The following is a 55536-nucleotide window of genomic DNA, read 5'->3' as shown; positions in this document are numbered from 1 at the left end:
ATGGCCCGGCCGCCAGGCGAAAACAATCAGGCACATCAGGCGATCCCTTTTGTGTTTTTCTTCACTCTACCCATACAACGGCAGGCGTTCCATCGTATCGAAGTTGGGCGGCACGCCTTCCATCCGTTAACATGCCGGGCTATTAGGCGCGTGTGGACTCTTATTTAAAGCGCTGTAACGCAGGCTTAATCGCACACCGGCATGGTCCGGTGCGCCATGACTATTGATTTAACGAGGAGTCGCAATGCTGCCTTACCCGCAGATCAACCCGGTGGCCTTGGCCATCGGTCCGCTGCAAATCCATTGGTACGGGTTGATGTACCTGATCGGCATCGGCGGTGCCTGGCTGCTGGCTTCCCGGCGCCTGAACCGTTTCGACCCGACCTGGACCAAGGAGAAGCTCTCCGACATGGTGTTCTGGATGTCGATGGGCGTGATCGTCGGCGGGCGTCTGGGGTATGTATTGTTCTACGACCTGTCGGCCTATATCGCCAACCCGACACTGATCTTCGAGGTGTGGAAGGGCGGCATGGCATTCCACGGCGGGTTTGTCGGCGTGATGATCGCCGCCTGGTGGTTCGGCCGCCGCAACGGCAAGTCGTTCTTCCAACTGATGGACTTCGTCGCGCCGTTCGTGCCGATTGGCCTGGGTGCCGGGCGCATTGGTAACTTTATCAACGCCGAGTTGTGGGGCAAGCCGACCGACGTGCCGTGGGCGATGGTGTTCCCGCCGTTCAGCGACCCGGCGCAATTGCCGCGCCATCCGTCGCAGCTCTACCAGTTCGCCCTGGAAGGTGTGGCACTGTTCCTGATTCTGTACATCTTCTCGCGCAAGCCGCGCCCAACCATGGCGGTGTCGGGGATGTTCGCGCTGTTCTACGGGATCTTCCGTTTCATCGTCGAGTTTGTCCGTGTGCCGGATGCACAGCTGGGCTACCTGGCGTGGGGCTGGTTGACCATGGGTCAGATCCTCAGCATGCCGATGATTCTGGCGGGCCTGGGCCTGTTGTGGTGGGCTTACAACCGCCCGCAAGGCATCAAGAACACCGCGCTTTAAATTCGAATGCCGAGGCTTTTGCATAGCCTCGGCTTCAACGATACGGGTACTCACATGAAGCAATATCTCGAACTACTGAACGACGTCGTGACCAATGGATTGACCAAGGGCGATCGCACCGGCACCGGCACCAAGGCCGTGTTTGCCCGTCAGTATCGGCATAACTTGGCCGACGGCTTCCCGCTGCTGACCACCAAGAAGCTTCACTTCAAAAGCATCGCCAACGAACTGATCTGGATGTTGAGCGGCAACACCAACATCAAGTGGCTCAACGAAAATGGCGTAAAAATCTGGGACGAATGGGCCACCGAAGACGGTGACCTGGGGCCGGTGTACGGCGAGCAGTGGACCGCCTGGCCGACCAAAGATGGCGGCAAGATCAACCAGATCGACTACATGGTCGACACGTTGAAGAACAACCCCAACAGCCGTCGCATCCTGTTCCACGGTTGGAACGTCGAATACCTGCCGGACGAAACCAAGAGCCCGCAGGAAAACGCACGCAACGGCAAGCAAGCGCTGCCGCCGTGCCACCTGCTTTACCAGGCGTTCGTGCATGACGGCCATCTGTCGATGCAGTTGTATATCCGCAGCTCCGACGTATTCCTCGGCCTGCCGTACAACACCGCCGCGTTGGCGTTGCTGACCCACATGCTGGCCCAGCAATGCGACCTGATCCCGCACGAGATCATCGTCACCACCGGCGACACCCACGCCTACAGCAACCACATGGAACAGATCCAGACCCAGCTGGCGCGCACGCCGAAGAAGCTGCCGGAATTGGTGATCAAACGCAAACCTGCGTCGATCTACGACTACAAGTTTGAAGACTTCGAAATCGTCGGTTATGACGCTGACCCAAGCATCAAGGCTGACGTGGCTATTTAAAGATGGCCCCTGTCTAAATGTGAGAGCTGGCTTATGTGGGCGCTGGCTTGCCGCGAACGTCCAGATCCACCGCTATCGCAGGCAAGCCAGCTCCCACAATAGTATTCGGTTACCAAGCTGAATCAGTGCCCGTGGCTCCTGCCCACATGCGAAGGCTCAGCCTCGCTGGCCGCGACACTCCCGCTGACTTCCAACCGCTGCAAAATCCCGCACTGATCCAGGCCCGGCCCACCGCCGCAGCGTTGGCGAAGGTCCAGCAATTGCTCCTGTAACGCCAACAACCCATCGATCCGCGCTTTCACGTGGTGGATATGTTCGTCGATCAACGCATTCACGCTTTCGCACTGGTCCTGAGGGCTGTCGCGTAGCCCGAGCAGGCTGCGGATTTCCTCAAGCGTCATGTCGAGGCTGCGGCAGTTGCGGATAAAGATCAGCCGCTCGGTGTGCGCCTGGGTGTACACGCGGTAGTTGGCATCGGTGCGCGCCGGGGGCGGCAGCAGGCCTTCTTTCTCGTAATAACGGATGGTTTCCACCTGACAGTCGGTCAGTTTGGCCAATTCGCCGATCTTCATCGCAGCAATCTCCAAATGGGTGCTTGACCCTATAGTGGCTACAGGGTCTTTACTTGGCAACAGGCACCTTTACGGACGCGACAGAATGAGCGATTCCATCCACACCCCCAAACCGCATGATCACCCGCACGACCATGATCATGACCATAGTCACGACCACGGCGCCAAACTGACGCCCGTCAAACAGCATGACCATGCCAGCCATGGCGACGCTTGCTGTTCCAGCAAGGTTGCGCCTGCCGTGGTCACGCTGAGCGAAGCCCCGACCGCCGGCTCGCGGCTGAGCACCTTTCGCATCGAAGCCATGGACTGCCCCACCGAGCAGACGCTGATCCAGAACAAACTGGGCAAACTGGCCGGTGTGCAGCAGCTGGAATTCAACCTGATCAACCGCATCCTTGGCGTCACCCATGACCTGCCGAGCACCGCGCCGATCATCGAAGCGATCAAATCCATCGGCATGCAGGCCGACCCCATCGAAGAAGGCACCCCAGCCGCCGCGCCGCCCGCCAAGAAACACTGGTGGCCGCTGGCGCTGTCCGGTGTCGGCGCGTTGGGCGCTGAAGTGCTGCATTTCACCGGCGTAGCCCCGACGTGGGTGATTGCGCTGGTGGCGTTGGTATCGATCCTCAGCGGCGGCCTCACCACCTATAAAAAGGGCTGGATCGCGCTCAAAAACTTCAACCTGAACATCAACGCGCTGATGAGCATCGCGGTGACCGGCGCCGTGCTGATCGGTCAATGGCCGGAAGCGGCGATGGTGATGTTCCTGTTCACCGTGGCTGAATTGATCGAAGCCAAGTCCCTGGACCGTGCGCGCAATGCCATCAGTGGCTTGATGCAGATGACCCCGGAACAGGCCACGGTGCAGCAGGCTGACGGTACTTGGGTCGAAAAAGAAGTTAAAAGCATCGAGCTTGGCGCCATCGTGCGGGTTAAGCCCGGCGAGCGCATTGGCCTGGACGGTGAAGTCACCGCTGGCCAATCCACCATCGACCAAGCGCCGATCACCGGTGAAAGCCTGCCGATTGAAAAGGGCGTGGGCGACAAAGTCTTCGCCGGCACTATCAACCAGGCCGGTTCCCTGGAGTACAAAGTCACCGCAGCGGCGAACAATTCCACCCTGGCGCGCATCATTCACGCCGTGGAACAGGCTCAAGGCGCGCGGGCGCCGACCCAGCGGTTTGTCGACAGCTTCTCGAAGATCTACACCCCAGCCGTCTTCCTGTTTGCTTTGGGCGTGGCGCTCATTCCGCCGCTGTTCATGGCGGGTGCCTGGTTTGACTGGATCTATCGCGCCCTCGTACTGCTGGTGGTTGCTTGCCCATGTGCGCTGGTGATCTCCACGCCGGTCACCATCGTCAGCGGCCTGGCCGCAGCGGCGCGCAAAGGCATCCTGATCAAAGGTGGCGTGTACCTCGAAGGCGGCTACAAACTCGATTACCTGGCCCTCGACAAGACCGGCACCATCACCCACGGCAAACCGGTGCAGACCGACTACCTGGCACTGTTCCCGACTGTCGAAGACAGCGCACCGTCCTTGGCCGCCAGTTTGGCCGGGCGTTCCGACCACCCGGTGTCGCTGGCCATCGCCAACGCGGCTGTGGATAAAAACCTGCCGAGCCACGTTGTGGATAACTTCGAGGCCTTGGCCGGTCGCGGTGTGCGCGGTGATATCAACGGCGAAACCTACCACTTGGGCAACCACCGCTTGGTGGAAGACCTTGGCCTGTGCTCACCTGAGCTGGAAGAAAAGCTCTTCGCCCTGGAAAAACAAGGCAAGTCCGTGGTGTTGCTGCTCGATAAATCCGGCCCGCTGGCGCTGTTCGCCGTCGCCGACACGGTCAAGGACAGTAGCCGCGAAGCCATCCAGCAACTGCACGAGCTGGGCATCAAAACCCTGATGCTCACCGGCGACAACGCCCACACCGCCAAAGCGATTGCCGCCCAGGTCGGCATCGACCAGGCCCAGGGCGACCTGTTGCCCACCGACAAACTGCAAGCCATCGAAACCCTCTACGGCCAAGGCCACCGCGTGGGCATGGTCGGCGACGGTATCAACGACGCTCCGGCGCTGGCCCGCGCCGAGATCGGTTTTGCCATGGCCGCCGCCGGTACCGACACGGCAATCGAGACCGCCGACGTGGCCTTGATGGACGATGATTTGCGCAAGATCCCGGCTTTCATTCGGCTCTCCAGGCAAACGTCGAGTATCCTCAAGCAGAACATCGCCCTGGCGCTGGTGATCAAGGCGATTTTCCTCGCGGTCACCTTCCTCGGCATGGCGACCATGTGGATGGCGGTGTTTGCCGACATGGGCGTGAGCCTGCTGGTGGTGTTCAATGGCCTGCGCCTGTTGCGCAAATAATTGATGTGAGGGTGGTGTGCTGAGTGCCGAGTTAAAGGCGTTTTTTATGGTCGCCCGCCTGGGCAGCATTACTCAGGCGGCGAAAAAACTCGGCCTGAGCCAGCCCACGGTCACCACCCAGATTCGCAACCTGGAAAGCCAGTACGGCGTTGAGCTGTTCTACCGTGGCGGCCGCCGCCTCACCGTCAGCGACGACGGTGCGCGCCTGCTGCCGATGGTCAAGACGCTGTTGCAGCAGGAAGCGGATATCGAGTTTTTCCTGCGCAACAACGGTCAGGTCCAGGGCGCCTTACGGATTGCCGCAACGGCGCCGTACTACATTCTCGACCTGGTCAAAGCCTTCCGCGAGCGCCTGCCCCAAGTGGACGTGTCGGTGGAAATCGGCAACTCCCAGCAGGTGCTCGAAGCGCTGGATGATTACCGCGTCGATGTCGCCGCGTCCTCACAACTGCTGGAAGACCCACGCCTGATCCGCCGAGTACTCGGCACCGATCCCTTGGTGTTGGCGGTGCATCGCAATCACCCTTTGGCCACGCTTGATCATGTGCCACTCAGTGCGTTGGCCGGGCATACCTTGCTGATGCGTGAGGCGGGTTCCACCACACGGCGCCTGACCGAAGAAATGTTGCAAGGCGCGGGTGTGAGCTATGGGCCGCTGCTAGAAATCGGTAGCCGCGAGTCGATCCGCGAGGCGGTGCTGCGCAACATCGGCATCAGCATCATCGCCCGCCAGGAAGTGCCCCATGACCCGCAGCTGCGGGTGCTGACTATCGAAAATGCGCCGCAGATTCCGGAGTATTTGTACTGCCTCAAAGAGCGCAAAGGCGCGCGCCTGCCGGCTGCCTTTCTGGGGTTGGCGCAGGAAATGTCGCCACTCTGAGGTCTTGTTGATCGTTCCCACGCTCCGCGTGGGAATGCCGCCCTGGACGCTCCGCGTCCGCTCTTGGACGTCGTGACGCGGAGCGTCACAAGATGCATACCCACGCAGAGCATGGGAACGATCGGCTATACCCAAATCCACCAATACCACTATCACTCCCTTTTGCCTTCCTGCCACACCAGGGACTCATTGCCCACCTAGCATGGCCTTCATCAGTTTGATGAGGTGCCTCCATGAACACAGCCCTGACCAACCCCGGCGCGCCCATGACGGTGCGCGGTATCCAGAAACGCTTCGGTGCCTTTACCGCGCTGGATAATGTGTCCCTGGACGTCGCCGCCGGCGAGCTGGTGTGCCTGCTGGGCCCGTCCGGCTGCGGCAAAACCACCTTGCTGCGCTGCATCGCCGGCCTGGAACGCCAGGACAGCGGTGAACTTCGCCTCGGCAACCGCGATGTTTCCCTACTGCCGCCCCAAGCGCGGGACTACGGCATTTTGTTCCAGTCCTACGCGCTGTTTCCCAACCTGACTGTCGAAGCGAACATCGGCTACGGCCTCACCGGCAGTGGCCGCGATGAAGTGCGCAAGCGCGTCGGCCAGATGCTTGAACTGGTCGGCCTGCTGGGCAGCGAAAAGAAATTTCCCGGCCAACTCTCTGGCGGCCAACAACAGCGCGTCGCTCTGGCCCGCGCCCTGGCACCGGCGCCTTCGCTGTTACTGCTCGACGAACCCATGTCTGCCCTCGACGCCCGCGTGCGTGAGCACCTGTGCACCGAGCTGCGCCAGCTGCAACGGCGCCTGGGCATCACCACGCTGATGGTCACGCACAACCAGGACGAGGCCATGTTGATGGCCGACCGCATTGCCGTGATGAACAACGGCAAGGTCGAGCAATACGCCACGCCCCAGGAAATCTACGACCGCCCGGCCACGCCGTTTGTGGCGGAGTTTGTCGGCCAGGGCAACTGGCTGCCGTTCAGCCGCAACAGCGCGAGCCATGCCCAGGTCGGCGGGATGAATATGCGCCTGGCCGACGATGCCGGCGTGGCCAAATCCGGGCGCCTGTTCTGCCGCCCTGAAGCCATCAGCGTCAACCCGCCGGTGCATGAAGAAAACCTGTTCCCAGCCAAAATCCGCGAGATCACCTTTCTCGGCAACCGCTGCCGCATGAGCTTTGAACTGGAGCAATTGCCCGGCCACCCGCTGCTGGCCGAACTGGCCCCCGAAGCCATGCCACGCCTGGGCGCCCAGGACATCTGGGTCGCCTTGCCGCCACGCAGCCTCCAGGTGTTTGCCTGAGATGGCGGCTGAAATGACTGTGCCGGTGCCGCACCAGGCTTCCCGTGCCGAAACAGGTGATCGCATTTTTGTGCTCGGCGGCAAACTGCTGTGGCTGTTGCTGCTGGGTGTCGCCGTATTGTTGCCGTTGCTGGCGATCTTTTGGCGTGGCTTCAGCAGCGATGCCGGGCAGGGCGGTGGCTGGGTGGCGGCACGGGAGCTGGTGACCAGCGCCAACTTCCACTGGTTGCTGGGCAACAGCCTGAAAGTCTCCCTCAGCGTGGCGGCCATTGTCGTACCGCTGGCTTACCTGTTTGCCTACGCCCTGCAACGCACGCTGATTCCCGGCAAGACGATCTGGCGCGGCCTGTCACTGCTGCCACTGATGGCGCCGTCGATGCTGCCGGGCATTGCGCTGGTGTACCTGTTTGGCAACCAAGGCCTGTTGCGCGGGTTGCTCTCGGACAACATCTACGGCTTCTGGGGCATCGTGCTCGGTGAAGTGATCTACACCTTCCCACACGCATTGATGATTTTGCTGTCGGCACTGTCGCTGGCGGATGCGCGGCTTTTTGATGCGGCATCGAGCATGGGCGCCAGCCCCGCGCGTGCGTTTCGCAGCATCACCTGGCCGGCCACGCGCCAGGCAGTGTTCGCCGCGTTTTGCCTGGTGTTTACCCTGACCATCACCGACTTCGGCGTGCCCGTGGTGGTCGGCGGCGATTATCAGGTGCTGGCGCTGGAGGCCTACAAGGCGGTGGTCGGCCAGCAACAGTTTGGTCGCGGCGCATTGATCGGCATGGTCTTGCTGTTGCCGGCGCTGTTCAGCTTTGGCGTCGATGCCTGGTTGCGCCGTCGGCATGGCGACGCCATGAGCGGCCGCGCCCAGGTGTTCCAGCCGGCGCCATCGCGGCTGCGTGATGGCTGCTACTTGGCCATCGTGCTGCTGATTTGCGCGGTGTTGCTGCTGGTATTCGGCATGGCGGTGTATTCCTCGCTGGTGAAGTTCTGGCCGTACAACCTGTCGTTGTCGCTCAACCACTATCAGTTCGAAGACACGGCCGGCGGCGGTTGGCTGGCCTATCGCAACAGCCTGACCATGGCCCTGTGCACAGCGCTGATCGGTAGCGTGCTGATTTTTACCGGCGCCTACCTGATGGAAAAGACCAAGAGCCAGAAAGGCCTCAACCTGGCATTGCGCATGCTCAGCTTTGTGCCGATGGCCGTGCCGGGCCTGGTGCTGGGCCTGGGCTACGTGTTCTTTTTCAACCTCAACGGCAACCCGCTGCACGTGTTCTACGGGACCATGACCTTACTGGTGGTGTGCACCATTGCGCACTATTTGACCACCGCGCAGATGACCGCCACCACGGCGCTGCGCCAGCTTGATAGTGAGTTTGAAGCCGCTGCGCTGTCCCTAAAAGCGCCGCTGTACCGCCACTATCTGCGCGTCACGGTGCCGATCTGTCTGCCGGCGCTGCTGGACATCGTGCGCTACCTGTTTGTGTCGGGGATGACCACCGTTTCCGCCGCGATCTTCCTCTACAGCCCCGACACCATCCTCGCCGCCGTCGCCGTGTTGAACATGGACGACGCCGGCAACGTGGGCGGCGCCGCAGCCATGTCGACCCTGATCCTGTTCACCTCAGCCGGCGTCTCGCTGCTGCTGGCGTGGGCTTCACGTGGCGCGCTGCGCCGCTCCCAAGCCTGGCGCCAGACTGCGCCGGGCCAATAACATCCTTGAAGGAGGTGCTCCATGTTCAAGCCCCTGGCGCTGGTCGCTGCCGTACTCACCGCATTCAGCCTGAATGCCTTCGCCAAGACCGAGCTGACCGTGTACACGGCCCTCGAAGCCGAGCAGTTGAGGACCTATAAACAGGCCTTCGAAAAGGCCAACCCCGACATCGAGATCAAGTGGGTGCGCGACTCCACCGGCATCATCACCGCTAAGCTTTTAGCCGAGAAAGACCGCCCGCACGCCGACGTGGTGTGGGGTTTGGCCGCCTCGAGCCTGGCGATCCTCGACCAGCAAGGGATGCTCGATAACTACGCGCCCAAGGATCTGGACAAAATCGGTAAGAACTACCGCGACCCCGCTAACCCGCCAGCCTGGGTCGGCATGGACGTGTGGGCCGCGACCATCTGCTTCAACACTGTCGAAGCCGAGAAACAAGGCTTGAGCAAGCCGGTGAGCTGGCAAGACCTGACCAAGCCTGAGTACAAGGGCAAGATCGTGATGCCCAACCCGGCATCCTCCGGCACCGGTTTCCTGGACGTGAGCGCCTGGTTGCAGACCTTTGGCGAGAAGCAGGGCTGGCAGTACATGGACGACCTGCACCAGAACATCGGCCAGTACGTTCACTCCGGTTCCAAGCCGTGCAAGCTGGCGGCGTCCGGTGAGTTCCCGATTGGCGTTTCCTTCGAGTACCCAGCGGTACAACTGAAACGCCAGGGCGCGCCACTGGACATCATCCTGCCCAAAGAAGGCTTGGGCTGGGACATCGAAGCCACCGCCGTGATCAAGGGAACGCCCCGTGCTGATGCGGCGAAAAAACTCGCTGACTTCTCTGCAAGCGCGGCGGCGATGGACCTGTACAAAGAAAACTTCGCTGTGCTCGCCCAGCCGGGTATTGCCAAGCCGCAGACTGAGCTGCCGGCCGATTACGAGCAGCGGCTGATCAAGAATGACTTTGTCTGGGCCTCGAAAAACCGCGACAGCATCCTGGCCGAGTGGCGCAAGCGCTATGACGGGAAGTCGGAGAAACAATGACTGATCGTTCCCACGCTCTGCGTGGGAATGCCGCCCTGGACGCTCTGCGTCCGCTCTTGAAGTCTTGACGCAGAGCGTCACCGGATGCATTCCCACGCAGAGCGTGGGAATGAGAGGAATGCATGAGTAGTGATCTCTTAGTTATCGGCGCCGGTATCCTCGGCCTGTCCCACGCCTATGCAGCCGCCAAACGCGGCCTCAAGGTCAAGGTGTTCGAGCGCAGCGCCACGCCGCTGGGCGCCTCGGTGCGCAACTTCGGCCAGGCACTGGTCACTGGCCAGCCGCCGGGGCCGATGCTTGAACTGGCCCAGCAAAGCCGTGATATCTGGGGGCACTGGGCGCAGGTGGCCGGTCTGCCGCTCAAGCGCAATGGCTCGTACCTGTTTGCCCGCACCGAAGCCGAAGAACACTTGCTGGAAGCCTTCTGCGCCGGTCGTGGCCGAGAGCACGGCTACAACGTCGAGCTGCTGCAAGGCGCGGCGATGAAAGATTTGTATGGCGGCCAGTTTCGCCATCACCGCGCGGCGCTGCATGGCAAGGATGATCAGCAGCTATATTCGCGCGAAGCGATCCCGGCGCTGATCAACTACCTTCGCAGTGAACTGGAGGTGGAGTTTTATTTCTCCACGCTGGTACGCGACGTCGAGCCGGGCCAACTGCACAGCACGGCGGGCAGCTTTCGCGGCGAGCAGATCATTGTCTGCTCCGGGCATGATTACCAAACCCTGTTGGCCGAGGCGATCGGCGCACTCAACCCGAGCATCTGCCGCCTGCAAATGCTGCGCGCCCGGCCAGCGGTTAACCTGAACCTGCAACATGCTTTGCTCACAGGCCTTAGTTGCGTGCATTACGGCGCGTTCGCTGATTTGCCGCAAGCCGCGCCAGTGCAGGCGCAAATCCTGCGCGATGCGCCGCATTTGCAGGAACATGGGATCCATCTGCTGATCAGCCCCACGCCCCACGGTGACCTGATCATCGGCGATTCACACGACTACGGCAGCGATGCCTCGCCGTTCAACGCCGAGCAGATCGATGACTGGCTGATCGAACTGGCCGAGCAGACGTTGGGGTGCAAGATCCAAGTGGTGGAGCGCTGGCAGGGCGTCTACGGTTCACGCGGGCCGGCGCCGTTTTCATTCCTGCGGGCGGCACCGGGCGTGAGTGCGGCATTGATGCACAGTGGCGTAGGCATGAGCGTGGGACCGGCGATGGCCGAGCGAAATATCACAGCATTGTGGGGATAAGCGCTATGAACCCTGAGCAGGCGATTGCCGAAGTCTTCGGCTTGTACGAGCAGCACGGCACGGCGGATTACATCGGCGAGCCGGTGTCGCAGATCGAACATATGTCCCAGGCCGCGCAGCTTGCTATCGCTGAAGGCTTTGATGATGAAGTGGTGCTGGCGGCGTTTTTCCACGACATCGGCCACCTCTGCGGCCAGGGCGGCGAGAACATGGGCGGTTATGGCGTGGTCAGCCATGAGCGCCTCGGCGCGGACTATTTACGCCGCGCAGGCTTCAGCGAGCGCATGGCCAAACTGGTGGAGTATCACGTGCAAGCCAAGCGCTACCTGACCTTCAGCCAGCCGGACTATTACGCCCGCTTGAGCGAAGCCAGCCGCCGCACCCTGGGTTATCAGGGCGGCGTGATGACGGCCGAAGAGGCCCGCGCCTTCGAGCAAGACCCGCTCTGCCAAGTCAGCCTGCGCATGCGTCACTGGGATGAGCAGGCCAAGCACATGCATGTGCCGGTGCTGGACCTGGAGCCGTTGAACGCCCTGGCCCTAGCTGTCAATCTTCATTGAGCTCCTGCGCCAACGCTTGAATCTGCTCCTGGCGCTCAGCTTGGCTCAGCTTTGGCTGCGGGTTGAGGGATGACCACTGCGGATAGGCGCGGGCCTTGTTCAACGCATCCGGCAACTTGCCTTCACGCCAGGTTTTGTCCTGGGGCGTGTCGACCTTGATGCTGTGCATCGCCGCATGGCCGCGCAGGTTGAGCGCTTTGAGCAACTGGCGTTGGCGCAGGGCGAGCAGGCGTAGCACGCTGTCGTCGACGGTCAGCTCGCGGTGGCCCTTGATCTTGCCCAGCAGACGGCTGCCGTAGCTGCGCGCGGTTTGCAGCGCGCCACCGGCAATCGCGCCGGCAATCGCGGCAGCGCCGAGGGTCAGGCCGCCGACCAGCAGGTCCACACCCGCGCCGGCGGCCGCGCCTGCAGCAATTCCGCCACCGACACGCACGCCCAGTTGCTTGAGGGTTTGCGGGTTGAACAGGTCATCGCCCCAGCGGCCGTCCAGCAACGGCAAGTCGCTGGCGGCGGCATCCTGTGGGCGGAAACCGAACAGTTTGAGCAGGGCATCCACGCATTTTTGCTCGCGCTGGCGCACAGCTTTGCGTAAATCGCTGATGGCTTGTTGCTCGTCTTCGGTGACCACGCTGCGCCGGCACGCGGCGCAGTCGATCAACAGCTCGGCGATCAACCGTGCAGCGCTTTGTTGGCGGGCGACGCGCTGGGCTTGCTGGTCAATAATCAAGCGTTCCAGCTGCGGCCGTGCGTTTTCCAACAGCAGCGCCAGGCTTTCGTACAGGCGGCGCTCGCCATCCTCCGGCGGCGCCACGCTGTCGAAACGCACCAGTGCGTGCAGGCCGAGGCGGGCCAGGGCTTCGCGCCAGTCCGGCTCGCGGTGGTCGCTGCTCGAGACAAAATTGAGCACCGGCAGCAACGGTTTGCCGCAACTGGCCAGCACCTGCAGCTCGTCGCGGTATTTGGCCAGCACCGGCTCGCGGGCGTCGATCACATACAGGCCGGCGTCGGAGGCCAGCAGTTGGCGCAATACTTTGGCTTCCTGCTCGAAACGCTGGCGCGCTTCGCTGCCCTCCAGAAACCGCGCCAGGCGGGCCGGGCCGTCGAGGCGTTCGCCGGGGCGGTCCAGGCGTTCCAGGTAATCAAGCAGGGCGATGGCGTCTTCCAGGCCGGGCGTGTCGTACAGCTCCAGCAAGGCTTCGCCGTCGACCGACAACCGCGCGCCTTCCACATGCCGCGTGGTGCTGGGGCGATGGGAGACTTCACCGAAACCCACGTCCCGGGTCAGCGTGCGCAGCAGCGAAGTCTTGCCGACATTGGTGTGGCCGACCACGGCGAGTTTCAGCGGTTTAGTCATGACCGGTCTCCAGCCACGTGAGCGGCGCGCAATCGGCGAAGGGCAATTCCAGCTGTTGCAGCGCAGCGTGCCAGTCGCCCAGGCGTTCGGCGTCCAGCGCTTGGCCGGCTGGGGCTTGCAGCAGCCATACGCGGGTGGCCGTAGCGCTGCGCGCGAGCTCGGCGACCAATGCCAGGCTGCCACGGTCGGGCGAACGGCGCGGGTCACAGGCGATGGCCAGGCGCGCAGGCGGGAAGCGCGTGAGTTGTTCCAGCAGTTTGTTGCGCGATTCGCGGCTGTCGAGGATGCCGGCGTTTTTTACGCTGGCCGGCAGTTTGGGTGGCCAGGCGTGCTGGTCGTCCAGTTCGATGGCCACCAGCAGGGCACCGTCGCTCTCCAATTCGCTGACGCCGCCGCTGATGGCGTGCAGTTGCTCGGGGGCGGCATCGCTGACGCCAAGCCGTTCGCTGCTCGGCATCAGGCGTTCGCGCAACTGGCTGTAGCCGGGCAGGTTGAGGTCCAGGCGCAGGGCCGCGCACCCGCGTTTCCAGCGCCACAAGCACAGCAGGGCGAGGATCAACCGGGGCAGCAGGCCGTAGACCAGCAGCACGCCTACCAGCCAGGCGGCCCAGGCTTGGCGGGCGCTTTCGATATTCAGCGCCGAGTCGCCGCTGGCGCGGATCATCTCGACCGTCGGCACGTTAAAGCCCAGCAACGCAGGCAGGCTGCCCAGGGCTTGGGTCACGGCGACAAAGGTGTCGGCGCCGAGGAGGGTGGTTTCCCACACAAAGCCGTAGCGCCGCGTGGCCAATAGCGTGAGCAGGATCAGCATGGCGCTGAGCAGCGCCAGTAACCACAGGCTATTGACCAGCACACCCACGGCCCAGCGATTGAGCTTCTGGCGCTGCAATAACAGCAGCAACGCTGGCGCCAATTGCGCGGCCTTGGCATCGCGGGCGAGTTTTTCGCTGAGCCACAACCACAGGCGGCCGAGGCTGGCGCTGTGTTCGCCGGCAAACAGCAGGCCCAGGGCCCAGCTGATTAACAGGATCAGATTCAAGCCGAGCAGGCTGCCCAAGGCCCAGAACACGTTAACCGGCGTCAAACCGTTGCCCAGCGCGGCAAACGCCAGGCCGGCGCCACTGATCACCGCGACCACGGCCAACAGCACCAGCGCCAAGCGGGCGCCTTGCAACCAGCGGGTGAGGGCGGCGGTCAAACCGTCGCGTTCGGCCAAGTGCAGGGCGCGCTGTTGAATGCGCGTCGGCAAGTCGCCACCGGCCGTACGGGCGAGGCGGTTGGCTTCCAGGTCTTCGAGGGGGCCTGCGTGTTCTTCACGCAGGCGCACGGTTTCTGTCAGCCAGAGTGTGTGCAGCGGGGTCAGTGCAGTCACGCGCTATCCTATTGAGCCAGTGAGGTTGGAGCATACTGACGTGGAGCATAACCGCTGACTCGCAGCTCTGGTATTCTCGTCGTCATGAAAAAAACTCTCCCTTTAAGCCTGATCGCAGCCCTCGGTGAAAACCGTGTGATCGGCGTCGACAACAGCATGCCCTGGCATTTGCCGGGGGACTTCAAATATTTCAAGGCCACCACGCTCGGCAAGCCGATCATCATGGGGCGCAAGACCTGGGATTCCCTGGGCCGACCGTTGCCGGGGCGCCTGAATATCGTGGTTAGCCGTCAGACCGACTTGGCGCTTGAAGGTGCGGAAGTTTTTCCGTCACTCGATACGGCGGTCGAGCGGGCGCAAGCCTGGGCACTGGAACAGGGCGTGGATGAGCTGATGCTGATCGGCGGGGCGCAGTTGTATGCGCAGGGGCTGGAGCAGGCGGATCGCCTGTATTTGACGCGGGTCGCGTTGAGCCCGGAAGGCGATGCGTGGTTTCCCGAGTTTGATGTGAGCCAGTGGAAGCTGGTGTCGAATATCGAGAATGCGGCTGAGGGTGATAAGCCGGCGTATAACTTCGAAGTCTGGGAGAGGAGCAGCTGCTAGCTTTAAGCCACAAGCTAGAAGCTGCTAGCTTTAAGCCACAAGCTGCAAGTTAAAGCGAAGTGCTCTTTCTTGCAGCTTGAAGCTTATAGCGTGCAACTCAGCTAGCTAGCTGCACATGCTCATCGGCATTCAACAGCGTTTTATCCGTCTGCCCCATGATCTGGCTGGTAATCGCGCCCGCCGTCATCGAACCGTTCACGTTCAGCGCCGTACGGCCCATGTCGATCAGCGGCTCAACCGAAATCAGCAGCGCCACCAGTGACACCGGCAAGCCCATCGCCGGCAGCACGATCAGCGCGGCAAAGGTTGCACCGCCGCCAACACCGGCCACACCGGCCGAGCTCAAGGTCACAATCGCCACCAAGGTCGCGATCCACAGCGGGTCGAGCGGGTTGATGCCCACGGTCGGGGCAACCATCACCGCCAGCATGGCCGGGTAGAGACCGGCGCAACCGTTCTGGCCGATGGTGGCGCCGAACGAGGCAGCGAAACCGGCGATGGACTGCGGGATACCCAGGCGACGCGTCTGCGCTTCAATGCTCAGCGGGATGGCGGCTGCGCTGGAGCGGCTGGTGAAGGCAAACGTCAGCACTGGCCACACTTTACGGAAGAAGCGCAGCGGGTTGACCCCAGCCAACGACAGCAGCAGGCCATGCACCACAAACATCAGGCCCAACGCCAGGTACGACACCACCACAAAACTGCCGAGCTTAATGATGTCTTGCAGGTTGGAGCCGGCGACTACTTTAGTCATCAGCGCCAGCACGCCGTAGGGCGTCAGCTTCATCACCAGGCGCACCAGGCGCATCACCCAGGCTTGCAGGGTGTCGATGGCGTTGAGCACTTTCTGGCCTTTTTCCACGTCATCCTTGAGCAGTTGCAGCGCGGCAACCCCTAGGAACGCGGCGAAAATCACCACACTGATGATCGACGTCGGCTTGGCCCGGGCCAGGTCGGCGAAGGGGTTGGCCGGTACGAACGACAGCAGCAACTGCGGGATATTCAGGTCGGCGACCTTGCCTGCGTAATCACTCTGGATCACTTGCAGGCGCGCCATTTCCTGGGTGCCGGCCACCAAGCCTTCGGCGGTGAGGCCAAACAGGTTGGTCAGGCCGATACCGATCAGCGCCGCAATTGCCGTGGTGAACAGCAGCGTGCCGATGGTCAGGAAGCTGATCTTGCCCAGGGACGAGGCGTTATGCAGGCGCGCTACGGCACTGAGGATAGAGGCGAATACCAGCGGGATCACGATCATTTGCAGCAGTTGCACATAGCCGTTGCCGACCAGATCGAACCAACTGATCGAGGCCTTGAGCACCGGGTTACCGTCGCCATAAATAGTGTGCAACGCCGCGCCAAACAGCACACCAAGCACCAGTGCAAACAGGACCTTTTTAGCGAGGCTCCAGTTGGTGCGACGCGTTTGTGCCAGGCCCAGCAACAGGGCCACGAACACCAGTAAGTTGAGAATCAGGAGCAGATTCATTGAAGCTCCGTTGAGAAGGCAGCCAATCGCGTGAGCCTGCGATTGCGAACCGGAAAGCCTAACAGCTTGAAATATATTGATTTAATACCGATATGGAATGGTGACTGTCGTTTTTGGAATAAGCATTTGACGCTCAGGCACATGCCCTTGGCGCAATCACGACGCAAGCAGTCGCGCTCGGGCGATAACTGTCACACAAATTTGTTAGCGTCGATGTCTTTCACTCAGGGAGAAACGCTTATGAAGTTCGCGCCAACATTACTTGCCGCTGCCTTCTGCTTCGGCCTCGCCAGCCAGGCATTTGCCGCCACCGAGTTGAAGCACTGGCCGGCGCCTGCGGCCGAGCAATTGAACAAGATGATCGCCGCCAACGCCAACAAAGGCAACTTCGCGGTGTTCGACATGGACAACACCAGTTACCGCTATGACCTCGAAGAGTCCCTGCTGCCGTTCCTTGAGAACAAGGGCCTGATCACCCGCGAGACCATGGACCCTTCGCTCAAACTTATGCCCTTCAAAGACACCGCCGAGCACAAAGAAAGCCTGTTCAGCTATTACTACCGCCTCTGTGAAGTCGACGACATGGTCTGCTACCCGTGGGTCGCGCAGATTTTTTCCGGGTTTACCCTCAAGGAACTCAAGGGCTACGTCGACGAGCTGATGGCGTCGGGCAAGCCGGTGCCGGTCACGTATTTTGAAGGCGATGTGGTGAAAAAATCCGAGGTCCAGCCGCCGAAAGTCTTCACCGGCCAGGCCGAGCTGTACAACAAGCTGATGGAAAACGGCATTGAGGTGTATGTGATGACCGCCGCCTCTGAGGAGCTGGTGCGCATGGTTGCCGCCGATCCGAAGTACGGCTACAACGTCAAACCCGAAAACGTTATTGGCGTGAGTACCCTGCTCAAAGACCGCAAGACCGGCGAGCTCACCACCGCGCGCAAACAGATCGCCGCCGGCAAATATGACGAAAAAGCCAACCTCGGCCTGGAGCTGACCCCGTACCTGTGGACCCCGGCGACCTGGATGGCCGGCAAGCACGCGGCGATCCTGACCTACATCGACGAGTGGAAAAAACCGGTGATCGTCGGCGGTGATACACCGACCAGCGACGGCTACATGCTGTTCCACGATGTGGACGTGGCCAAGGGCGGCATCCACCTGTGGATCAACCGCAAGGACAAGTACATGACCCAGCTCAACGGCATGATGGCCAAGCATGCGGCCGCACAGGCCAAGGAAGGGTTGCCGGTGACGGCGGACAAGAACTGGGTGATCGTCAAGCCGGACGAGATTCAGTAAGAGCGAGGTGCCTGCTTCGCGAGCAAGCCCGCTCCCACATTCGACCGCATGCTTATGTTGGAACACGGTCAAGTGTGGGAGCGGGCTTGCTCGCGAAGGCGGTGTGTCAGGCAGTACAGATGTTGACTGGCTAACCGCTATCGCAGGCAAGGAGCGAGGTGCCTGCTTCGCGAGCAAGCCCGCTCCCACATTCGACCGCATGCTTATGTTGGAACACGGTCAAGTGTGGGAGCGGGCTTGCTCGCGAAGGCGGTGTGTCAGGCAGTACAGATGTTGACTGGCTAACCGCTATCGCAGGCAAGCCAGTTTCCACATGTAATCTTCAGTGATTTGGCGAGTTAGCCAGGCAAAAAAATGCCCCGCACCTGGCGGGGCATTTTTATGCGCGAGGCTTACAGGCCGTCGAGCATCGCTTTGTTACGCACGGCACCCTTGTCGGCGCTGGTGGCCAGCAATGCGTAAGCCTTCAACGCGGTGGTGACTTTGCGCGGACGCTTTTCCACCGGCTTCCAGCCTTTCTTGTCCTGCTCGACGCGGCGCGCGGCCAGCTCTTCGTCGCTGATCAACAGGTTGATCGAGCGGTTCGGAATGTCGATCAGCACTTTGTCGCCGTCCTGCACCAGACCAATCGCGCCGCCGGCAGCGGCTTCCGGTGAAGCGTGGCCGATGGACAGGCCCGAAGTGCCGCCGGAAAAACGGCCGTCGGTCAGCAAGGCGCAGGCTTTGCCCAGGCCTTTGGATTTCAGGTACGACGTCGGGTAGAGCATCTCTTGCATGCCCGGGCCGCCTTTCGGGCCTTCGTAACGGATGATGACGATGTCGCCTTCTTTCACTTCGTCAGCGAGGATGCCGCGTACCGAGCTGTCCTGGCTTTCGTAGATCTTGGCGCGGCCTTCGAACACGTGGATGGATTCATCCACACCGGCGGTTTTCACCACGCAACCATCCAGGGCGATGTTGCCGTACAGCACGGCCAGGCCGCCTTCTTGCGAGTAGGCATGCTCGACACTGCGGATGCAGCCGTTTTCACGGTCGTCATCGAGGGTGTCCCAACGGGTCGACTGGCTGAACGCCGTCTGAGTTGGGATGCCCCCCGGGCCTGCCTTGAAGAAGGTATGCACGGCTTCGTCGTCAGTCTGGGTGATGTCCCACTTGGCGATGCCTTCGGCCAGGGATTTGCTGTGCACGGTCGGCAGGTCGGTGTGCAACAGGCCGCCACGGGCCAGGGAGCCTAGGATCGAGAAGATCCCGCCGGCGCGGTGCACGTCTTCCATATGGTACTTCTGGATGTTCGGCGCGACCTTGCACAGCTGCGGCACGTGGCGGGACAGACGGTCGATGTCGCGCAGGTCGAAGTCGATCTCGGCTTCTTGCGCGGCGGCCAGCAAGTGCAGGATGGTGTTGGTGGAACCGCCCATGGCGATGTCCAGGGTCATGGCGTTTTCGAACGCCTTGAAGTTAGCGATGTTGCGCGGCAACACCGACTCATCGTTCTCGGTGTAGTAACGCTTGCACAGCTCGACGATGGTGCGGCCGGCCTGCAGGAACAGCTGTTCGCGGTCGCTGTGGGTGGCCAACGTGGAACCGTTGCCCGGCAACGCCAGACCTAAGGCTTCCACCAGGCAGTTCATCGAGTTGGCGGTGAACATGCCGGAGCACGAACCGCAGGTCGGGCAGGCGCTGCGCTCGTATTCCGCGACCTTCTCGTCGGACGCACTGGAATCGGCGGCGATGACCATGGCGTCAACCAGGTCGAGGCCGTGGGAGGCGAGCTTGGTCTTGCCGGCTTCCATCGGGCCGCCGGAGACGAAGATCACCGGGATGTTCAGGCGCAGGGCGGCCATCAGCATGCCAGGGGTGATCTTGTCGCAGTTGGAGATGCACACGATGGCGTCGGCGCAGTGGGCGTTGACCATGTATTCCACGGAGTCGGCGATGATCTCGCGGCTCGGCAGCGAATACAGCATGCCGTCATGGCCCATGGCAATGCCGTCATCCACGGCGATGGTGTTGAATTCTTTCGCTACACCGCCGGCGCGTTCGATCTCGCGGGCGACCAGTTGGCCCAGGTCCTTGAGGTGGACGTGGCCCGGTACGAATTGGGTGAACGAGTTGGCAATCGCGATGATCGGCTTTTTGAAGTCGTCATCTTTCATCCCCGTGGCACGCCACAGTGCGCGCGCGCCGGCCATGTTGCGGCCGTGGGTGGATGTTTTCGAGCGGTAATCGGGCATTGGAGCTCTCCGGGCGGCTAATCAGGTACTAATCAGGTGCTAAAGGGGAAGTGAGCTTCTATTGACGTCTGGAACACTCAGAAAATGGCCGTGTGTCCAAACGTTGCCACTCGCGTCGCGGGATCGCCGCGTGCTTGGGCCTCGAGCTCATAAACCCGCCGGGGGATGACTGGCGATGAATAGGGTCGATTCTACACCGCTGGCGGCGGGAGGGAATGGGCAGGTGCTAGCGTCGGATGCGGGGTTGAGCCTTAGCGGCGCCCGATCCGCCGGTTAGTGAGCAGCCCCCAAAGGCTGAACCCGATGAAGCTGAGGGCGATGGTCATCAGCAAATGGCTGCCAGTCTGCGCAAGGGCGGCGCTGCTGACGGCGGCGGTGAGGAACATGATGCTATTGCCCGCCGATGCCGCCGTTCCCGCGCTGCTCGAAAACAACAGCATCGCGGCCGAAATGGCGGCAGGCCTTACCAGCGTGACCGCCAGGGCGCTGATCAGCATGGGAATCAGCAGGGTGATGGTCGTTATGGCCTCGTAGTGAATGATCAGCGCCAGCAGCACGCCTGAAACACTGAGCAAGCCGAGGCCGATGTTGATTTGCCGGGACAGTGAGATGCGTTTTTGCAGGTACGAAGCCGCCACGCCACCGAGCAGGTAGGCAATGCCGTACACCATCAGCACCAGTGCATATTGGTATTCGGACAGCTTCAACGCATCCATGAAAATCAGCGGCGTTACGCTGATCAAGGCGAAATAGCAGGCGAACACCAGCGCGGCGATCCACCAGTAACGCAGGAAGTCGCGGTTGCTGGCGACGGCTTTGAGCGTGCCGATGATCGACACCGACGCGCGGTGCGGGCTGGCGGACTTGGATGGCAGGATGCAGAACGCATGAATCAACATGCCCAGTGCCATGAGCGCAAAGCCATAGAAGCTGCCCTGCCAGTCGAAGGTGGTTTGCAGCCATGAGCCGATCAACGGCGAGAGTGCGACAAACGAGCCACTCAGGGTCATGTAGTAGAGGCGCACGCGGGCGCGGTCTTGTTCTTCGAACAGGTCTTCCACCAGTGCGTGGCCCAACACGAAAAAGCCGCAGCCCATGGCCTGCACCGTACGAAACAGCAGGAAGGCCAGGTAGTCAGACGCCAGCGCGCAGCCAATCGCACCGAGGATCGACAGCGTGATGCAGCTGAGCAGGACTTCCTTGCGCCCCCATTTATCCGACAGCGGGCCCGCGACCAGTTGGGAGATAGAAAACACCAGCGTAAATAAGCTGATCGAGAGCGCGATGTCTGCGGTGGGCGTGTCGAACCGGGCAGCCAGAGCAGGGAACGAGGGCAGCAGAATATTGATCGGGAAGAAGCTGATCAGTGAAATGCAGGTGATGAGGATGAAGCGCGAGTGCTGTTGGCGTTTTACGTCGGCACTGGGCTGGGCGTAGGACTCAGACATTGTTTTTGTTTTCCGGAGTAATTCCAGAAACCGATACTAGTCTGCGAAATGTGGAATTCAATCAAAACCGTTGCGAGAAGCTGCCTCCACTTGCATGGCTTGCGGCAATATTTCTGACACAGCACAAAAAAATGTGGGAGCTGGCTTGCCTGCGATAGCGGTGCAACAGGTTAAAAGTCTGTACCTGATACACCGCTATCGCGGGCAAGCCCGCTCCCACAGTTTGATCTGCGCTTATGGCTTAGCTATTAGGCAGCAACCGGCACGTAATGCTCTTGATGTAACGCGTTTCGGCAATCGCCGGGTGCACCGGGTGATCCGGGCCCTGGCCGCCGCGTTCGAGCATCTGGATATTGCGGTCCAGGTGGCGGGCGCTGGTCAGCAGGATGTTTTGCAGGTCGTCTTCCGGCAGGTGCATCGAGCACGATGCGCTGACCAGAATGCCGTCCTTGCTGAGCAGGCGCATGGCTTGCTCGTTCAGGCGGCGGTAGGCGCCTTCGCCGTTTTTCATGTCTTTTTTGCGTTTGATGAAGGCCGGTGGGTCGGCGACGATCACGTCGAAGCGTTCTTCGCTGGCTTTCAGTTCTTTCAAGGCTTCGAAGACGTCGCCTTCGATGCAGGTCATTTTCTCGGCAACGCCGTTCAGCGCGGCGTTGCGCTCTACGCCGTCGAGGGCGAAGGCGGAGGCGTCGACGCAGAACACTTCACTGGCGCCGAAGGCCGCGGCTTGCACGCCCCAGCCGCCGATGTAGCTGTAGAGGTCGAGCACGCGTTTGCCTTTGGCATACGGGGCCAGGCGCGCGCGGTTCATGCGGTGGTCGTAGAACCAGCCGGTCTTCTGGCCCTGGATCACCGGGGCTTCGAATTTCACGCCGTTTTCTTCCAGCGCGACCCACTCCGGCACCAGGCCGAACACGGTTTCAACGTAGCGGTTGAGGCCTTCGGCATCGCGCGCGGCGGAGTCGTTCTTGAACAGGATGCCGCTCGGCTTGAGCACTTGGGTCAGGGCGGCGATCACGTCTTCTTTGTGCGCTTCCATGGTCGCCGAAGCGATCTGGACCACCAGGATGTCGCCGAAACGGTCGACTACCAGGCCCGGCAACAGGTCGGAATCGCCGTAGACCAGGCGGTAGAACGGCTTGTCGAACAGGCGATCACGCAGGGACAGGGCGACGTTGATGCGGTGCACCAGCAGCGACTTGTCCAAAGGCAACTTGATGTCGCGCGACAGCAGGCGCGCGCAGATCAGGTTGTTCGGGCTCATGGCCACGATGCCCAGGGTCTTGCCGCCGGCCGCTTCCAGGATAGCCTGGTCGCCCGCCTGGAAGCCGTGAAGTGGGGTGGCGGCCACGTCGATTTCGTTGCTGTAGACCCACAGGTGGCCGTTGCGCAAACGACGATCGGCGTTGGCTTTGAGACGCAGGCTTGGCAGGGACATGACGTCGCTCCGGAAAAAAGAGTGGGAGTATACCTGTTGCGCAGATATTCATGTGGGAGCTGGCTTGCCTGCAATGCAGGCGGCTCGATGTATCTGACGTACGGTGGTGATGCCATCGCAGCGGTGCGGCGACCCGACAAGCCAGCTCCCACATTTGATCCGGTTTCAGTTCGGTTTTTTGAGGTGTCGGTCAGCTTCCCATAGAGGTTAGAATCCCCGCCTAGCCCAGAGTGTGTACTTATGTCCCAAGAGCTTTCCGCCGAACAGATCCAACAGGCCCTGCAAGGCATCAGCGTGCCGCCCCAACCGCAAATCATGGTGGATTTGCAGATGGAGCAGTACATGCCCGACCCGGACCTGGACGTGATCGCGCGGTTGATCTCCCAGGACCCAGGCCTGTCCGGCGCCTTGCTGAAAATCGTCAACTCGTCGTATTACGGGCTGAGCAACAAGATCGCCTCAATCCAGCGCGCGGTGAACCTGCTGGGCAGCCGTTCGATCATCAACCTGATCAACGCCCTGTCGATCAAGGGCGAGATGAGCGATGACACCATCGTCACGCTCAACCGCTTCTGGGACACCGCCCAGGATGTGGCCATGACCTGCCTGACCTTGGCCAAACGCACCGGCTCGCAAGCGGTCGACGAGGCGTATGCCTTAGGCTTGTTCCACGATTGTGGCGTGCCGTTGATGCTCAAGCGCTTCCCCAATTACATGACGGTGCTGGAACAGGCCTACGCCAATGCCGGCCCCGACTGCCGCGTGGTCGATACTGAAAACAACGCCTTCAACACCAACCATGCCGTGGTGGGCTATTACACGGCCAAATCCTGGCGCCTGCCGGAGCATGTGACCGACGCCATCGCCAACCACCACAACGCCCTGGCGATTTTCAGCGATGAGTCGACGCGCAACCCGCAACTGAAAAACCTGCTGGCGATCCTCAAAATGGCTGAGCACATCTGCTCGTCCTATCGCGTGCTGGGTAACCAGACCGTGGACCATGAGTGGAATGCCATCGGCCATCTGGTGCTGGATTACCTGGGCCTGTCGGACTACGACTTCGAAAGCATGAAGTTGTCGATCCGCGAACTGGGCGCGCACTGACCCTTTCTTCACGAGGTACACATGCCCGAGTTACCAGAAGTCGAAACCACCCGGCGCGGTATTGCGCCGCACCTGGAGGGCCAGCGCGTCAGCCGCGTGGTGGTACGTGAGCGGCGCCTGCGCTGGCCGATCCCGGAAGACCTCGATGTACGCCTGTCGGGGCAGCGCATTGTGCTGGTGGAACGGCGGGCCAAGTACCTGTTGATCAATGCCGAAGTGGGCACCTTGATCAGCCACTTGGGCATGTCGGGCAACTTGCGTCTGGTGGAAGTCGGCATGCCGGCGGCCAAGCATGAGCATGTGGATATCGAGTTGGAATCCGGCATGGCCCTGCGTTACACCGACCCACGGCGCTTCGGCGCGATGCTGTGGAGCCAGGACCCGCACAACCACGAACTGTTGATTCGCCTGGGCCCGGAGCCGTTGACCGACCTGTTTGATGGCGAGCGCCTGTTCCAGCGGTCCCGTGGCAAGTCGATGGCGGTGAAGCCGTTCATCATGGACAACGCGGTGGTGGTGGGCGTGGGCAATATCTATGCGACGGAAGCGTTGTTTGCCGCCGGGATTGACCCGCGTCGGGCCGCCGGTGGTATTTCACGCGGGCGTTACCTGAAGCTGGCGATCGAAATCAAGCGCGTGCTGGCGGCCGCCATTGAACGTGGCGGCACCACATTGCGGGACTTTATCGGGGGTGATGGGCAGCCGGGGTATTTCCAGCAAGAACTGTTCGTCTACGGCCGGGGCGGCGAGGGGTGCAAGGTTTGCGGGACCGAGTTGCGCAATGTGGTGCTGGGGCAGCGGGCGAGTGTGTTTTGCCCTAAATGTCAGAGCTGATTGCTGTGTGATGGCTGATGCCGCCATCGCAGGCAAGCCAGCTCCCACAGTTAGATTTGTGAATCCATTCAGTGTGGGAGCGGGCTTGCCCGCGATGAGGCCCGGCCAGACACCACAGGGCCTCAGGCTTTACCGGTAATCAACCGGTACTTCTCCATCAACTGCTCTTCCGTTTCCGGATGGGCTTCATCCAGCGGAATGCAATCCACCGGGCACACTTGCTGGCACTGAGGCTCGTCATAGTGGCCGACGCACTGGGTGCACAGGTTGGGGTCGATCACGTAGATCTCTTCGCCCTGGGAAATCGCAGCGTTCGGGCACTCGGGTTCGCAGACGTCGCAGTTGATGCAATCGTCGGTGATGATCAAGGACATGGAAACTCCTGCCAGGGCTGTCAGCCAGGGCATCTGAAAACTAATGCGCGCAATTGTGCCGCATTGGCGCCCGCAGTGCGAGTGCACATGACCTGAGGTCAACTGGTATGTCTGGGGCGCTATGGGCAGCCCGCTCGCCACAACAAGCCCACTCATCAGAAATTACTTCTTGAAGCGCAGCGTCAGCGCATCCGCGACAGCCGGGTGTACGAACTTGGTGATATCCCCGCCCAAAGCGGCAATTTCACGCACCAACGTCGAGGAAATGAACGAATAACGCTCCGACGGCGTAAGAAACAGGCTTTCCACGTCCGGCGCCAGTTGGCGGTTCATGTTGGCCAGCTGGAATTCGTATTCGAAGTCCGACACCGCACGCAGGCCGCGCAGGAATACATTGGCGTTCTGCTCTTTGGCGAAGTGCGCGAGCAAGGTCGAGAAACCCACCACTTCTACGTTGGGCAGGTGCTTGGTGACCTCACGCGCCAGTTCCACGCGCTGTTCCAGGGGAAACAGCGGGTTTTTCTTGGGGCTGGCAGCGACTGCGATGATCACATGGTCGAACAGGCGAGAGGCGCGTTCGACCAGATCGCCATGGCCTTTGGTAATCGGGTCGAAGGTTCCTGGGTACAACACTCGGTTCATCGCGTCGTCCTGGCGGAGTCCGTTGGGGAACCGGATGGTATCGCAGCCATCCCGGTCGGCCAAGTCAACTTATGCAGAAGAAAGCAGTATAGACATGGCGAATACCGTGTTTTTTCACGCTGTTTTCAGACGTTCGGCCAACGCTGTCGCCAGTTGCGCGGTTAATCCATACACCGACAATTGCGGATTAGCCCCAATGCTGGTGGGGAATAACGAGCCGTCGTGGATCGACAGGTTGCGCAGTTGGTGATGGCGACCGAGGCTGTCGGCCACTGCGGTTTTCGGGTCTTCACCCATGGCGCAACCGCCCATCACATGGGCACTGCCCAGCGTGGTTCGGTGCAGTTCCAGGCTCAGGCCGTCAATCAGGTTGCGTGCCTCAGCCAGGGTGTTCACGTAGCGCGCATCGTGATGCAGCGGCTTGACTGACTTGGCGCCCGCCGCGAACTGAATCTCGGCCATGCTGTGGAAGGCACGGCGCAGGCCGTCCCACGCGTAGGGCGAAACCTGGTAGTCGAGCACCGGCGTGCCGTCTGCGCGTAATTCCACTGTGCCGCCGGGGCTGTCGGGGTGGAAACCGTCGCGCAGCAGCGCGAGCATGGCGTGGGTGTGGGGCAATTGGCTCATGTCGAGCGCGTTCCCTGTGCCGTAGCCGCCGAACAGGGTGCTGGCCAATCCCGGGTGTAACGGCGGTGCCTCCAGCTTGTAGGACATTTTGCCGGTGGTACCGTCCTGCCATTGGAAGTGGTCGGAGTAGATCGACTGCGGCGCGCCGTAGAACGGGTTGATCACGTCGTCGAACAAGCCGGCGGAGAAGTTCACCAAGTGCAGGAACGTTCGCTTGCCCAGCCGAGAATGCGGGTCAGGCGCGTCCGAGCGCATCAGCAGCGCCGGGCTGTTGATGCCGCCGCCCGCGAGCACGTAATGCTTGGCCTTGACCGTAATCTTGCGCCCGGTGGGTGCAACGCAGCGTTTGTCCATCGCCACGCATTCCAGGCTGCTGATGGTGTCACCGCTGTATTTGAGGCGCTCGGCGCGGGCCAGGTACAGCAGCTCGCCGCCCTTTTCCAGGGTGGACGGGATGGTAGTTACCAGCATCGATTGCTTGGCGTTGACCGGGCAGCCCATGCCGCAATAGCCCAGGTTGAAGCAGCCACGCACGTTGCGTGGGATCACGTGCCAGCTGTAACCGAGTTTTTCGCAGCCTTTGCGGATCACATCATTGTTGGCATTCGGTGGAATGGCCCACGGGGCGATGCCCAGGCGCTGTTCCATCTTCTCGAACCACGGTGCCATGTCGGCGCTGCTGTGGCCTTTTACTGCGTATTCACTGGCCCAGTGGGAAAGAGTGGCGTCGGGTGTACGAAAGCTCGACGTCCAGTTGATCAAGGTGGTGCCGCCTACGGCCCGGCCCTGCAGGATGGTGATCGCGCCGTCCTTACTCATGCGGCCGATGCCTTCCTGATAGAGGCTGGCGTAGGCCTCGTCTTCGAGCAGCTTGAAGTCGCTGCTGGTCTTGAGCGGGCCTTCTTCGATCAGCAGCACCTTGTAGCCGGCGGCGCTGAGGACCTCGGCGGTGGTGCCGCCACCGGCGCCGCTGCCGATAATTGCCACATCGGCTTCCAGGGTCAGATCGCCGTCAAGGGCAGCGCCATTGTGGGTTTTCCAGCCGCGGGCCAGGCCGTCGCGGAACAGATCGGGTACGGGCATAGGTGTGCACTCTTATTTTTTGTATGAAGTGGCAACCAATGTGGGAGCTGGCTTACCTGCGATAGCGGTCTGCCTGCCGATCAATTCATCGCTGGCCCGCCGCTATCGCAGGCAAGCCAGCTCCCACCTGTCTGAATGGGTTATCAACGTCAAATTTTGGGTGGCCCGGGGTAGCCGCAATGCGCCCAGGACTGCGGGCGGAAGTACCAAGCCATGATCACCAGCTTGAGCAGCGAGCCCTGGCCCATGCGCAGCAGGTTCAGGTAGCTGTTTTCCCAGCGGTGCAGGAAGTTGCGGATCTGCTCGCTACTGGCGTTTTCCCAGCTGCCCCAGATACCGGTCAGTGGGCCGCGGGTGATGCCCATGCTCAATACGTCGAACAGTTGCTGGGTGAGCTTGAACATTTCCGGCGACAGGTGCTGGAGGCTGTAGTCGAGCTTTTTCAGGGTGTCTTCGATCCCGGCGACCACGTCCTGGGCGCTGGCCGCGCCTTCGAGCAGCACGGGGATTACCGCGCGCAAGAACGGCAAGTCACTGCTGCGCAGCAGGGCAAAACCGCTGGCCGGGGTGCTGCTGGAGCAGCCGCTGAGGCTGGCGCCTAGCCCGGCGGTGGCCAGGAATGCGCTGGCGCACAGGCCGATTTTCAGGACGCCGCGCCGCGACAGCGCAGGTGAATCAGTCAGGCTAGGGTTCATTGTTATTGTTACCCCGAGGTTGGCGGAATCAGCGAATAAACAGTTTTTGAATCAACGTCTGGATCGACTTGCCGTAAGGCGGGTAGATCAGCTTTGCCGCGTTCAGGCGCTGTTTCACCAGTACGCCCTTGGCTTTGCTGAACGTGAGGAAGCCTTCATGGCCGTGGTAGTGGCCCATGCCCGAGGGGCCGATGCCGCCAAAGGGCATGTCGTCCTGGGCCACATGCAGCAGGGTGTCGTTCAGGCACACGCCACCGGAGTGGGTTTCATGGAGTACGCGGTTCTGCTCGCCCTTGTTGTAGCCGAAGTAGTACAGGGCCAATGGGCGAGGGCGCTGGTTGATGTAGGCAAACGCCTGGTCAATGCCGCGATACGGCACGATCGGCAGCACAGGGCCGAAGATTTCGTCCTGCATCACGGTCATTTCATCGCTGACATTTAGCAGCAGGCTGTGGGCCATACGCCGTGCCTGGCCTTGGTCGTACAGCGGAATCAGGGTGGCGCCTTTGTCGGTGGCGTCTTTGACGTAGGCATTCAGCCGTGCCTGCTGCCTTTCGTTGATGATGGCGGTGTAGTCCGGGTTGTCGGCCAGGGTCGGATAAAACCCGCGAACGGCTTTGCTGTACGCCTCGACGAACCCTTCGACGCGATCTTCCGGCACCAGCACGTAGTCCGGCGCTACACAGGTTTGCCCGGCATTCAGGCATTTGCCGAAGGCGATGCGCTCGGCGGCGTCCTTGAGCGGTACGTCGGCGGAGACAATCGCCGGCGACTTGCCGCCCAGCTCCAGCGTGACCGGCGTGAGATGCTCGGCAGCGGCGCGCATCACGTGCTTGCCGATGCTGGTGGCGCCGGTAAACAGCAGGTGATCGAAGCGCAATTTGGAGAACGCCATGCCCACTTCGGCTTCGCCCAGCACCACGCATACCAAGTCTTCGGGGAAGATTTTCGCCAACAGCGCCTTGAGCAGTTCACCCGTGGCGGGCGTGGATTCGCTGAGCTTGAGCATCACCCGGTTACCGGCCGCCAGAGCGCCGACCAACGGGCCAATGGCCAAATACAGTGGGTAGTTCCACGGCACGATCACCCCAACCACGCCCAGCGGTTGGTAGATGACTTTGGCCGACGCGGGTTGGAAGGCAATGCCTACGGCGCGGCGGGAAGGTTTCATCCAGCCCTTTAGGTGTTTACTGGCGTAGTGAATGCCATGCAAGCTCGGCATCAGTTCGGCGAACAGGGTTTCGTCTGCGCTGCGATGGCTGAAGTCCTGGCTGATCGCGTTGATCAGGGCTTGGCGTTCGTCGCTGAGCAAGTCGCGCAAGGCTTTGAGCCATTGCTGACGCTGCGCCGCCGGCGGCATCGGGTTGGCGGCATAGGCGCGGCGTTGGGCGTCGAACAGGTCCTGGAGTTGATCCAGCGCCTGGGAATCTTGCAGGTAGGCAACGGTGGCAGACATGGTGCAGTTCCCAATTGTTATAGGTCTGCCTGGATTTTTAGAGTCATTGCTCTAAATTGTCAAATGTCATTGCAGCAACAAGCGGATTTATCCAGACAAGGATAGGCCGTAAGATGCCCCATCACGTGTTTAGAAGCTGATCCCCTATGGCACCACGAGTAAAGACCAGCGAGCGCATTGTGCAAACCAGCCTGGAGCTTTTTAACCAGCAGGGCGAGCGCAGCATCAGCACCAACCACATTGCCGCCCACATGGAGATTTCCCCGGGCAACCTGTACTACCACTTCCCCAACAAGCAGGCGATCATCGCCGTGCTGTTTCGCGAATACGAAGTGTTGGTGGACAGTTTCCTGCGCCCGCCTCAAGGCCGTGCGGTAACCGTTGAAGACAAACGCTTCTACCTGCAGGCCGTGCTGGCCGGCATGTGGCGCTACCGTTTCCTGCACCGTGACCTCGAACACCTGCTGGAAAGCGACCCGGAACTGGCCACCGGCTACCGGCGTTTCTCTCAGCGTTGCCTGATCCAGGGCGGCGCTATCTATCAGGGGTTCGTGGATGCCGGCATCCTCAATATGGACCCGATACAAACCGAGGCCCTGACCCTCAATGCCTGGATCATCCTCACTTCCTGGGTGCGTTTCCTGTGCACCACCAATGAAAACTCCACCCATTTGAGCGCCGAGGCGATCAAGCGCGGGGTGTATCAGGTGCTGGTGCTGGAAGCAGGGTTTGTCACGCCCCAGGCGAAAGAGGCGGTGGACGCCTTGTTCAAAGAGTTTTACGTGCCGTTGAACCAGGCACTGGAAGAAGTGAAGTAGGACCTTTCCCGAATGTGTTCACAGGAGTCCGTCATGCCGCTTGCCCAACTGATCAGCCCCCAGCAATTAGCCGAGCGCCAGCAGGCTGCCGGGCTGGTGATCCTGGATTGCCGCTTTGCCTTGGAAGACCCGGACTACGGGCTTTGCAGCTATGCCGAGGGGCATATTGAGGGGGCGCAATACGCTGATCTGGAGCGCCACCTCAGCGGTCCGGTGACCAAAGGCGTGACCGGCCGACACCCATTGCCAGCCGCGGACACGTTCACCGAGCAACTGCGGGCTTGGGGTATCAACGCCGACACCGACATCGTGCTGTATGACGACGGCCCCGGTGCCTATGCCGCCCGCGCCTGGTGGCTGCTGGCCTGGCTGGGCAAGCGTGATGCTGTGTTTATCCTGGACGGTGGCCTCAAGGCCTGGCACGCCGCCGGTTTCCCGCTGAGCCTGGACGCGCCGGTGGTTGAGCCGGGGACGTTTGCCGGTACGCCGGACAATCACTTGGTGCTGGACGCCGAACACCTGCAAAAACGCCTGGGCGAACCGGGCATGACCTTGATTGATGCCCGCGCCCAGGCGCGTTTCCGTGGTGACGTGGAACCTATCGACCCCATCGCCGGGCACATTCCCGGTGCGCAATGTGCGGCGTTCAATGAAAACCTGGGCAGTGATGGCCGCTTTCTTCCGGCTGAGCAGCTCAAGCAGCGCTTCGCCGCGCAGTTGCAGGGCCGTTCGCCGGATGCGCTGGTGGCGTATTGCGGTTCGGGCGTGACGGCGTGTCATAACCTGTTTGCGTTGAGCTTGGCGGGTTATCCGTTGGGCAAGCTGTATGCGGGGTCGTGGAGCGAGTGGATTACTGATCCGGCGCGGGAAATTGCGACCGGCGACTGAGCTGTCAGGCCTGTAAACCCAATCAAAATGTGGGAGCTGGCTTGCCTGCGATGCCGGTGTGTCAGCTAAAAGAACCTATGCGCATTGCAGGCAAGCCCGCTCCCACATTATTTATCGTGTTTCTCCAGTAGCCACTGGGGGATTCGGCGCTCCAGGTAGTAGCTGGGGCGCTTGAGCGAACCATCGACAAACCCCACATGCCCACCCTTGGCCAATAACTCGAACTCGGTGCATTCCGACAATTCACTGGCCTCGGGCAAGCTGTGGGCGAACACGAACGGGTCATCGGCGGCCTGGATAATCAGGGTGGGGGTGCGGATAGCACCCAGGTAATACCGACTGGATGCGCGGCGGTAATAGTCCTCGGCGCTGAGGAAACCGTGCAGCGGCGCGGTCACCCGCCCATCGAAGTCCCAGAACGTGCGCATCTTCTCCAGCGAGCCCAGTGCCTCCAGGGTTTTCAGCCCGTCAGCCTGGCCATCCTGTAAAAAGCGCCGCTGCTTGGCGCGGATATACGCCAGCATCTCGCGCATAAAGTGCTTCTGATAAACCCGCGAAAAGCCCAGCCCGATGCGATCGGCGCATTGATCCAGCCGAAACGGCACCGACACCGCCGCGGCGCCGTGCAACCCCGAGGCCTCGCCGGTTTCCCCCAAATGCTTGAGCAGCACATTGCCGCCCAGGGAATAACCCACTGCGTACAGCGGCGCCAACGGCCGCTTGGCCCGCAGATGGGCAATCGCTGCCGCCAGGTCTTCGCTGGCGCCCGAGTGGTAACTGCGCGCTAGCAGGTTCGGCTCGCCCGAGCACCCGCGCCAGTTCAACGCTGCGCTGGCCCAGCCTTGAGCTGCGAGGGTTTTTTGCAGGCCAGCCACGTAGGGCGAGTTGGATGAACCCGTCAGCCCATGCAGTACCAGCACTAATGGCGCTTGTGCGTCGTGGGGGCCGTGCCAGTCGAGGTCGAGGAAGTCGCCGTCGTCCAGCCACAAGCGTTCGCGTTGGCGTTCGATATGGGTGGTGGTGCGCCACAGCGGCCCCCACAGCGTTTGCAGATGGGGGTTGCCGAGGCCGAAGGCGGGTTTGAACAGGTCGGAAGAAGGGGTCATGTAACTCTCGGTAGCAAGCGAACTCACTGTGCACAGCTGAAAGACTAGGCAGCGATTTCGACCAACCGATGCCACAACGCGTAATACACCCGCCCGGACTTCTGCTCCCGGTGCAGGCGCCAGCTGCCCGGCAGGCCGAGGGTAGACGGGGCGGTCTCACTCTCAGTGTAGATCCACGCATCCGCAGCCAGCCACTGTCGCTCTTCCAGCAACGCACACACCGTCGGCAACAGGTTTTGATTGAACGGCGGGTCGAGGAACACCACGTCGTACTCAGTTGCCGCCTGGGTTTCCAGGTAGCGCAGCGCGTCGGCGGTCTGAACCTGGCCGGTGGTGCAACGCAGCGTGCCCAGGTGTTCCTTGAGGCTGGACACCGCCACATTGCTGGCATCCAGCGCCTGGCCCTGGGCCGCGCCACGGGACAGCGCCTCCAGGAACAGCGCGCCGCTGCCGGCGAACGGGTCCAGCACTTTGGCCCCGCCGATGTACGGCGCGAGCCAGTTGAACAGGGTTTCACGCACGCGATCCGGCGTCGGGCGCAGGCCTACGACGTCAGGGAAGCTCAGCTTGCGACTGCCCCATTCACCGCCAATGATGCGCAGTTGGCCCACACCGTTATGCACGTTGTGGACAGGTTTTTTTGGGCGAGATGAACTGGCCATTAATGCTCCGGAACCCCGAGCGGCTGCTCGGCAGGTTTATCAGTGGGGGGCGGTAGTGGCTTTTGCGCAATCGTCGGGCCGGCGGTCACGATGACCATCTTGTCGGCGCTCAAGTGTTTGTTCAATGCAGCCTTGACCTGCTCTACGGTCAGGGCCTGGGATTGTTTCATGAAATCTTCCAGATAGCTCAGCGGCAGGTTGTAGAAACCCATCGCGCCCAGTTGCCCGGCAATATCGGCGTTGCTGGCGGTGGACAGCGGGAAGCTGCCGGCCAGCTCACGCTTGGCGTCATCCAGTTCCTTTTGCGTCGGGCCGGTCTTGAGGTAGTCGGCCAGTACGTCCTCAACCAGGCGCAGGGTGCCGCCGCTCATTTCGGCGCGGGTCTGCAGGTTGATCATGAACGGGCCGCGTACTTGCATCGGCGAGAAGCCGGAGTACACGCCATAGGTCAGGCCGCGTTTCTCGCGCACTTCGCTCATCAAGCGAGTGCCGAAACCACCGCCGCCGAGGATCTGGTTGCCCAGGGACAAGGCTGCGTAGTCCGGGTCGGCGCGGTCGATGCCCAGTTGCGCGAACAGCAGGTGCGTCTGCTTGGATGGGAACTCAATATGGCTCAGGCCGGCTTTGGGTTCGGTCGGTTGGGCGATCTTCGCCAGGGCCGGGCCTTTAGGCAGCGATGCGGAGACCTTGGCGGTCATGGCTTCGGCCTCGGCGCGGGTCAGGTCGCCTACAACGGCAATCACCGCGTTACCGGCGGCGTAAGCCTTGGCGTGGAAGGCCTGCAGCTGCGCGAGGGTAATCTTCGGAATGCTTTCAGGCGTGCCTTCGCTCGGGTGAGCGTAAGGGTGGTCGCCGTACAGGCGCTTGAACAGCTCAAGGCTGGCCAGTTTAGCCGGGTTCTGTTTCTGGTATTCAAAACCGGCAAGGATCTGGTTCTTGATCCGCGCCAGGGAGTCGGCCGGGAAGGTCGGCTTGCCGATCACGTCGTCGAACAGCGCCAGGGCTGCGTCGCGCTTGTCGCTGTCACTCAGGCTGCGCAGGGACACCAGCGCCATGTCGCGGTAGGCGCCATTGCCAAAGTCGGCGCCCAGGCTTTCAAAGCCACTGGCGATCTGGCTGACGCCCTTGCCCGGCACACCTTCATTGAGCATGGCGTTGGTCAGCAGGGCCACACCGGGCGTGTTGCCGTCCTGGCTGCTGCCGGCGGCGAACAGGATGCGCACGTCGAACATCGGCAATTCGTGGGCTTCGACGAACAGCACCTTGGCGCCTTCGGCGGTGGTCCAGGTTTGCACGTCGAGCTTGCGGTTGGTCGGCGCCTTGCCGTCCAGCTCCGCCAAAGATTGCAGTTTGCTGGCCGATTGGGCCTTGTCCAGCGCCTGGCTGGCCACGGATTCGCTCGGGCGCAGGAAATACACGGCGCTGGCGGCGATCGCGGTGACGGCGATCAGGGCTGGCAGGATCAGGCGGCTGCTTTTGCGATCACTCATGAGCGGTCTCCTCAGGCAAAACATGGGCGACGCTCAAACGCTCGCGGGTGAAATAAGTACGTGCGGCCTTCTGGATATCTTCCGGGGTCACGCTTTGCAGGTCGGCCAACTCGGTGTCCATCAGTTTCCAGGACAGCCCGACAGTTTCCAGGGAGCCAATGGCCGTGGCCTGGCTGGTGATGGAATCGCGCTGGTAGACCACGCCGGCGATGACCTGGGCGCGGATACGCTCCAGTTCTTCGGTGGTCGGCGGTTTGGCTTTCAATTCGTCCAGCAGGCGCCACAGGCCGGCTTCGGCTTGGGCAATGGTCTTTTTCTTCTGCTGGTTCGGCGTGGCCGTCAGGGTGAACAGGCTGTCACCCCGGGTGTAGGCGTCGTAGCTGGTGGAGGCGGCGGATACCAGCTCTTCACCGCGTTCCAGTTGCTCGGAAATACGCGCACTGTAGCCGCCATCGAGCAGGGCCGAGAGCAGGCGCAGGGCCTGTACCGAGCGTTTGTCTTCGGCGGTGGCCAGGCCTGGCACGTTGAAGCCCAGGATCACGCTCGGCAGTTGGGTCTGCACGTGCAGGGTCAGCAGGCGTTCGCCAGGCTCGGCGAGCTCCAGTGGGATTTTCGCGGGTGGCACATCACGCTTGGGGATTGGGCCGAAATAACGCTGAGCCAGGTTCTTGACCTCATCCGGGGTCACGTCACCGACTACCACCAGCGTGGCGTTGTTCGGTACATACCAGGATTGATACCAGTGGCGCAGCTCTTCGACTTTCATGCGCTCCAGGTCAGCCATCCAGCCGATGGTCGGCGTGTGGTAACCGCTGGCCGGGTAGGCCATGGCCTTGAAGCGCTCGTAGGCCTTGGACATCGGGTTATCGTCGGTGCGCAGGCGGCGCTCTTCCTTGATGACCTCGATCTCGCGGCTGAACTCATCCGCCGGCAGGCGCAGGCTGGCCATGCGGTCGGCTTCCAGCTCGAAAGCGACGCCCAGGCGATCACGGGCCAGTACTTGGTAGTAGGCGGTGTAGTCATCGCTGGTGAAGGCGTTTTCTTCGGCGCCTAGGTCGCGCAGGATCAGTGAGGCTTCGCCGGGGCCGACTTTCGCGCTGCCCTTGAACATCATGTGTTCCAGGGCGTGGGACAAACCGGTCTGGCCCGGGGTTTCGTAGCTCGAACCAACCTTGTACCAGACCTGGGAAACCACCACCGGCGCGCGATGATCTTCGCGCACGACCACTTTAAGGCCGTTATCCAAGGTGAATTCATGGGTGGGTTGTGGGTCGGCAGCCAAAGCTGAAAGGGGCAGACAAACTGTGCTGAACAGCAGGCCTGCAGCGCGGCGGGCTAGAGCATTCATTCGTTTTTAAACCTGTTGGGCTGCCCGCTTGGTCTTAGCGTCGGCGGGCGAGGAGGTACTGATCCGATTTGGACACGGCCACCATGGCGGTCATCTTGTTCCGGATCCAGTCGTAGGAACGTGGAGGTTAAAGGTGTTTTTTCCCGACAATCTTCCACTTTTCGCCGATTTTATCGCTTCAGTCCTTTATTGAAACGATTTGTTGAGGCCTTTATTTACGCCTTACAAAATGTTGCGCATGAACAAGCGAGCGTTAAAGCAGTCTGTTCTGCATCGAATTTATTTACCGAGGCGCCCTGGCGCATCGCTACTTTGAGATAGCCGTCCTCCATGTTTGGTTCCAACGACGACAAGAAGAGCCCAGCTGCGGCTGGCGAGAAAAAAGGCCTGTTCGGATGGCTGCGCAAAAAGCCGCAGGAAACCGTCGTCGAACAGCCGCAGGTTCAACCTGAGCCTATCCCTGAACCGATAGTAGAAGCCGAACCGGTTGCTGAAATCCCGGCACCGGTGGTGTTGCCGATGGCCGAGCCGGTGTTGCAGCCGGTGGCTGAAGCCGCGCCGGAACCTGAGCCCGAGCACAAGCCGTGGCTTGAGCTGCCGGTGGCCGAAGAGCCCGTAGCGCTGGTTGACGATGTGCAGGCCGAACATGTGGCGCCGCCGATTCCGTCGGTGGTTGAGCCGGTGGAAGTGGTGGTTGAAGCGCTGCCGGTAGTCGAAGTGCCTGCGCCGGTCGTTGTTGAGCCGACGCCTGTGCCTGTCGTCGTGGCCGCGCCTGCCGTTATCGAGCCGCCTGTCGAACAAGAGCCGATCACCGCTGCTGCCGAAACCAGCAAAACCGGCTTCTTCGCGCGCCTCAAGCAGGGCCTGAGCAAGACCAGCGCCAGCATTGGCGAAGGCATGGCCAGCCTGTTCCTGGGCAAGAAGGTCATCGATGACGAGCTGCTGGAAGACATTGAAACCCGCCTGCTGACGGCCGACGTGGGCGTTGAAGCCACCGCCGTGATCATCCAGAGCCTGACCCAGAAGGTCGCACGCAAGCAACTGACCGACGCCGACGCGCTCTACAAATCCCTGCAGGCAGAGCTGGCTGCGATGCTCAAACCGGTAGAAGCCCCGCTGGTGATCACGCCGAACAAGCCGTTTGTGATCCTGGTGGTCGGCGTCAACGGCGCCGGCAAAACCACCACCATCGGCAAGCTGGCCAAAAAGCTGCAGTTGGAAGGCAAGAAAGTCATGCTCGCCGCCGGCGACACCTTCCGCGCCGCTGCCGTGGAGCAACTGCAGGTCTGGGGTGAGCGCAACAAGATCCCGGTGATCGCCCAGCACACCGGCGCCGACTCTGCCTCGGTGATCTTCGACGCCGTGCAAGCCGCCAAGGCGCGCAACATCGACGTGCTGATCGCCGATACCGCCGGTCGCCTGCACACCAAAGACAACTTGATGGAAGAGTTGAAGAAAGTACGCCGCGTGATCAGCAAGCTCGACGCCGAGGCACCGCATGAAGTCTTGCTGGTGCTTGACGCCGGCACCGGCCAGAACGCCATCAGCCAGGCCAAACAATTCAACCAGACGGTGCAACTGACCGGCCTGGCATTGACTAAGCTCGACGGCACAGCCAAAGGCGGCGTGATCTTCGCCCTGGCTAAACAGTTCGGGTTGCCGATTCGTTACATCGGCGTCGGTGAAGGTATCGACGACCTGCGCACCTTTGAAGCCGAACCCTTTGTACAGGCACTCTTTGCCGAGCGGGAGCGTTCATGATTCGATTCGAACAGGTCGGTAAACGCTATGCCAACGGGCATGTGGGCTTGCATGAGCTGAGCTTTCGAGTGCGTCGCGGCGAATTCTTGTTTGTGACCGGTCACTCGGGCGCGGGCAAAAGTACGCTGTTGCGCCTGCTGCTGGCCATGGAGCGTCCGACCACTGGCAAGTTGCTGCTGGCGGGCCAGGATCTGGCCACTATCAGCAACGCACAGATTCCTTTCCTGCGCCGTCAGATCGGCGTGGTGTTTCAGAACCACCAGTTGCTGTTCGATCGCACGGTGTTCAACAACATTGCCTTGCCGTTGCAGATCCTGGGGCTGTCCAAGGCCGAGATCGTCAAGCGTGTGGATTCGGCGCTGGAGCGCGTGGCGCTGTCGGATAAAACCGATCTGTACCCAGGCGACCTGTCCACCGGCCAGCAACAACGCGTCGGCATTGCCCGCGCCATCGTCCACCGCCCGGCCTTGCTGCTGGCGGACGAACCCACCGGTAACCTCGACCCGCGCCTGGCGGCCGAGATCATGGGCGTGTTCGAAGACATCAACCGCCTGGGCACCAGTGTGCTGATCGCCAGTCACGACCTGGCGTTGATCGCGCGTATGCGCCATCGCATGCTGACCCTGCAACGCGGCCGCCTGATCGGCGACGGGGAGGCCGGCGTATGAGTGCAACACGCAGCCCTAAAGTCTCCGAACGCGTGGCGCCAAAAGCCGCCGACCCGCAACCGCAGAAGAAAAAACGCGATGAAGACGATGGCCCGGATTTCAGCACACTGCTGCGCGCCTGGATCGAAAGCCATCGCGCCAGCCTGCTCGACAGCCTGCGCCGCCTGGCCAAGCAGCCGATTGGCAGCTTTTTCACCTGCCTGGTGATGGCCGTGGCGCTGAGCCTGCCGATGGGTTTGTCGCTGCTGCTTAATAATGTCGAGCGTCTGGGCGGTTCCTGGCAGCGTGCGGCGCAGATTTCTCTGTACCTGAACCTCGACGCCAGCGCCAAAGATGGCGAAAGCTTGCGCGACGACATCAAGAACCTGCCGGGTGTGGCGGACGCCGAATACATCAGCCGCGACCAGGCCCTTGAGGAGTTTCAGCAGCAGTCTGGCCTGGGCGAGGCGCTCAAGGAGCTGCCGCAGAACCCGCTGCCGGGCGTGGTGCTGGTGACGCCGAATGAAGTCGACAAGCCGGCGCTTGAGGCCCTGCGACAAAAACTTGCAGAGATGCCCAAGGTGCAACAGGCGCAACTTGATCTAGTCTGGGTAGAGCGTCTTGCCGCGATTCTCAAGCTGGGCGACCGCTTTGTGTTCGGTTTGACGGTGCTGTTGGTGTCTGCATTACTTTTGGTGATAGGTAATACCATTCGTCTTCATATTGAAAACCGTCGCATCGAGATAGAAGTGATTAAACTGGTCGGCGGCACGGACAGCTATGTGCGTCGTCCTTTTCTGTACATGGGCGCGCTTTATGGCTTTGGTGCCGGGATTTTGTCCTGGGGCGTGCTAGCGTTTGGCCTTGACTGGCTGAACGACGCGGTAGTCGGGCTTGCCGGCTTGTACGGCAGCGATTTTGCCTTGGCCGGCGTGCCGGTTGCCGATGGTTTGTCACTCTTGCTTGGCGCGGTATTGTTGGGGTATATCGGTGCGTGGATTGCGGTCGCTCGTCATTTACGTGAGTTGGCGCCGAAGTAGTTAATGTCAGATTAATGTGGTTTCGTTTGTATTGACCGTATCAGTGGTTTAGGGAACTTGTCCTACGGTTCCCGGTCAATTTTCGCAGTGCTGAACTGCACGAGTTATGTGAGTCGGAGGTTTTTTCGTATGACCACTTCTTTGCAACCTGCTTATGCCTTGGTCCCAGGTGCGAACCTGGAAGCCTATGTGCACACGGTCAACAGCATTCCATTGCTGACGCCCGAGCAGGAGCGTGAACTGGCCGAGAGTCTCTACTATGAGCAGGATTTGGGGGCGGCTCGGCAGATGGTGCTCGCCCACCTGCGTTTTGTCGTACATATCGCCCGTAGCTATAGCGGCTACGGCCTGGCCCAGGCTGACCTGATCCAGGAAGGCAACGTCGGCCTGATGAAGGCTGTAAAACGCTTCAACCCGGAAATGGGTGTACGTCTGGTGTCGTTTGCTGTGCACTGGATCAAGGCGGAAATCCACGAGTTCATCCTGCGCAACTGGCGCATCGTGAAGGTGGCGACCACCAAGGCCCAGCGCAAACTGTTCTTCAACCTGCGCAGCCAGAAAAAACGCCTGGCGTGGCTGAATAACGAGGAAGTCCACCGTGTGGCCGAAAGCCTCGGTGTGGAGCCGCGTGAAGTGCGCGAGATGGAAAGCCGCCTGACCGGCCATGATATGGCCTTCGACCCGGCCGCCGAAGCGGACGACGACAGCGCCTTCCAATCGCCGGCCAACTACCTGGAAGACCACCGGTACGACCCGGCGCGTCAACTGGAAGACGCCGACTGGAGCGACAACTCCAATCACAACCTGCACGAAGCGTTGGAAGTGTTGGACGACCGCAGCCGTGACATCCTCTACCAGCGCTGGCTGGCAGAAGAAAAAGCCACGCTGCACGACCTGGCGCAGAAGTACAACGTGTCGGCCGAGCGGATTCGTCAGCTTGAGAAAAGCGCGATGAATAAGCTGAAGTTGTCGATCGCTGCTTAAAGGCTGCGAAAAGACAAAAAAATGCCCCGATCGAGAGATCGGGGCATTTTTGTTTGCATTTGAAAATCTCAAGTCCAACTCGGCCAGCTCCCACAGGGGGATGTGGTGTCAGTCGGACCAAGGCTGTTGCATTTGAAAATCTCAAGTCCAACTCGGCCAGCTCCCACAGGGGGATGTGGTGTCAGTCGGACCAAGGTGCCTTGCGAGAGTTGTTCAACTCCACCAGATAACCATCCCCGCCCAATTGGCTCATCTGCTGGCGAATCCACGCCGCTCGCCGCGCCACATACGCGGTCGGATGGCTGGCACTCCACACCCGTGGGTTCGGCAACACCGCCGCCAAATAGCTGGCCTGCTGGCGAGAAAGCGCCTTGGCACTCACCCCAAAGTGATGCCGCGCCGCCGCTTCTGCGCCGAAAACACCTTCATCCCACTCCACGCTGTTGAGGTACACCTCAAGAATCCGCTGCTTGGGCCAGAACACTTCGATCAACCCGGTAAACCAAGCCTCCAGGCCTTTGCGCAAGTAACTGCGCCCGGCCCACAGGAACAGGTTCTTCGACACCTGTTGGCTCAACGTGCTGGCGCCGCGAATCGAACCGCCGCGCTCGTTGTGCAGCAGCGCCGCCTGAATCGCGCCAAAATCAAAACCCCAGTGCTGCGGGAAGCGCTGGTCTTCACCGGCCATCACCGCCACTTTGAGGTCATCGGAGATCTCGTCCCACGCCACCCACGTGCGTTGCAGGTCGATCGGCTCGCCGTCGATCCAGGATTCGACCTTGCGCTCCACCATTAGCGCGGTGAACGGTGGCGGCACGACACGAAACAGCAGCACCAGCAGCACACTGCCGATGGCAAACCATTTCACGACTTTGAGAAAACGCTTGAAGAGGAGACGCAGCATAGAGATGGCTTGGCCGAACCCGTTGAGCGGGCCATTATACAGACCCGGCCCTTTGAGTCTGATTGGAGTTCCTCATGCTGCGTAGCTTTCTGATGCTGGCTGCCTTTTTCGGCTTCACCGGCGTCGCCCTCGGCGCCTTTGCTGCTCACGGCCTGAAAAACCGCCTGAGCGCCGAGTACCTGGCGATCTTCCACACCGGCGTGACTTACCAACTGGTGCATGCCCTAGCGCTCTTCTGCGTGGCGTTGTTGGCTGCGCATATTCCTGGCCGACTGATCGGCTGGGCGGGTATCTCCTTTACTGTCGGCATCCTGCTGTTCTCCGGCAGTTTGTATGCGCTGACCCTGACCGGCATCAGCAAACTGGGGATCATCACGCCATTTGGCGGGCTGGCGTTTCTGCTCGGCTGGTTCTTCCTCGGTCTTGCTGCATGGCGCCTGCAGGCCATCTGACCGAGGGGCTTCTGACCAAGGGGCTTGGGCCGACAACCATGATCGGGCTAGAATGCTGGCCCCTAAAAACGATGGCGGCCCGTGGCATGCGCATTCAGTTGAACGGCGAATCCTTTGAACTGCCCGACGGTGAAACCGTTGCGGCCCTGCTGACCCGTCTGGACCTGACCGGGCGTCGCGTCGCAGTGGAGCTCAACCTGGATATCGTCCCGCGTAGCCTGCACGTCGAAACCGCGCTCACCGAAGGTGATCAGGTCGAAGTGGTCCACGCCATCGGTGGCGGCTAGCCGCCCGGCGCTCAAGGGCGCCATCCCGCATTCTGCAGAACCTCACTCCAATTCGAGGATTTCCCATGAGCATCGTTCGTAGCGACAAGCCCTTCGTCCTGGCCGGTCGCACCTACCAGTCCCGTCTGCTGGTCGGCACCGGCAAGTACCGTGACATGGAAGAAACCCGCCTGGCCATCGAAGCCTCGGGTGCCGAGATCGTCACCTTCGCCGTGCGCCGTACCAACCTCGGCCAGATCGAAGGCGAGCCGAACCTGCTCGAAGTGCTGTCGCCGGATCGCTACACTTTCTTGCCGAACACCGCCGGTTGCTACGACGCCATCGAAGCCGTGCGCACTTGCCGCCTGGCCCGTGAGCTGCTCGACGGCCACAACCTGGTGAAGCTGGAAGTGCTGGCCGACCAGAAAACCCTGTTCCCCAACGTGATCGAAACCCTCAAGGCCGCCGAAACGCTGGTCAAGGAAGGTTTCGACGTGATGGTCTACACCAGCGATGACCCGATCATTGCCCGCCAACTGGCGGAAATCGGTTGCATCGCGGTGATGCCGCTGGCTGGCCTGATCGGTTCCGGCCTGGGTATCTGCAATCCGTATAACCTGCAGATCATCCTCGAAGAAGCCAAGATCCCGGTGCTGGTGGATGCGGGCGTGGGCACTGCCTCCGACGCCACCATCGCCATGGAACTGGGCTGCGATGCGGTGCTGATGAACTCGGCCATCGCCCATGCCCAGCAGCCGATCATGATGGCCGAAGCCATGAATCACGCGATCGTCGCAGGCCGCTTGGCCTACCTCGCCGGCCGCATGCCGAAAAAACTGTACGCCAGCGCCTCCTCGCCGCTGGATGGTCTGATCAAGTAAGAGCCATTGATGACTGAATCAAACGAAACGCCGAACACCGTGGAAGAAGGCGACGAGTCCAAGCACCGCCGCATCAAGAGTTTTGTGATGCGCGCCGGTCGCATGACCGAAGGCCAGCAAAAGGGCTTGGAGCAGGGCACGCCGCTGTTCGTATTGCCATTGGCCGACGCGCCAGTGGATTACGACCAGGTGTTCGGCCGTTCGGCCCCGCGTTCCCTCGAAATCGGTTTCGGCATGGGCCACTCCCTGTTGGAAATGGCCGCAGCCTCGCCGGAGCAGGACTTCATCGGTGTGGAAGTACACCGCCCGGGTGTCGGCGCGCTGCTCAACGGCGTGCTCACCCAGGGCCTGACTAACCTGCGGGTCTATGACTGCGACGCGATTGAAGTGCTCAACCGCTGCATCGCCGACAACAGCCTCGACCGCCTGATGCTGTTCTTCCCGGACCCTTGGCACAAATCCCGTCACCACAAGCGCCGTATCGTCCAGGCGTCCTTCGCGGAACTGGTGCGCAGCAAGTTGAAAGTCGGCGGCATCCTGCACATGGCCACCGACTGGGAACCGTACGCGGAATACATGCTGGAAGTGATGAACGTCGCCCCTGGCTACCGCAACCTGGCCGAAGACGGCAAATGCGTGCCACGCCCGGCTGAGCGCCCGATCACCAAGTTCGAACGCCGCGGCGAGCGGTTGGGGCATGGGGTTTGGGATTTGAAGTTCGAGAAATTGGCGTAACTCGCCACTGATTTGAAATGCAATCCAATGTGGGAGCTGGCTTGCCTGCGATGCAGACACCTCGGTGTATCAGTGATACCCAGGTGATGCTATCGCAGGCAAGCCAGCTCCCACATTTGGTTTTGTGTTGGGTTTGGGGTCAGCGGCGGTCTGCGACGACGCCAATCAACACCAGCACCACCACCAACACGGGTGCCAGGCTGTAGTTATTGAACTGGCTCAGGCCCCGCACAATCCACGGTGTGGCATAGATCAACGCCGCACCGCTACCGATCATGCACACCAGCGCCATCAACGGTACGCGCAATGCACCGGCGATGCTGCCCAGTCGCGCCTCAACCCAGCCTTTGATGTCCGCGCCGAACAGCACCAGCAAGCAGCCGACGAGGGCCAGGGAGATTTCCGACAGGTTGCTACGGCTCCAGCGGGAGACGGTGGCGAGCAGGTCGAGTACCAAATCCATTCGATTTCCTTAAGAGCGATCAGCTCAAAAACGTCTGCAACAGGTCATTGAGAAAGAGTTGCCCGCGGTCGGTCGCCGCCAGGCGTGACGGTTCGACCTGCATTAAGCCACTTTGTTCTGCCTCACGGCGGCCTGCGTCCAGGCTCGCCAGATCAAGGCCGGTGCGCTCGGCGTAGAGCTTGGCGTCAACGCCTTCGGTGAGCCGCAATGCGTTCATCAGAAACTCGAACGGCAGTTCTTCGTTGGTCAGTTCTTTCGCCCCGGCCTGGAAGCTTTTGGCCGGGTTGAGGTAGTCCTTCGGTGCGCGGGTCTTCCAGGTGCGCACGATGCGCCCGTCCGGGTGGCTGAGCTTGCCATGGGCACCGGCGCCGATGCCGATAAAATCGCCGAAGCTCCAGTAATTCAGGTTATGCCGCGCCGGGCGACCCGGTTGGGCATAGGCCGACACTTCATATTGCGCGTAACCGTGTTCGGCCAGCAGCGCCTGGCCGGCTTCCTGGATGTCCCACAATGTGTCGTCTTCCGGCAGCGCGGGCGGCTGGTTCCAGAACACGGTGTTGGGTTCCAGGGTCAGTTGGTACCAGGACAAGTGCGTCGGCTTCAGTGCGATAGCCTGGCGCAAGTCGCTCAGGGCATCGTCCAAGGACTGATCGGGCAAGCCGTGCATCAAGTCCAAGTTGAAGTTATCGAACCCGGCCTGGCGCGCCATGCCCGCTGCGCGCACCGCTTCGTCGCCATTGTGAATGCGGCCCAGGGCCTCAAGCTTTTGCTGCTGGAAGCTCTGGATGCCGATGGACAGACGATTGATCCCCAGCTTGCGGTATGCCACGAACTTCTCTTGCTCGAAGGTCCCGGGGTTGGCTTCCAGGGTGATCTCGATGTCGCCGGCAAACGGGATACGCGCTTGCACACCCTTGAGCAAGCGCCCCAGCGCGGCGGCGCTGAACAGGCTCGGCGTGCCGCCACCGAAAAAGATCGAGCTGAGTTCACGGCCGTAAACCGCGTGCAGGTCTTGATCAAGGTCAGCCAGTAAAGCGTCCACATACTCTTCTTCCGGTAGCACTTTGCTCGCGGTGTGGGAGTTGAAGTCGCAATAAGGGCATTTGCGCACGCACCACGGGATGTGGATGTACAGCGCCAAGGGCGGCAACTGGGGCAGGGCCGCCCGAGGTGTTTGCGCGCCGCCGTGGATCAGCGGCTGCGCAGAGGTGTTTTGGGTCATTTCAGGCTCAGGCGTTGGCGCAGCAAATCCATTGCGCGGGCGCGGTGGCTGATCTGGTTCTTGTCGGCCGGGCTCAGTTCGGCGCTGGAGACATTGCGCTCCGGCACCCAGAACAGCGGGTCATAGCCGAAGCCATGCTCGCCACTGGCTGTATGCAGAATGCGCCCGTGCCACAGGCCTTCGCAGAGGATCGGCAACGGGTCATCGGCATGCCGCACCAGTGCCAGCACGCAGACGAACTGCGCGCCACGTTCCGCATCCGGCACGCCCTTGAGGGCGTCCAGCAGCTTGGCGTTGTTGGCCGCGTCGCCCTTGCCGTCAGCGTAACGCGCCGAGTAGATGCCCGGCGCGCCGCCGAGGAAATCCACCGCCAGGCCCGAATCATCCGCCAATGCAGGCAAGCCGGAGATACGCGCGGCATTGCGCGCCTTGAGGATGGCGTTTTCGACAAACGACAGGCCGGTTTCTTCCGGCTCCACCTGGCTGAATTCGCCAATCGAGCGCAATTGCACGGATTCACCGAGCATGGCCTGCAATTCTTTGAGTTTGCCGGCGTTATGGCTGGCCAGTACGAGTTGGGTCAGGTTCATTATTCGGCCGGAAACAGTTCTTGGTTGAATTGGAAGCTATGGGCTTTTCCGCCGGTTTCAACGTTGATGGTAAACGTCTTGTATTCACGCTGCGGCACGGAGTAGGGCGCGAGGTAGTTGATTCCGCCTTTCTCGGTGATTTGCTTGAACGTCAATATCTCGGTCTTGCCGCCCAAATCCTTGATGGTGCCGGTCACTTGCGCCGCCACAGGGGTCACGCCCTTGACCACGGTTACATTGATCAAACCTTTGTTCTTGCTGCGCACAACGCCAACTGCCTGGGCGGTTTCCGGTTGCAGGAAGCTGGAGGTGAAGGTGTTGTAATGCACGGTGATATCGCCGAATTCTTTCTGGCGATTACCGTCGATAGTGTCCGCCGCCATGGCGCTGGCGCCCAGGCACGCGGTGAGCAGGAATACAGCCAAACGACTCATGTTCGTCCTCCTTGAAAATGGTTAGACGGCGATTTTGTGGTCTGTGAGGCCAGGACTGCTGACCCGGTAGATACCAATTTCGCCCAATAGGTTGGGCCATAGCTTACTCGCCCAGCCGTGGCGGTGCTGTTGATCGACAGCAAGGCGGTTGATCACCTTGGCTTCACGCTCGCCGCACAAGGCTTCGAAGTCTTCGAAGGTGCAGAAGTGGATGTTCGGCGTGTTGTACCACGTGTACGGCAGGAAATCCGACACCGGCATCCGGCCCTTGGTGGCCAGGTACCAGCGGCAGCGCCAGTGGCCGAAGTTGGGGAAGGTGATGATGCACTGGCGACCCACGCGCAGCATTTCGTCGAGGATGCGGTCCGGGTAGTGCACCGCTTGCAGGGCCTGGGTCATCACCACGATATCGAAGCTGTTGCTGGCAAAGTTGCCCAGACCCTTGTCCAGGTCCTGCTCGATCACGTTGATGCCCTTGGCCACGCACTGGGCGATGTTGTCCGGGTCGTTTTCCAGGCCATAGCCGGTGACTTGCTTGTTGTCGCGCAGCCAGCTCAGCAGTTCGCCATCACCGCAGCCAAGGTCGAGCACGCGGCTGCCGGCGGGGATCCAGTCTTGGATGATTTCCAGGTCGGCTCTCATGGCGTTCTCACAAAGAAATGCGGTTCATGTAGTTGCGAAAGGCCTGCAAGTAACGCGGGATCGGGATCAGGAAGGCGTCGTGGCCTTGCGGAGCATCGATCTCCAGGTAGCAGACGTCTTTCTTGGCGGCCATCAAGGCATCCACCAGTTCCCGCGAGCGGGCCGGCGAGAAGCGCCAGTCGGTGGTGAACGACATCACGCAGAACTTGGCCGTGGCGCCCTCGAAGGTTTTCGCCAAGTCATCGTTGAAGTTGGCGGCCGGGTCGAAATAGTCCAACGCCTTAGTCATCAGCAAGTAGGTATTGGCGTCGAAACGCCCGGAAAACTCCTCGCCCTGATAACGCAGGTAGCTTTCCACCTGGAACTCGACGCTGTGGAAGTCGTAGTTGAGCTTCTCGCTCTTGAGCCCACGGCCGAATTTCTCGCCCATGGAGTCATCGGACAGGTAAGTGATGTGCCCGACCATTCGCGCCAGCATCAAGCCACGTTTGGGGATCACGCCCGCTTCCTGGAACGAACCACCGTGGAACTCGGGGTCAGTGAGGATCGCCTGGCGTGCCACTTCGTTGAAGGCGATGTTCTGCGCCGAGAGTTTGGGTGCCGAGGCGATGGCCAGGCAATGGCGTACGCGGTCTGGGTAGGTGATGGTCCATTGCAGCGCCTGCATGCCGCCCAGGCTGCCGCCGATCACCGCGGCCCATTGGCCGATGCCCAGCAGGTCAGCCAGGCGCGCCTGGCTGTGCACCCAGTCTTCCACGGTCAGTACCGGGAAATCCGCGCCGAACGGTTTGCCGGTTTCCGGGTTGAGGCTGCTGGGGCCGGTGGAGCCGTTGCAGCCGCCGAGGTTGTTCAGGCTGACCACAAAGAATTTATTGGTGTCGATGGGTTTGCCGGGGCCGATGCAGCTGTCCCACCAGCCGGGCTTGCGCTCGTCGGCACTGTGGAAACCCGCGGCGTGATGGTGCCCGGATAAGGCGTGGCAGATCAGCACGGCGTTGCTCGCCGTGGCGTTCAGTTGGCCGTAGGTTTCGTAGATCAGGTCATAGGCCGGCAGCGAACGACCGCAGGCCAGGGCCAGCGGTTCGCTGAAGTGCGCCATTTGGGGCACGACCAGTCCAACAGAATCGGGGGGGAAGGCAGTTGGCATCGACCCTGCTCTCGTTTAAATGAGGCGTAAGTCTAAAGACCACTGCACCCAGCGGCAAGCAAAGGCCGGAGGTTTAGAGAACGTTCCTGCGCGGGTGCGCAGGAACGAATCGCCAATCAGATCAAGCTGTACAGCAGCGGCGGCATGCCGGTGAACTCGGCGAGGTAGGGGTCCAGGAATCGCCAATCAGATCAAGCTGTACAGCAGCGGCGGCATGCCGGTGAACTCGGCGAGGTAGGGGATTACCCAGATTTGCAGCAACTGCAGCGCGATAAATGCAAAAATCGGCGAGATGTCGAGGCCACCCAGGTTAGGCACCCATCGACGAAACGGCGCAAGTACCGGTTCGGTGATCTGCTTAACCAGCTCGGCACCCGGGCTGCGGCTGTCCGGAGCGACCCAGGACAAAATCACGCTGATGATCATTGACCAGAACAGGATCTTCAAAAATAGCGACAAGATACCAATCAGCGCCCATGGCACCATCAGCACCGTGTCAGGTCGCGAGCCCTTGAGCACTACGACCACCGCGAAAAGTGCCAGCTGCAACAGGAACGCCAAGACCAGTGATGACATGTCCAGGCCAAACATGCTCGGCACGATGCGGCGCAGTGGCTTGAGCAGCGGTTGCGTAGCTTTCACCACGAATTGGCACAGCGGGTTATAAAAGTTCGCCCGCACCACCTGCAGGATAAAACGCATCAGTACGATCAGCAGATACAGGCTGCCCAGGGTCTTGATGATGAAAATGACAGCGTCATTGAGTCCGAGCATCATTGTTTCCTTCGTAAGGGGCGACTACTTGCCCAGTTGTTCGGCCATTTCTGCCGAGCGATGCGCGGCGGCGCCGAGGGCTTTTTCCACCAGGGCTTCAAAGCCCCCGGCCTGGAACGATTCGATGGCGGCCTGCGTGGTGCCGCCCGGCGAGGTTACGCGGCGGCGCAACTCGGCGGCGTCCACGTCGCTGCCAACGGCCATCTTCGCAGCGCCCAGCGCGGTTTGCTCAGCCAGTTGCTCAGCCACTTCGTGTGGCAGGCCCAGTTTCACGCCAGCGGCAGTCATGGCTTCGATCAGCAGGAAGAAGTAGGCCGGGCCGCTACCGGAGACGGCGGTGACCGCATCCAGTTGCTGTTCCTGTTCCAGCCACACGGCGATGCCCACGGCGGACAGCAGTTCTTGAGCCTGGTCACGTTGTTCGGCGCTCACTTCGGACGTAGCGTACAAACCACTCACGCCCTGGCGCAGCAGCGCCGGGGTGTTGGGCATGCAACGCACGATCGGCTGGGCGCCCAGCCAGGTGTTCATGCTGGCACAGGTGATACCGGCGGCGATGGAGACCACCAACTGATGCGGCTGCAGGCTCGGGCGCAGGCTCTCACACACCGCCTTCATGGCCTGCGGCTTGACCGCCAGTACGATCACGTCAACGCCTTGGATGGCCTCAGCGTTGTCGGCAAAGGTTTCAATACCGTGCTCGGTGCTGACGCGGGCGCGGGTGTCGGCGCCTGGGTCGCTGGCGCGGATCTGTGTGGCTTCGAGGCCTTTGGCCCGTAAGCCACCGATCAGGCTGGCCGCCATGTTACCGGCGCCGATAAAGGCAATACGCGTGTTGCTCATGACAGGTCCTTATTCAGAGGAAAGTCAGCCATTTCACGGCTGGCCGTAGTCGCGGGCACCAAACAGGGCGGTACCGATCCGCACCCAGGTGGCGCCTTGGGCGATGGCTGATTCAAGGTCGTGGCTCATGCCCATAGAAAGTGTGTCCAGGCCCAAGTTCAGGCTCGCTTGCAGGTCGCGTACTGTCGCGAAGGCTGCATCCTGCTCGGCACGGTCGTCAGTCGGTTCGGGGATCGCCATCAAACCACGCAACGTCAGGCGCGGCAGGGCGCTGATTGCGTTAGCCAGTGCCGGCAGGTCGGCGGGCGTACAGCCGGACTTGCTGGCTTCGCCACTGACGTTGACCTGAATGCAGATGTTCAGCGGCGGCAGCTCGGCCGGGCGTTGTTCGGACAAACGTTGAGCGATTTTCAAGCGGTCCACGGAATGCACCCAAGCGAAGTTCTCGGCGATCGCACGAGTCTTGTTCGATTGAATGGGGCCGATGAAGTGCCAACTCAAGGGCAGGTCGGTTAATTCGGCCTGTTTGCCCAAGGCTTCCTGCAGGTAGTTCTCGCCAAAATCACGCATTCCGGCGGCATAGGCTTCGCGCACGGCTTGTGCAGGTTTGGTCTTGCTCACGGCCAGCAGGTGAATACTGCTTTCGTCACGTTGCACGGCGTGGGCCGCGGCGCGGATCCGCTCGCTAACCAGGCCAATGTTGTCTGCTATCGTCGACATTCAAGATGCACCCGTGGATATGGAGTCCGCGGCATTCTACTGGAAATGGAAAGCCCTATGGATATCACTGAACTGCTGACGGCCAGCGTGCGCCGTGGCGCCTCCGACCTGCATTTGTCAGCCGGCCTGGCGCCGATGCTGCGCGTCGATGGCGAAGTCTGGCCACTGGAAGGACCGACGCTTTCGCCTACGCAAGTTGCGGACATACTCAGCCCTTTGCTCAACCAGCACCAACAAAAGGATTTCGAAACATCTCTTGAAACGGATTTTGCCTTCGAACTGCCGGGCGTGGCGCGGTTCCGGGCCAATGTGTTTCAGCAGAACCGCGGCATGGGCGCGGTGTTTCGCACCATCCCCGCCGAGGTGCAGAGCCTGGAAGGCCTCGGGCTGGGCGAGGTGTTCCGGCGTATCGCGCAACTGCCGCGCGGCCTGGTGCTGGTGACCGGGCCGACCGGGTCGGGCAAGTCCACGACATTGGCGGCGATGATCGACTACCTCAACCAGCACCGGCGCCAGCACATCCTCACCCTGGAAGACCCCATCGAATTTATCCACAGCCCGAAAATGGCCCTGATCAACCAGCGGCAGGTACACCGAGATACCCACAGCTTTTCGTCGGCCCTGCGTTCCGCGCTGCGCGAAGACCCAGATGTGATCCTGGTAGGCGAGTTGCGCGACCTGGAAACCATCCGCCTGGCGCTGACGGCCGCTGAGACCGGGCACTTGGTGTTTGGCACCCTGCACACCAACTCGGCGGCAAAGACCGTGGGCCGGTTGGTGGACGTGTTCCCGGTGGGGGAAAAGGCCATGGTGCGCTCGATGCTCTCGGAGTCGCTACAGGCGGTGGTGTCGCAGGTGCTGGTAAAGAAGGTCGGCGGCGGGCGGGTGGCGGCTCACGAGATCATGCTGGGCACGCCAGCCATTCGTAACCTGATCCGCGAGGACAAAGTGGCGCAGATGGTCTCGGCGATTCAGACCGGTGGGGCGTTGGGGATGAAGACGTTGGACATGAGCTTGAAGGCGCTGGTCAGCGAGGGGCTGGTCAGCCGGGAGGAGGCGCGGGGGCAGGCGAGGGTGCCTGGGGATATCTAAAGGACACTGAGATCACTGTGGGAGATGGCTTGCCCGCGATGACGGTGTGTCAGCTTGCAGAGATGTAACCTGTCAGCCCGCTATCGCAGGCAAGCTAGCTCCCACATTTGATTGCATTTCAAATGGGGAGCTCAGTGCCTATTGGCTTAGCGCTGCACAACCCGCAGGTTGCTGTTCTGCTCTTTCGGCAGAACTCGTTTGGCAATCACGTAGTTCTTGTCCCAGAACGGCTTTTTCAGCGTGTCGATGCTCACCGACTTGCCACGACGCGGTGCGTGGATAAAGCGGTCGTTGCCCAGGTAGATGGCAACATGGTTGACCTGGCGGCTCTTCAATTTGAAGAACAACAGGTCGCCCGGTTTCAGGTCTTTGCGATCAACCTTCACGCCGTGGCCGGCGGCCATGGCGTTGGAGGTGCGTGGCAAATCCACCGCTTTGACGTCGTTAAACGCATATTTCACTAAACCACTGCAGTCGAACCCTTTACTTGGGCTGCTGCCGCCCCAACGATAAGGAGTACCGAGCACATTCACGGCGCGGCTCAAAACGTTGCTGCTTTGTTTGGTGTTGACTGCCATCAGGCCAGGAACTGCTTTACCGTTATGGGCCTTGCTCACGTGAGTCGGGCGGTTGACGGTCAGCTTTACCGATTTGGCAGTGCTTGGCGTGCTGTGAACTTTAGGGGTGAAACCGTTAACATTAGGAAGACGTTGCTCACGATTGGTGGCGTGGGCGGCCAGTGGCATTAATAGGCAGATGGTCAGCCATGTCTTGAAAAATGGTCGCATTCGGCGTGGCTCTTTTTGGTTTGCGCGCAACTTTATAACAGCTTTTTGTGTCGTTCTAAGGCCGTTTGTCGACTGAACCCTGGGGTCAAATTCAGGAAAAACGCGACGAATTGCCGCTATTGTCCTACAGAGGTCAGGTGGCATAAGGCTTTGCGGGAAGGAAGATACCATTTGCCGTGCGTCGGGCGCCCGTAAAAAAGTCACAAAGAAAATGAAAAAATTTATCTATCGAGGCAAAAGAGGTACTCCATGAACACCTATCGACAGGATGTGATGCAGCAGGACACCCACAGCAAGCTGATCGGTTACCTGCTGTGGGTTTCGGTTTTACTGGGGCGCACCGCTTCTATTACGGCAAGCCTGTGACCGGGACAATCTGGTTTTTTACCTTTGGTCTTTTCGGTATTGGCTGGCTGATCGACTTGTTTCTGATCCCCGCCATGGACCGCGAGGCGGACCTGCGTTTTACCGCCGGGCCTATCGAATACAACGTGGCCTGGATACTGTTGGCGTTCCTGGGTGTGTTCGGCTTGCACCGCATGTACCAAGGCAAATGGATCACCGGCCTGATCTACCTGCTGACCGGTGGGTTGTTCCTGATCGGGGTGCTGTATGACTTCTGGACGTTGAATACGCAGATTTCGATCCGCAATGCCGAGCGCAATAACGGGCGATAAAGATGCATCCATTTAACGTAGTCACGGCCAATGTGGGAGCCGGGCTTGCCCGCGATAGCATCACCTCGGTGTATCTGACGCACCGTGGTGCCTGCATCGCAGGCAAGCCAGCTCCCACATTAACTGTGCCCACTTTAGATTTTGCGATCTATCAGGCCTGGTAGCTGATCCGCCCATCCACCAAGGTGTACCGCACCGTCGCTGGCAGGCTATGGCCGATGAACGGGCAGTTTTCACCCTTGGACAACCAGTGCTCTCCGGCAACCGTAGAGCTGGCCGGGTCAAACAGCACCAGATCCGCCGCCGAACCCACCGCCAACTTACCCGCCGGCAGGCGCAGGGCCTCAGCCGGGCCAGCGCTCAGGCGCGCGAGCAACGTCGGCAGGTCGAGCAAACCGTCTTCCACCAACGTCATCGCCAACGGCAGCAACAACTCAACGCTGCTGATGCCCGGCTCTGTCGCGCCAAACGGCGCCAGCTTGGCGTCACGCTCGTGGGGCTGGTGGTGGCTGGAGATTGCCGACACCACACCCGACTTCACGGCCGCACGCAACCCTTCACGGTCGGCCAGGGTGCGCAGCGGTGGTTGCACGTGGTAGAGGCTGGAGAAGTCGATCAGCGCCTCATCGGTCAAAATCAGCTGGTACAACGCCACGTCCGCCGTCACCCGCATGCCGCGAGCCTGTGCCTGGGCGATTAATGCCACGCCGCGAGCACTGGTCAACTGGCTGAAGTGCGCACGCACGCCGCTTTGTTCCACCAACAGCAGGTCACGGGCCAGGGCCACGGTTTCAGCGGTTTCCGGAATGCCCGGTAGGCCGAGGAAGCTGGCAACGGCGCCTTCATGGGCCAGGCCGCCTTCGGCCAAGTCGCGGTCCTGGGAGTGGAAGATCACGGTCAGGTCGAAAGTGGCCGCGTATTCCAGGGCACGGCACAGCGTGCGCGTGCTGCGAAAGCTTTCCAGGCCATTGCCGAACGCCACGCAGCCGGCGTCGCGCAGGGCGATCAGCTCGGCGAGCTGTTCGCCTTCCAGGCCTTTGCTCAGGGCGCCGATGGGGAACACTTTGCAATTGCCGGCTTCACGGGCGCGGTCGAGGATCAGTTCGGTCACCGCCGAGGTGTCCAGGATTGGCTTGGTGTGCGGCGGGCAGCACAGGCTGGTGACGCCACCGGCAGCGGCGGCGCGGGTTTCACTGGCGATAGTGCCTTTGCGGCTGTAGCCCGGCTCGCGCAGAGCGACGTTCAGGTCCACCAGCCCAGGCGCGGCCACCAGGCCTTTGGCGTCGATCGTCTGGCTGGCGCTGAAGCCCGCAGGCGCGGCGCCGATGGCGATGATCTTGCCGGCTTCCAGATGAAGGTCGGTGACGTGATCCAGGCCACTGGCCGGATCGATGACGCGAGCGCCAAGTATGCTGAGCTTCACTGGGCGTTCTCCTGCTCGAATTGACGTTGCGCGGTTTGCCCGCTCATGGCCATGGACAACACCGCCATGCGCACGGCGATGCCGTAAGTCACCTGATTCAAGATCACCGACTGGTTGCCGTCGGCCACCGCCGACTCAATCTCCACGCCACGGTTGATCGGGCCTGGGTGCATCACGATGGCATCCGGCTTGGCGCCGGCCAAACGCGCGGTGGTCAGGCCAAACAGGCGGTAGAACTCACCTTCGCTCGGCAGCAGGCCACCGGACATGCGCTCGCGTTGCAGGCGCAGCATGATCACCACGTCCACATCCTTAAGGCCTTCGGTCATGTCGGTGTAAACCTTCACGCCGTACTGTTCGATGCCGATGGGCAGCAGGGTTTTCGGTGCGATCACGCGGATGTCCGGGCAGCCCAGGGCTTTGAGGGCCAGCATGTTCGAGCGCGCCACCCGTGAGTGCAGGATGTCGCCGACGATGGCCACCGAGAGGTTTTCAAAGCCTCCCTTGTGCCGACGAATTGTCAGCATGTCGAGCATGCCCTGGGTCGGGTGCGCGTGACGGCCGTCGCCGCCATTGATAATCGCCACGTTCGGGCACACGTGCTCGGCGATGAAATGCGCGGCGCCGGAGTCGCCGTGGCGCACCACGAACATGTCGGCGGCCATGGCTTCCAAGTTGCGCAGGGTGTCGAGCAGGGTTTCGCCCTTGCTCGCCGACGAGGTCGACACGTTCAGTGTGATCACGTCGGCCGACAACCGCTGGGCCGCCAGTTCAAAGGTGGTGCGGGTGCGGGTGGAGTTCTCGAAGAACACATTGCAGATGGTCTTGCCGCGCAAAAGCGGGACCTTCTTCACCGCGCGGCCACCGACTTCGAGGAACGAGTCGGCGGTGTCGAGGATTTCGGTCAGCAGTTCGCGGGGCAAACCGTCGAGGGACAGGAAGTGTTGCAACTGGCCCTGAGCATTGAGCTGCAGCGGGCGCTTGGCATCTAGAGGCGTCATCGCGGGGACTCTGTACAAGGCGGTTTAAAGGGCAAGGTCTTGCAGTTCGAGTTCGAGCGGCGTGGGACCG

55 protein-coding genes and 1 pseudogene (2 of these 56 only partly in view) are annotated in these 55536 nt (G+C 61.2%); 25 read left to right on the top strand and 31 right to left on the bottom strand.

Annotated features, from left to right (window positions below):
• Positions 1-36, bottom strand: partial view of an NRDE family protein gene (locus GJU48_RS23240; RefSeq protein WP_094949203.1) — the beginning only. 711 nt of this gene lie to the left of the window's left edge; the window shows 36 of its 747 coding nt (coding positions 1-36); its start codon is at positions 34-36; its stop codon lies off the left edge, out of view.
• 208 nt (positions 37-244) lie between these two features.
• Between GJU48_RS23240 and lgt the strand changes: the two genes are divergently transcribed.
• Both lgt and GJU48_RS23230 read left to right on the top strand, forming a co-directional pair.
• Positions 245-1057 carry a prolipoprotein diacylglyceryl transferase gene (gene lgt, locus GJU48_RS23235; protein WP_094949202.1) on the top strand — a complete coding sequence of 271 codons (813 nt, stop codon included), beginning with the start codon at positions 245-247 and terminating at the stop codon, positions 1055-1057.
• 54 nt (positions 1058-1111) lie between these two features.
• The gene (locus GJU48_RS23230) at positions 1112-1945 is read left to right on the top strand and encodes a thymidylate synthase (RefSeq protein ID WP_094949201.1); all 834 of its coding nucleotides are present in this window, start codon (positions 1112-1114) and stop codon (positions 1943-1945) included.
• A 122-nt stretch (positions 1946-2067) separates the two neighbouring features.
• On the opposite strand, the gene cadR is transcribed toward GJU48_RS23230, so the two are convergent.
• Positions 2068-2517, bottom strand: coding sequence for a Cd(II)/Pb(II)-responsive transcriptional regulator (gene cadR / locus GJU48_RS23225; protein WP_094949200.1), 450 nt, complete (start codon positions 2515-2517; stop codon positions 2068-2070).
• 85 nt (positions 2518-2602) lie between these two features.
• Here cadR and GJU48_RS23220 point away from each other — a divergent pair, with 85 nt between their 5' ends.
• The 7 genes from GJU48_RS23220 to GJU48_RS23190 all read left to right on the top strand — a co-directional run bounded on the left by GJU48_RS23220 (position 2603) and on the right by GJU48_RS23190 (position 11616).
• Positions 2603-4885 carry a heavy metal translocating P-type ATPase gene (locus tag GJU48_RS23220; RefSeq protein ID WP_094949199.1) on the top strand — a complete coding sequence of 761 codons (2283 nt, stop codon included), beginning with the start codon at positions 2603-2605 and terminating at the stop codon, positions 4883-4885.
• A 16-nt stretch (positions 4886-4901) separates the two neighbouring features.
• Positions 4902-5765: a LysR family transcriptional regulator gene (locus GJU48_RS23215; protein ID WP_094949198.1), complete on the top strand. Its 864-nt coding sequence runs from the start codon at positions 4902-4904 to the stop codon at positions 5763-5765.
• 233 nt (positions 5766-5998) lie between these two features.
• Positions 5999-7063: a putative 2-aminoethylphosphonate ABC transporter ATP-binding protein gene (locus GJU48_RS23210; protein WP_094949197.1), complete on the top strand. Its 1065-nt coding sequence runs from the start codon at positions 5999-6001 to the stop codon at positions 7061-7063.
• 1 nt (position 7064) lies between these two features.
• Positions 7065-8777, top strand: a complete 1713-nt coding sequence (locus tag GJU48_RS23205; protein WP_094949196.1) for a putative 2-aminoethylphosphonate ABC transporter permease subunit — start codon at positions 7065-7067, stop codon at positions 8775-8777.
• A 21-nt stretch (positions 8778-8798) separates the two neighbouring features.
• Entirely contained in the window at positions 8799-9812 is a 1014-nt protein-coding gene (locus GJU48_RS23200; protein ID WP_094949195.1) for a putative 2-aminoethylphosphonate ABC transporter substrate-binding protein, read from the top strand.
• 122 nt (positions 9813-9934) lie between these two features.
• Complete coding sequence (locus GJU48_RS23195) at positions 9935-11056, top strand: TIGR03364 family FAD-dependent oxidoreductase (protein WP_094949193.1); 1122 nt, start codon at positions 9935-9937, stop codon at positions 11054-11056.
• 5 nt (positions 11057-11061) lie between these two features.
• Positions 11062-11616: a phosphonate degradation HD-domain oxygenase gene (locus GJU48_RS23190; protein ID WP_155296082.1), complete on the top strand. Its 555-nt coding sequence runs from the start codon at positions 11062-11064 to the stop codon at positions 11614-11616.
• Here GJU48_RS23190 and GJU48_RS23185 read toward each other — a convergent pair.
• Both GJU48_RS23185 and GJU48_RS23180 read right to left on the bottom strand, forming a co-directional pair.
• Entirely contained in the window at positions 11603-12970 is a 1368-nt protein-coding gene (locus GJU48_RS23185) for a DUF3482 domain-containing protein (protein WP_094949190.1), read from the bottom strand. The genes GJU48_RS23190 and GJU48_RS23185 overlap by 14 nt on opposite strands.
• The gene (locus GJU48_RS23180) at positions 12963-14342 is read right to left on the bottom strand and encodes a DUF2868 domain-containing protein (protein WP_094949189.1); all 1380 of its coding nucleotides are present in this window, start codon (positions 14340-14342) and stop codon (positions 12963-12965) included. The genes GJU48_RS23185 and GJU48_RS23180 overlap by 8 nt, the downstream gene beginning before the upstream one ends.
• 84 nt (positions 14343-14426) lie before the next feature.
• Here GJU48_RS23180 and GJU48_RS23175 point away from each other — a divergent pair, with 84 nt between their 5' ends.
• Positions 14427-14945, top strand: coding sequence for a dihydrofolate reductase (locus tag GJU48_RS23175; RefSeq protein ID WP_094949188.1), 519 nt, complete (start codon positions 14427-14429; stop codon positions 14943-14945).
• A gap of 97 nt (positions 14946-15042) precedes the next feature.
• Here the strand turns inward: GJU48_RS23175 and GJU48_RS23170 are convergent, their stop codons facing one another.
• A complete protein-coding gene (locus GJU48_RS23170) occupies positions 15043-16431 on the bottom strand; it encodes an L-cystine transporter (RefSeq protein WP_094949187.1) in 1389 nt (462 codons plus the stop codon).
• A gap of 240 nt (positions 16432-16671) precedes the next feature.
• On the opposite strand from GJU48_RS23170, the gene GJU48_RS23165 reads away from it, so the two are divergent.
• A complete protein-coding gene (locus GJU48_RS23165; protein ID WP_094949186.1) occupies positions 16672-17730 on the top strand; it encodes an HAD family hydrolase in 1059 nt (352 codons plus the stop codon).
• Positions 17731-18122: 392 nt separating this feature from the next.
• Here the strand turns inward: GJU48_RS23165 and ilvD are convergent, their stop codons facing one another.
• From ilvD to GJU48_RS23150, 3 genes are all read right to left on the bottom strand, one after another.
• Positions 18123-19964, bottom strand: a complete 1842-nt coding sequence (gene ilvD / locus GJU48_RS23160) for a dihydroxy-acid dehydratase (protein WP_094949185.1) — start codon at positions 19962-19964, stop codon at positions 18123-18125.
• Between the two features lie 251 nt (positions 19965-20215).
• Complete coding sequence (locus tag GJU48_RS23155; RefSeq protein ID WP_094949183.1) at positions 20216-21412, bottom strand: MFS transporter; 1197 nt, start codon at positions 21410-21412, stop codon at positions 20216-20218.
• A 241-nt stretch (positions 21413-21653) separates the two neighbouring features.
• Positions 21654-22850 carry a class I SAM-dependent rRNA methyltransferase gene (locus GJU48_RS23150; protein ID WP_003213799.1) on the bottom strand — a complete coding sequence of 399 codons (1197 nt, stop codon included), beginning with the start codon at positions 22848-22850 and terminating at the stop codon, positions 21654-21656.
• A gap of 294 nt (positions 22851-23144) precedes the next feature.
• Between GJU48_RS23150 and GJU48_RS23145 the strand changes: the two genes are divergently transcribed.
• Both GJU48_RS23145 and mutM read left to right on the top strand, forming a co-directional pair.
• Positions 23145-23957 (top strand): HDOD domain-containing protein, encoded by an 813-nt coding sequence (locus GJU48_RS23145; RefSeq protein WP_176462894.1) that lies wholly within the window; start codon positions 23145-23147, stop codon positions 23955-23957.
• 21 nt (positions 23958-23978) lie between these two features.
• A complete protein-coding gene (gene mutM, locus GJU48_RS23140) occupies positions 23979-24791 on the top strand; it encodes a bifunctional DNA-formamidopyrimidine glycosylase/DNA-(apurinic or apyrimidinic site) lyase (protein WP_094949181.1) in 813 nt (270 codons plus the stop codon).
• Positions 24792-24913: 122 nt separating this feature from the next.
• On the opposite strand, the gene GJU48_RS23135 is transcribed toward mutM, so the two are convergent.
• The 5 genes from GJU48_RS23135 to GJU48_RS23115 all read right to left on the bottom strand — a co-directional run bounded on the left by GJU48_RS23135 (position 24914) and on the right by GJU48_RS23115 (position 29668).
• Positions 24914-25165: a YfhL family 4Fe-4S dicluster ferredoxin gene (locus GJU48_RS23135; RefSeq protein WP_003213796.1), complete on the bottom strand. Its 252-nt coding sequence runs from the start codon at positions 25163-25165 to the stop codon at positions 24914-24916.
• A 162-nt stretch (positions 25166-25327) separates the two neighbouring features.
• Positions 25328-25807 carry a pantetheine-phosphate adenylyltransferase gene (gene coaD, locus GJU48_RS23130; RefSeq protein ID WP_003176711.1) on the bottom strand — a complete coding sequence of 160 codons (480 nt, stop codon included), beginning with the start codon at positions 25805-25807 and terminating at the stop codon, positions 25328-25330.
• A gap of 114 nt (positions 25808-25921) precedes the next feature.
• Positions 25922-27517: a GMC family oxidoreductase gene (locus tag GJU48_RS23125; protein WP_094949180.1), complete on the bottom strand. Its 1596-nt coding sequence runs from the start codon at positions 27515-27517 to the stop codon at positions 25922-25924.
• A gap of 149 nt (positions 27518-27666) precedes the next feature.
• Complete coding sequence (locus GJU48_RS23120) at positions 27667-28212, bottom strand: twin-arginine translocation pathway signal protein (protein ID WP_094949179.1); 546 nt, start codon at positions 28210-28212, stop codon at positions 27667-27669.
• A 28-nt stretch (positions 28213-28240) separates the two neighbouring features.
• The gene (locus GJU48_RS23115) at positions 28241-29668 is read right to left on the bottom strand and encodes a coniferyl aldehyde dehydrogenase (RefSeq protein ID WP_094949178.1); all 1428 of its coding nucleotides are present in this window, start codon (positions 29666-29668) and stop codon (positions 28241-28243) included.
• Between the two features lie 146 nt (positions 29669-29814).
• Between GJU48_RS23115 and GJU48_RS23110 the strand changes: the two genes are divergently transcribed.
• Positions 29815-30486 carry a TetR/AcrR family transcriptional regulator gene (locus GJU48_RS23110; RefSeq protein ID WP_094949177.1) on the top strand — a complete coding sequence of 224 codons (672 nt, stop codon included), beginning with the start codon at positions 29815-29817 and terminating at the stop codon, positions 30484-30486.
• A 33-nt stretch (positions 30487-30519) separates the two neighbouring features.
• Positions 30520-31374, top strand: coding sequence for a sulfurtransferase (locus GJU48_RS23105; RefSeq protein ID WP_094949176.1), 855 nt, complete (start codon positions 30520-30522; stop codon positions 31372-31374).
• A gap of 107 nt (positions 31375-31481) precedes the next feature.
• Here GJU48_RS23105 and GJU48_RS23100 read toward each other — a convergent pair whose 3' ends face one another.
• The 4 genes from GJU48_RS23100 to GJU48_RS23085 are packed head-to-tail and all read right to left on the bottom strand — an operon-like array spanning position 31482 to position 35980.
• Positions 31482-32480, bottom strand: a complete 999-nt coding sequence (locus GJU48_RS23100; protein ID WP_094949175.1) for a hydrolase — start codon at positions 32478-32480, stop codon at positions 31482-31484.
• 44 nt (positions 32481-32524) lie between these two features.
• On the bottom strand, positions 32525-33142 hold the full coding sequence (rsmD, locus tag GJU48_RS23095; RefSeq protein ID WP_094949174.1) for a 16S rRNA (guanine(966)-N(2))-methyltransferase RsmD: 618 nt from the start codon (positions 33140-33142) through the stop codon (positions 32525-32527).
• Entirely contained in the window at positions 33142-34632 is a 1491-nt protein-coding gene (locus GJU48_RS23090) for a M16 family metallopeptidase (RefSeq protein ID WP_094949173.1), read from the bottom strand. Before GJU48_RS23090 ends, rsmD begins: the two co-directional genes overlap by 1 nt.
• Positions 34625-35980 carry a M16 family metallopeptidase gene (locus tag GJU48_RS23085; RefSeq protein ID WP_094949172.1) on the bottom strand — a complete coding sequence of 452 codons (1356 nt, stop codon included), beginning with the start codon at positions 35978-35980 and terminating at the stop codon, positions 34625-34627. Before GJU48_RS23085 ends, GJU48_RS23090 begins: the two co-directional genes overlap by 8 nt.
• Before the next feature lie 330 nt (positions 35981-36310).
• Here GJU48_RS23085 and ftsY point away from each other — a divergent pair, with 330 nt between their 5' ends.
• The 4 genes from ftsY (at position 36311) to rpoH (ending at position 40412) form a co-directional block, all read left to right on the top strand.
• Entirely contained in the window at positions 36311-37741 is a 1431-nt protein-coding gene (gene ftsY / locus GJU48_RS23080; RefSeq protein ID WP_094949171.1) for a signal recognition particle-docking protein FtsY, read from the top strand.
• Positions 37738-38409, top strand: a complete 672-nt coding sequence (ftsE, locus tag GJU48_RS23075) for a cell division ATP-binding protein FtsE (protein ID WP_003213784.1) — start codon at positions 37738-37740, stop codon at positions 38407-38409. Before ftsY ends, ftsE begins: the two co-directional genes overlap by 4 nt.
• Positions 38406-39428: a permease-like cell division protein FtsX gene (gene ftsX / locus GJU48_RS23070; RefSeq protein ID WP_094949170.1), complete on the top strand. Its 1023-nt coding sequence runs from the start codon at positions 38406-38408 to the stop codon at positions 39426-39428. Before ftsE ends, ftsX begins: the two co-directional genes overlap by 4 nt.
• A gap of 129 nt (positions 39429-39557) precedes the next feature.
• Positions 39558-40412, top strand: coding sequence for an RNA polymerase sigma factor RpoH (gene rpoH / locus GJU48_RS23065; protein ID WP_003176698.1), 855 nt, complete (start codon positions 39558-39560; stop codon positions 40410-40412).
• 181 nt (positions 40413-40593) lie between these two features.
• On the opposite strand, the gene mtgA is transcribed toward rpoH, so the two are convergent.
• Complete coding sequence (gene mtgA / locus GJU48_RS23060; RefSeq protein WP_094949169.1) at positions 40594-41316, bottom strand: monofunctional biosynthetic peptidoglycan transglycosylase; 723 nt, start codon at positions 41314-41316, stop codon at positions 40594-40596.
• Positions 41317-41390: 74 nt separating this feature from the next.
• Here mtgA and GJU48_RS23055 point away from each other — a divergent pair, with 74 nt between their 5' ends.
• The 4 genes from GJU48_RS23055 to trmB all read left to right on the top strand — a co-directional run bounded on the left by GJU48_RS23055 (position 41391) and on the right by trmB (position 43650).
• Positions 41391-41768 (top strand): DUF423 domain-containing protein, encoded by a 378-nt coding sequence (locus GJU48_RS23055; RefSeq protein ID WP_094949168.1) that lies wholly within the window; start codon positions 41391-41393, stop codon positions 41766-41768.
• An 86-nt stretch (positions 41769-41854) separates the two neighbouring features.
• On the top strand, positions 41855-42055 hold the full coding sequence (thiS, locus tag GJU48_RS23050; protein WP_176462891.1) for a sulfur carrier protein ThiS: 201 nt from the start codon (positions 41855-41857) through the stop codon (positions 42053-42055).
• Between the two features lie 65 nt (positions 42056-42120).
• Positions 42121-42915 (top strand): thiazole synthase, encoded by a 795-nt coding sequence (locus GJU48_RS23045; protein WP_015886353.1) that lies wholly within the window; start codon positions 42121-42123, stop codon positions 42913-42915.
• 9 nt (positions 42916-42924) lie between these two features.
• Positions 42925-43650, top strand: coding sequence for a tRNA (guanosine(46)-N7)-methyltransferase TrmB (gene trmB, locus GJU48_RS23040; RefSeq protein ID WP_094949166.1), 726 nt, complete (start codon positions 42925-42927; stop codon positions 43648-43650).
• 139 nt (positions 43651-43789) lie between these two features.
• Here the strand turns inward: trmB and GJU48_RS23035 are convergent, their stop codons facing one another.
• From GJU48_RS23035 to GJU48_RS22995, 9 genes are all read right to left on the bottom strand, one after another.
• A complete protein-coding gene (locus GJU48_RS23035) occupies positions 43790-44113 on the bottom strand; it encodes a DUF3392 domain-containing protein (RefSeq protein ID WP_016972961.1) in 324 nt (107 codons plus the stop codon).
• 19 nt (positions 44114-44132) lie between these two features.
• Complete coding sequence (hemW, locus tag GJU48_RS23030; RefSeq protein WP_094949164.1) at positions 44133-45335, bottom strand: radical SAM family heme chaperone HemW; 1203 nt, start codon at positions 45333-45335, stop codon at positions 44133-44135.
• Entirely contained in the window at positions 45332-45928 is a 597-nt protein-coding gene (gene rdgB, locus GJU48_RS23025; RefSeq protein WP_094949163.1) for an RdgB/HAM1 family non-canonical purine NTP pyrophosphatase, read from the bottom strand. Before rdgB ends, hemW begins: the two co-directional genes overlap by 4 nt.
• On the bottom strand, positions 45925-46359 hold the full coding sequence (locus GJU48_RS23020; protein ID WP_094949162.1) for a DUF4426 domain-containing protein: 435 nt from the start codon (positions 46357-46359) through the stop codon (positions 45925-45927). The genes rdgB and GJU48_RS23020 overlap by 4 nt, the downstream gene beginning before the upstream one ends.
• Positions 46360-46380: 21 nt before the next feature.
• Positions 46381-47001 carry a methionine biosynthesis protein MetW gene (gene metW / locus GJU48_RS23015; protein WP_016972957.1) on the bottom strand — a complete coding sequence of 207 codons (621 nt, stop codon included), beginning with the start codon at positions 46999-47001 and terminating at the stop codon, positions 46381-46383.
• 7 nt (positions 47002-47008) lie between these two features.
• Complete coding sequence (gene metX, locus GJU48_RS23010) at positions 47009-48148, bottom strand: homoserine O-succinyltransferase MetX (RefSeq protein WP_094949161.1); 1140 nt, start codon at positions 48146-48148, stop codon at positions 47009-47011.
• 186 nt (positions 48149-48334) lie between these two features.
• Entirely contained in the window at positions 48335-48922 is a 588-nt protein-coding gene (locus GJU48_RS23005; RefSeq protein ID WP_094949160.1) for a YggT family protein, read from the bottom strand.
• Between the two features lie 24 nt (positions 48923-48946).
• Positions 48947-49765, bottom strand: coding sequence for a pyrroline-5-carboxylate reductase (proC, locus tag GJU48_RS23000; protein WP_094949159.1), 819 nt, complete (start codon positions 49763-49765; stop codon positions 48947-48949).
• 33 nt (positions 49766-49798) lie between these two features.
• Positions 49799-50485 (bottom strand): YggS family pyridoxal phosphate-dependent enzyme, encoded by a 687-nt coding sequence (locus GJU48_RS22995; RefSeq protein ID WP_094949158.1) that lies wholly within the window; start codon positions 50483-50485, stop codon positions 49799-49801.
• 57 nt (positions 50486-50542) lie between these two features.
• On the opposite strand from GJU48_RS22995, the gene GJU48_RS22990 reads away from it, so the two are divergent.
• Positions 50543-51577 carry a type IV pilus twitching motility protein PilT gene (locus GJU48_RS22990; RefSeq protein ID WP_094949157.1) on the top strand — a complete coding sequence of 345 codons (1035 nt, stop codon included), beginning with the start codon at positions 50543-50545 and terminating at the stop codon, positions 51575-51577.
• 146 nt (positions 51578-51723) lie between these two features.
• Here the strand turns inward: GJU48_RS22990 and GJU48_RS22985 are convergent, their stop codons facing one another.
• The gene (locus tag GJU48_RS22985) at positions 51724-52365 is read right to left on the bottom strand and encodes a C40 family peptidase (protein ID WP_094949156.1); all 642 of its coding nucleotides are present in this window, start codon (positions 52363-52365) and stop codon (positions 51724-51726) included.
• 249 nt (positions 52366-52614) lie between these two features.
• Between GJU48_RS22985 and GJU48_RS22980 the strand changes: the two are divergent.
• Positions 52615-53042 (top strand): annotated as a pseudogene (locus GJU48_RS22980) (NINE protein).
• Positions 53043-53193: 151 nt separating this feature from the next.
• Here the strand turns inward: GJU48_RS22980 and GJU48_RS22975 are convergent.
• The 3 genes in view from GJU48_RS22975 to pyrR are tightly spaced (at most 24 nt apart) and all read right to left on the bottom strand, a layout consistent with a single transcriptional unit that may run on beyond the window.
• Positions 53194-54465 carry a dihydroorotase gene (locus GJU48_RS22975; protein ID WP_094949155.1) on the bottom strand — a complete coding sequence of 424 codons (1272 nt, stop codon included), beginning with the start codon at positions 54463-54465 and terminating at the stop codon, positions 53194-53196.
• On the bottom strand, positions 54462-55466 hold the full coding sequence (locus GJU48_RS22970; RefSeq protein ID WP_094949154.1) for an aspartate carbamoyltransferase catalytic subunit: 1005 nt from the start codon (positions 55464-55466) through the stop codon (positions 54462-54464). The genes GJU48_RS22975 and GJU48_RS22970 overlap by 4 nt, the downstream gene beginning before the upstream one ends.
• Positions 55467-55490: 24 nt before the next feature.
• A protein-coding gene (gene pyrR, locus GJU48_RS22965) for a bifunctional pyr operon transcriptional regulator/uracil phosphoribosyltransferase PyrR (RefSeq protein WP_094949153.1) crosses the window boundary here: on the bottom strand, positions 55491-55536 show its end. It continues 461 nt past the right edge of the window; 46 of the gene's 507 nt are visible here — the last part of the coding sequence; the start codon falls outside the window, past its right edge; the stop codon is at positions 55491-55493.

Source organism: Pseudomonas sp. IB20 (genome assembly GCF_009707325.1).
Taxonomy (GTDB): domain Bacteria; phylum Pseudomonadota; class Gammaproteobacteria; order Pseudomonadales; family Pseudomonadaceae; genus Aquipseudomonas.
The sequence above is the reverse complement of the archived record's forward strand: the minus strand, read 5'-3'. Positions and strand labels throughout refer to the sequence as shown.

Excerpts from the sequence above, each read along its gene's own strand:
- lgt (WP_094949202.1), top strand. The coding sequence starts at position 245 with ATGCTGCCTTACCCGCAGATCAACCCGGTGGCCTTGGCCATCGGTCCG.
- GJU48_RS23230 (WP_094949201.1), top strand. The coding sequence starts at position 1,112 with ATGAAGCAATATCTCGAACTACTGAACGACGTCGTGACCAATGGATTG.
- cadR (WP_094949200.1), bottom strand. The coding sequence starts at position 2,517 with ATGAAGATCGGCGAATTGGCCAAACTGACCGACTGTCAGGTGGAAACC.
- GJU48_RS23220 (WP_094949199.1), top strand. The coding sequence starts at position 2,603 with ATGAGCGATTCCATCCACACCCCCAAACCGCATGATCACCCGCACGAC.
- GJU48_RS23210 (WP_094949197.1), top strand. The coding sequence starts at position 5,999 with ATGAACACAGCCCTGACCAACCCCGGCGCGCCCATGACGGTGCGCGGT.
- GJU48_RS23205 (WP_094949196.1), top strand. The coding sequence starts at position 7,065 with ATGGCGGCTGAAATGACTGTGCCGGTGCCGCACCAGGCTTCCCGTGCC.
- GJU48_RS23200 (WP_094949195.1), top strand. The coding sequence starts at position 8,799 with ATGTTCAAGCCCCTGGCGCTGGTCGCTGCCGTACTCACCGCATTCAGC.
- GJU48_RS23195 (WP_094949193.1), top strand. The coding sequence starts at position 9,935 with ATGAGTAGTGATCTCTTAGTTATCGGCGCCGGTATCCTCGGCCTGTCC.
- GJU48_RS23190 (WP_155296082.1), top strand. The coding sequence starts at position 11,062 with ATGAACCCTGAGCAGGCGATTGCCGAAGTCTTCGGCTTGTACGAGCAG.
- GJU48_RS23185 (WP_094949190.1), bottom strand. The coding sequence starts at position 12,970 with ATGACTAAACCGCTGAAACTCGCCGTGGTCGGCCACACCAATGTCGGC.
- GJU48_RS23175 (WP_094949188.1), top strand. The coding sequence starts at position 14,427 with ATGAAAAAAACTCTCCCTTTAAGCCTGATCGCAGCCCTCGGTGAAAAC.
- GJU48_RS23170 (WP_094949187.1), bottom strand. The coding sequence starts at position 16,431 with ATGAATCTGCTCCTGATTCTCAACTTACTGGTGTTCGTGGCCCTGTTG.
- GJU48_RS23165 (WP_094949186.1), top strand. The coding sequence starts at position 16,672 with ATGAAGTTCGCGCCAACATTACTTGCCGCTGCCTTCTGCTTCGGCCTC.
- ilvD (WP_094949185.1), bottom strand. The coding sequence starts at position 19,964 with ATGCCCGATTACCGCTCGAAAACATCCACCCACGGCCGCAACATGGCC.
- GJU48_RS23155 (WP_094949183.1), bottom strand. The coding sequence starts at position 21,412 with ATGTCTGAGTCCTACGCCCAGCCCAGTGCCGACGTAAAACGCCAACAG.
- GJU48_RS23150 (WP_003213799.1), bottom strand. The coding sequence starts at position 22,850 with ATGTCCCTGCCAAGCCTGCGTCTCAAAGCCAACGCCGATCGTCGTTTG.
- mutM (WP_094949181.1), top strand. The coding sequence starts at position 23,979 with ATGCCCGAGTTACCAGAAGTCGAAACCACCCGGCGCGGTATTGCGCCG.
- GJU48_RS23135 (WP_003213796.1), bottom strand. The coding sequence starts at position 25,165 with ATGTCCTTGATCATCACCGACGATTGCATCAACTGCGACGTCTGCGAA.
- coaD (WP_003176711.1), bottom strand. The coding sequence starts at position 25,807 with ATGAACCGAGTGTTGTACCCAGGAACCTTCGACCCGATTACCAAAGGC.
- GJU48_RS23125 (WP_094949180.1), bottom strand. The coding sequence starts at position 27,517 with ATGCCCGTACCCGATCTGTTCCGCGACGGCCTGGCCCGCGGCTGGAAA.
- GJU48_RS23120 (WP_094949179.1), bottom strand. The coding sequence starts at position 28,212 with ATGAACCCTAGCCTGACTGATTCACCTGCGCTGTCGCGGCGCGGCGTC.
- GJU48_RS23115 (WP_094949178.1), bottom strand. The coding sequence starts at position 29,668 with ATGTCTGCCACCGTTGCCTACCTGCAAGATTCCCAGGCGCTGGATCAA.
- GJU48_RS23110 (WP_094949177.1), top strand. The coding sequence starts at position 29,815 with ATGGCACCACGAGTAAAGACCAGCGAGCGCATTGTGCAAACCAGCCTG.
- GJU48_RS23105 (WP_094949176.1), top strand. The coding sequence starts at position 30,520 with ATGCCGCTTGCCCAACTGATCAGCCCCCAGCAATTAGCCGAGCGCCAG.
- GJU48_RS23100 (WP_094949175.1), bottom strand. The coding sequence starts at position 32,480 with ATGACCCCTTCTTCCGACCTGTTCAAACCCGCCTTCGGCCTCGGCAAC.
- rsmD (WP_094949174.1), bottom strand. The coding sequence starts at position 33,142 with ATGGCCAGTTCATCTCGCCCAAAAAAACCTGTCCACAACGTGCATAAC.
- GJU48_RS23090 (WP_094949173.1), bottom strand. The coding sequence starts at position 34,632 with ATGAGTGATCGCAAAAGCAGCCGCCTGATCCTGCCAGCCCTGATCGCC.
- GJU48_RS23085 (WP_094949172.1), bottom strand. The coding sequence starts at position 35,980 with ATGAATGCTCTAGCCCGCCGCGCTGCAGGCCTGCTGTTCAGCACAGTT.
- ftsY (WP_094949171.1), top strand. The coding sequence starts at position 36,311 with ATGTTTGGTTCCAACGACGACAAGAAGAGCCCAGCTGCGGCTGGCGAG.
- ftsE (WP_003213784.1), top strand. The coding sequence starts at position 37,738 with ATGATTCGATTCGAACAGGTCGGTAAACGCTATGCCAACGGGCATGTG.
- ftsX (WP_094949170.1), top strand. The coding sequence starts at position 38,406 with ATGAGTGCAACACGCAGCCCTAAAGTCTCCGAACGCGTGGCGCCAAAA.
- rpoH (WP_003176698.1), top strand. The coding sequence starts at position 39,558 with ATGACCACTTCTTTGCAACCTGCTTATGCCTTGGTCCCAGGTGCGAAC.
- mtgA (WP_094949169.1), bottom strand. The coding sequence starts at position 41,316 with ATGCTGCGTCTCCTCTTCAAGCGTTTTCTCAAAGTCGTGAAATGGTTT.
- GJU48_RS23055 (WP_094949168.1), top strand. The coding sequence starts at position 41,391 with ATGCTGCGTAGCTTTCTGATGCTGGCTGCCTTTTTCGGCTTCACCGGC.
- thiS (WP_176462891.1), top strand. The coding sequence starts at position 41,855 with ATGCGCATTCAGTTGAACGGCGAATCCTTTGAACTGCCCGACGGTGAA.
- GJU48_RS23045 (WP_015886353.1), top strand. The coding sequence starts at position 42,121 with ATGAGCATCGTTCGTAGCGACAAGCCCTTCGTCCTGGCCGGTCGCACC.
- trmB (WP_094949166.1), top strand. The coding sequence starts at position 42,925 with ATGACTGAATCAAACGAAACGCCGAACACCGTGGAAGAAGGCGACGAG.
- GJU48_RS23035 (WP_016972961.1), bottom strand. The coding sequence starts at position 44,113 with ATGGATTTGGTACTCGACCTGCTCGCCACCGTCTCCCGCTGGAGCCGT.
- hemW (WP_094949164.1), bottom strand. The coding sequence starts at position 45,335 with ATGACCCAAAACACCTCTGCGCAGCCGCTGATCCACGGCGGCGCGCAA.
- GJU48_RS23020 (WP_094949162.1), bottom strand. The coding sequence starts at position 46,359 with ATGAGTCGTTTGGCTGTATTCCTGCTCACCGCGTGCCTGGGCGCCAGC.
- metW (WP_016972957.1), bottom strand. The coding sequence starts at position 47,001 with ATGAGAGCCGACCTGGAAATCATCCAAGACTGGATCCCCGCCGGCAGC.
- metX (WP_094949161.1), bottom strand. The coding sequence starts at position 48,148 with ATGCCAACTGCCTTCCCCCCCGATTCTGTTGGACTGGTCGTGCCCCAA.
- GJU48_RS23005 (WP_094949160.1), bottom strand. The coding sequence starts at position 48,922 with ATGCTCGGACTCAATGACGCTGTCATTTTCATCATCAAGACCCTGGGC.
- proC (WP_094949159.1), bottom strand. The coding sequence starts at position 49,765 with ATGAGCAACACGCGTATTGCCTTTATCGGCGCCGGTAACATGGCGGCC.
- GJU48_RS22995 (WP_094949158.1), bottom strand. The coding sequence starts at position 50,485 with ATGTCGACGATAGCAGACAACATTGGCCTGGTTAGCGAGCGGATCCGC.
- GJU48_RS22990 (WP_094949157.1), top strand. The coding sequence starts at position 50,543 with ATGGATATCACTGAACTGCTGACGGCCAGCGTGCGCCGTGGCGCCTCC.
- GJU48_RS22985 (WP_094949156.1), bottom strand. The coding sequence starts at position 52,365 with ATGCGACCATTTTTCAAGACATGGCTGACCATCTGCCTATTAATGCCA.
- GJU48_RS22970 (WP_094949154.1), bottom strand. The coding sequence starts at position 55,466 with ATGACGCCTCTAGATGCCAAGCGCCCGCTGCAGCTCAATGCTCAGGGC.